This is a genomic window from Streptococcus sp. 1032 (genome assembly GCF_013277015.1).
Lineage (GTDB): Bacteria > Bacillota > Bacilli > Lactobacillales > Streptococcaceae > Streptococcus.
The window spans coordinates 30,604-88,274 of the sequence record NZ_VMMD01000026.1; the positions used below are offsets into that span (position 1 = coordinate 30,604).

Here is a 57,671-nt window from a genome sequence, read left to right on the forward strand (position 1 = left end):
ACGAAGTCAGTAACCATACATACGGCAAGGCGACTCTGACGTGGTTTGAAGAGATTTTTGAAGAGTATTAACTATTATGCTTTACAAACTAGTGTAGAAGTAGTATACTATAGATGAAGCTACTAGTAGGTATTACAAAATAGATTAGAAGGAGGAAGGGATGAAGGAAACTCAGCTATTAAAAGGTGTTCTTGAAGGTTGTGTCTTGGATATGATTGGTCAAAAAGAGCGATATGGTTATGAGTTGGTTCAGACTTTGCGAGAGGCTGGATTTGATACTATCGTTCCAGGAACTATTTATCCTTTGTTGCAAAAGTTAGAAAAAAATCAATGGATAAGAGGCGACATGCGTCCGTCGCCAGATGGTCCAGATCGGAAGTATTTTTCGTTAACTAAAGAAGGAGAAGAGCGTGTCTCGGTCTTTTGGCAACAATGGGACGATTTGAGTCAAAAAGTAGAAGGAATTAAGAATGGGGGGTAAACCATGACGAAAATGAAGTATTACGAAGAAACAAGCGCTTTGTTGCATGAGTTTTCTGAGGAGAATCAGCAGTATTTTGAGGAGCTGTGGGATAGTTTTAATCTTGCTGGATTTCTCTATGATGAAGACTATCTCAGAGAGCAGATTTATTTGATGATGTTAGATTTCTCAGAAGCAGAACGAGATGGCATGAGTGCAGAGGATTATTTAGGTAAGAATCCTAAAAAAATAATGAAAGAGATTCTCAAGGAAGCACCACGGAGTTCTATCAAGGAGTCCCTTTTGACGCCAATTTTTGTCCTAGCGATATTACGTTACTATCATCTACTGGGTGATTTTTCTAAAGGTCCTCTCTTAACAGTCAATTTGCTTACTTTTTTAGGGCAACTTCTTCTTTTTCTGATTGGATTTGCTCTTGTGGCCACAATCTTACGTTGGGGGCTAGTCCAAGATTCTCCTAAGATGAAAATTGGCACTTATATTGTCGTTGGGATTCTTGTTCTGCTAGTTGTTCTGGGATATGTAGGAATGGCAAATTTCATTCAAGAAGGAGCCTTTTATCTTCCGGCTCCCTGGGATAGTTTGTCTGTCTTTACGATTTCCCTAGTCATCAGTATTTGGAATTGGAAAGAACCGATTTTTCGTCCATTTGTTAGTATGATTATTGCCCATCTTGTGGTAGGTTCTCTGCTTCGTTACTATGAGTGGATGGGCATTTCAAATGTTTTCCTTACAAAAGTTATTCCTTTAGCTGTTCTCTTTATTGGTATCTTTCTCCTGTTCCGTGGGTTTAAGAAGATAAAATGGAGTGAAATATAGTCAAAAAGCCGTTGCAAAGCGGTTTTTTGTTATAATGAAGGGAAGAATGTTAGAAATTAAAGGAGAAAAATTTGATGAGATACATAACTCTTGGTCAAGATGACAAAGAATTATCAGAAATTGTTCTCGGAATGATGAGAATAAAAGATAAGTCTGTAAAAGAAGTTGAAGAGCTTGTAGAAACAGCACTTTCTGTTGGAATCAATGCTTTCGACTTGGCTGATATATATGGTCGTGGTCGTTGTGAAGAACTGTTAGGTCTTGTCCTAAAAAATCGTCCAGATTTAAGAGAAAAGATGTGGATTCAGTCCAAATGTGGCATTCGCATAGAAGAATTTACCTATTTTGATTTTTCTAAGGACTATATTATAAAATCAGTAGACGGTATTTTGCAAAGATTGAAGATTGATCATCTGGACAGCTTGCTTCTTCATCGACCAGATGCTTTGATGGAATCTGACCAAGTAGCAGAAGCCTTTGATCTCCTTTATAAACAAGGTAAGGTTCGAAATTTTGGAGTTTCTAATCAAAATCCTATGATGATGGAGTTGCTTAAAAAAGATGTCAAGCAGCCGTTAGCTGTTAATCAGCTACAATTGAGTGCGGCTTTTACTCCAGGATTCGAATCAGGTTTTCATGTTAATATGGAAGATAGTCAAGCAGCTATGCGAGATGGCAGCATTTTTGAATATTGTAAATTACACGATGTGATCATTCAAGCATGGTCTGTCTTACAATTCGGGTATTTTAAAGGGAATTTTGTTGGAAATGAGAAATTTCAAGCTTTAAATCAAGTACTTGATCGTTTAGCTATTAAATATGGAGTAACCTCTTCAACTATTGCCATTTCTTGGACATTGCGTTATCCAGCAAAAATGCAGGCAGTCGTAGGTACCACAAATCCTAATCACTTGAGAGAAGTTAGCCAAGCGGCAAACTTTAGCTTAACAAGAAAAGAATGGTATGAAATTTATCTTGCAGCAGGGAATAATTTGCCGTAAGTAGAAGCAGATGTAAATAAATCACAGTCAAAAAGCCGTTGCAAAGCGGTTTTTTTGTTATAATGAAGGGAAGAATTATTGATTTTAAAGGAGAAAAACATGACATTTGAAGAAATTCTACCTGGGTTAAAGGCTAAGAAAAAATATGTACGAACTGGTTGGGGAGGTGCTGAAAACTATGTCCAACTTTTTGACACTATCGAGCAAAATGGGGTTGCACTTGAAGTGACACCTTATTTCCTAATCAACGTTTCTGGGGAGGGAGAAGGTTTTTCCATGTGGAGTCCGACACCTTGTGATGTTTTGGCGACGGATTGGGTAGAAGCGCATGACTAAACGTGTACTCATTACAGGAGTGAGTTCAGGGATTGGTCTGGCTCAAGCTCGACTCTTGTTAGAGAAGGGCTATCAAGTTTATGGAGTTGACCAAGGTGAAAATCCACTCTTAGAGGGTGATTTTCACTTTTTACAGAGAGATTTGACCTTGGACTTGGAGCCTATTTTTGACTGGTGCCCTCAGGTGGATGTTTTGTGCAATACTGCTGGAGTGTTGGATGATTATAAACCCCTATTGGAACAATCAGCGCAGGAAATTCAAGAGATTTTTGAAATCAACTACGTTACTCCAGTAGAGTTGACTCGGCATTATTTGACACAAATGCTAGAGAATAAAAAAGGCTCCATTATCAATATGTGCTCTATTGCTTCTAGCCTAGCAGGTGGAGGTGGTCACGCCTATACTTCATCTAAGCATGCCTTGGCTGGATTTACCAAGCAGTTGGCTCTAGATTATGCTGAAGCTGGGATTCAGGTCTTTGGTATCGCTCCAGGAGCAGTCAAGACAGCTATGACCGCTACCGACTTTGAACCAGGTGGTTTAGCGGACTGGGTGGCTAGTGAAACCCCAATCAAACGCTGGATTGAGCCAGAGGAAGTAGCAGAGATCAGTCTTTTCTTAGCAAGTAGAAAAGCAAGCGCCATGCAAGGACAAATCCTTACAGTAGACGGTGGCTGGTCTTTGAAGTAGAAGTAGTTGAATGGAAATCAAAAATCACTTTGGTGTCTATGGTGTTTGCTTTGAAAATGGGAAGTTACTCTGCATTGAAAAAACGAGAGGCCCTTATTAACATCGGTATGATCTACCTGGAGGCAGTCAGCAACTTGGTGAAGGACTGACGGAAACGCTGACTAGAGAAGTTATGGAAGAGACGGGATTTACTGTTAGAAGCTACTCTAATCCTCGAATCTACGATGTTTTCGTCAGGGAAGAGTTAAAAAATTTTATGCTTCACCATGTCATGGCCTTGTATGATGTTAAAATGAATGAGAGTGCACCTCAAGTTACGATTTCGGAAGCTGTGTCTTATGGTGCGAATGATTCACTTGGATATATTTGGATGGATATTCAAGAGATCACAGAAGAAAATGCATCGCCATTAGTCTTGAAGGTTAAGTCTGAATTATTAGGATTTCCAGAACTGGACAAGATCTCTTACATGAATTGGAAGGTGAAGTAGGGGGATAATGGAACTATTTAAAACATGGAAGAAAAATATGGTTCTCTATGGTCTTAAATCTCAAATCGGAACTGTCTACCGAAACAATGATAGGACAACAAGCTTTTATGATGTTGGGAATTTTCTATACCTAGCAGGGGAGTTGGATTCCAGATTTTGGGAAGATTTTGTTAGAAAATATGGTTTAGATTATAAGATTATTATTTCAGAAAATACTAATTGGCAAGATTTTCTGCATCGAAAAGTGGGGCTAAATTCTTTTACTCGCTATTCTTTTAAAGATAAGGCAAATTTTCAAGTTGAATTTTTAAATAATCTAGTTACTCATTTAGAGGAAGGTTACAATATTGTGCCTATTGATAATCATATTTATAACTGCTTTTCTACGGAAGAATGGTCACAGGATTTACAGGGGGATTTTGAATCCTATCAGGATTTTGTTTTAAAAGGTGGATTTGGCTTTGTGATTCTTAAAAATAATGAACTGATTTGCTGGAATTTCCTCAGGGTTAGTTTACCGTGAAGCAGTTGAAGTGGAAGTTGCAACTAGACCGAACGAACAAGGAAATGGATTTGCTAAAAAGCTTGGTGCTGCAATGATTCTAGAGAGTTTAAATAGAGATATGTTTCCACTTTGGGATGCTCATAACGAGGCTTCCAAAAAAGTAGCAGAATTTTTAGGATATGAGTTAGCTGAACCTTATGAAGCTTTTGAACTAGAGGAAAGTTTCATATAATTATATATGATATTGTATCTTTTAAGACGAGGTGAATGGCTATGAAAAATCAACTTGCCCTTAGTGGCGAAAAAATTCTTGAAAAAATTTATCCTCAACTATTTCACCACGTCGGCATGATTCGTGGGGAATATTTGTTGAGAGAGCTTAATCAAAACATCATATTAGCAAGTTGTCAGCAATTTGTAAAAGATTATCTAGAGACTATCTGCTCCCTGTACTCAGATGAAGAAGTTTGGTATCGTTTTTCTGAATTAACGAATACAGAAGCCAATTGTTTAGTGGGGACTAGAGAGTTTTTTGACGAAGGGCATCCCTTGTTTGGATATAGAGGAACTAGGCGTTTGCTGGCGTGTCCGGATGAATTTCAGGCTGAAGCACATGTCGTTACAGAAGTTTATCAAAACAATCCCAATCTATCTGTTATCTTTCCTTTTGTCAATGATGCTGAGCAGTTAAAGCAAGCTATTACAGTATTGCGTCAGCATGGTTTTACTGGGAAAGTTGGCACGATGATTGAATTACCGTCAGCATATTTTGACTTGGATAGCATACTGGAAGCTGGTATTTCAAAGATTGTAGTTGGAATGAATGATTTGACTTCTTTTATTTTTGCCACTGTGAGAAACAGTCAATGGCATGATATGGAAAGTCCAATTATGTTAGATATGTTGAGACAGATGCAGGATAAAGCAAGAAAGAACAAGATTGATTTTGCTGTAGCAGGCTATCTGAATACTTCTTTCATACAAAAAATGAATCAGATGGGGATTGAGTGCATTATCCACTATAGTTCTATTCCAGCGATTTTTAATTTAGAGATTGACCATCCAGACCACCTCAAACGTGTAAAAGAAGAAAGTAAAAAATTACAAAGGAGCACCCATGACACCGCAAGAAATGTGGAATAAATACAAACAAATCAATCCTTCTATCGGAGATGAAATCGATGCCTGGGCTTTTGGAGTGGAAGCCGATCTCTTGGCCGATTTGGTTTTAAGAGGCGAAAAGACGGCAACAGCATCAGCCTACGATCTCTACGCAGTAGAGGACGAACCACTTCCGCAAGAAGGCACCTTTGACATCATTTTAGATAGTCAAAATCAGGCTGTCTGTATTGTCGAAATTACAAAGGTTTCTGTTGAATCTTTCAAGTATGTTTCGGCTGACCATGCATTTAAGGAAGGGGAAGGAGACAAATCCCTAGCCTATTGGCGTCAGGTTCATGAGGATTGTTTCGACGAGTGGCTGAGAGAAGCAGGACTGACTTTTACACCTGAAAGCAAGGTTGTTTTAGAAGAATTTCGCAAGGTCTACCCACTGTAGACTGTTAGAAGGAAGAAAGTTTTGGAAATCGCTGTCCAATCCTTTTTTCTTGGGCAAAACATGATATAATAAGTTTGTTTGAAGAAGAGCTCTAGCTCTTAAACTTAGAATAGGAGAAAACTATGCAAGCAGTTGAACATTTTATTAAGCAATTTGTTCCTGAACATTATGATTTATTTTTAGACTTGAGTCGTGAGACCAAGACGTTTTCAGGGAAAGTGACCATCACTGGTCAAGCACAGAGTGACCGCATCTCCCTCCACCAAAAAGACTTGGAAATCGCTTCTGTAGAAGTTGCAGGGGAAGCTCGTCCATTTACAGTTGACCATGAAAATGAAACCCTTCATATCGAATTGGCTGAGGCTGGTCAAGTTGAAGTGGTTATCGCTTTCTCAGGAAAAATTACAGACAACATGACAGGGATTTACCCATCTTACTACACAGTTGATGGAGTGAAGAAGGAAGTATTGTCTACTCAATTTGAGAGCCATTTTGCGCGCGAAGCCTTCCCATGTGTGGATGAGCCAGAAGCCAAAGCAACTTTTGATCTCTCTCTACGTTTTGACCAAGCAGAAGGTGAATTGGCCTTGTCTAACATGCCAGAAATTGAAGTTGAAAACCGTAAGGAAACAGGTATTTGGAAGTTTGAGACAACACCTCGCATGTCTTCTTACTTGTTAGCCTTTGTTGCGGGTGATTTGCAAGGTGTGACGGCTAAAACTAAAAACGGTACTCTTGTAGGTGTCTACTCAACCAAAGCTCACCCACTATCTAACCTTGATTTCTCACTCGACATCGCCGTTCGCTCCATCGAGTTTTACGAAGATTACTACGGAGTCAAGTATCCAATCCCTCAATCTCTCCATATCGCCCTTCCTGACTTCTCAGCTGGAGCTATGGAAAACTGGGGTCTTGTGACCTACCGTGAAGTTTACTTGGTTGTGGATGAGAACTCTACATTTGCTAGCCGTCAACAAGTTGCCCTAGTTGTGGCACATGAATTGGCTCACCAATGGTTTGGGAACTTCGTTACTATGAAATGGTGGGATGATCTTTGGCTCAATGAAAGTTTTGCCAACATGATGGAGTACGTCTGTGTGGACGCCATCGAGCCAAGTTGGAACATCTTTGAAGATTTCCAAACAGGTGGAGTACCTCACGCTCTTGAACGCGATGCGACAGATGGTGTTCAGTCTGTCCACGTCGAAGTTAAACATCCAGATGAAATCAATACGCTCTTTGACGGAGCTATCGTCTATGCCAAAGGAAGTCGCCTCATGCACATGCTTCGTCGTTGGCTAGGTGATGCGGATTTTGCCAAAGGTTTGCATGCCTACTTTGAAAAACATCAATACAGCAATACAATTGGTCGTGACCTTTGGGATGCCCTTGGTCAAGCGTCAGGACGTGATGTCGCAGCCTTCATGGATTCTTGGTTGGAACAACCTGGTTATCCAGTTCTCACTGTCAAAGTTGAAAATGATGTCTTGAAGATTTCACAAAAACAATTCTTTATCGGTGAGCACGAAGACAAGAACCGTCTCTGGGTTGTGCCACTCAATAGTAACTGGAAAGGCTTGCCTGATACACTTGAAACTGAAAATATCGAAATTCCAGGCTACGCAGCTCTTCTTGCTGAAAATGAAGGAGCACTTCGTCTCAATACTGAAAATACAGCTCACTACATTACCGACTATCAAGGAGACTTGTTGGATGCAGTTCTTGCTGACCTAGTTGAGCTTGATAACACAAGCAAATTGCAAATCGTCCAAGAACGTCGTTTGCTTGCTGAGGCAGGACACATTTCTTATGCTGACTTGCTCCCAGTTCTTGATAAACTTGCTAAGGAAGAATCTTACCTTGTTGTTTCAGCTGTTTCTCAAGTGATTTCGGCCCTTGAGCGCTTTATCGATGAAGGAACAGAAGCTGAAAGAGCCTTCAAAGCATTGGTTGCTAAATTGGCTCGTCATAATTATGACCGTCTTGGTTTTGAAGCTAAAGATGGCGAATCAGATGAGGATGAATTGGTTCGTCAGGTGGCTGTTTCTATGATGATTCGCTCAAATGATGCAGAAGCTAGTCAAGTCGCTAGCCAAATCTTCGCAGCCCACAAGGATCAGCTTGCAGGACTTCCAGCAGCTATTCGCTCACAAGTTCTGATCAATGAGATGAAACATCATGAGACTAAAGACTTGTTAGCACTTTATCTTGATACTTATACTCATGCAACAGATGCTGTCTTTAAACGCCAGTTGGCAGCAGCTCTTGCTTACAGTACAGATGCGGATAATATCCAAAACTTGATTACTTCTTGGAAGGACAAATTTGTGGTCAAACCACAGGACTTGTCTGCTTGGTATTACCAATTCCTAGCTCACCAAGTAACTCAGGAACCAGCTTGGTCTTGGGCGCGTGAAAACTGGGCTTGGATTAAGGCAGCCCTTGGTGGAGATATGAGCTTTGATAGCTTTGTTATCCTTCCTGCTCACGTATTTAAGACTCAGCAACGCTTGGCAGAGTACAAGGAATTCTTTGAACCGCAACTTTCTGACCTTGCTCTTAGCCGTAACATCGGTATGGGAATCAAGGAAATTGCAGCGCGTGTTGACTTGATTAACCGTGAAAAAGCTGCAGTGGAAGCAGTTGTTCTTCAATACGGAACTAAATAATTAAGACTAAATAAAAGAAAACTCAGCTATCTCATGTAATACTCTTCGAAAATCTCTTCAAACCACGTCAGCGTCGCCTTACCGTACTTAAGTACAGCCTGCGGCTAGCTTCCTAGTTTGCTCTTTGATTTTCATTGAGTATAAAATGCAGAAAGTTGAGTTTTTTTTAAGGCAAATTTGGTATAATGGTTTTAATAAGGAGGAGTTTCTCATGATAAAAATCTTATTAGTTGAGGATGACCTAGGCCTGTCAAATTCAGTATTTGACTTTTTAGACGATTTTGCGGATGTCATGCAGGTATTTGATGGAGAAGAAGGTCTCTATGAAGCTGAAAGTGGCGTCTATGATTTGATTTTGCTCGATTTGATGTTACCTGAAAAAAATGGCTTCCAAGTCTTGAAAGAATTGCGTGAAAAGGGGATTACGACTCCAGTTCTGATTATGACTGCCAAGGAAAGTTTGGATGACAAGGGACATGGATTTGAACTGGGAGCAGATGATTATCTGACTAAACCTTTCTACCTAGAAGAACTCAAAATGCGGATTCAAGCCCTTCTCAAACGTTCAGGTAAGTTTAATGAAAATACCTTGACTTATGGAAATATTGTGGTTAATTTGTCAACCAATACCGTTAAAGTCGAAGATACTCCTGTCGAATTGCTGGGGAAAGAGTTTGATTTATTAGTTTATTTCCTTCAAAATCAAAATGTTATTTTGCCTAAGACTCAGATTTTTGATCGTCTATGGGGATTTGATAGTGATACAACGATTTCGGTTGTCGAAGTTTATGTTTCAAAAGTCCGTAAGAAATTAAAAGGAACCACTTTTGCAGAGAATTTGCAAACCTTGCGCAGTGTTGGGTATATTTTAAAAGATGTTCAGTAAACTAAAAAAAACATGGTGTGCGGATGACTTTAGTTATTTTATCCGCAACTTTGGTGTCTTCACTCTGATTTTCTCTACCATGACTCTGATTATTTTACAAGTCATGCATTCGAGTCTTTATACTTCGGTGGATGATAAGCTCCACGGACTGAGTGAAAATCCTCAAGCAGTTATTCAGCTGGCAGTAAATAGGGCAACAGAAGAGATTAAAGATTTAGAAAATGCCGCTACAGATACTAGCAAGACTGAGATAAAACCCAATGTCAGTTCCAATACGGAAGTCATTCTCTTTGATAAGAACTTTACTCAACTTCTTTCTGGAAATCGATTTTTGGGCTTGGATAAGATTGAGTTAGAAAAGAAAGAACTAGGCCATATCTATCAGATTCAGGTTTTTAATAGCTATGGGCAGGAAGAAATCTATCGTATGATTTTGATGGAAACCAATATTAGTTCGGTTTCAACCAATATCAAGTATGCTGCTGTCTTGATAAATACCAGTCAGTTAGAGCAGGCCAGTCAAAAGCATGAGAAATTGATTGTGATTGTGATGGCAAGTTTCTGGATTTTGTCTTTGCTTGCCAGTCTCTATCTAGCTAGGGTTAGTGTTAGGCCCCTGCTTGAGAGCATGCAGAAGCAACAGTCCTTTGTGGAAAATGCCAGTCATGAGTTACGAACTCCACTCGCAGTTTTGCAAAATCGCTTAGAGACCCTTTTTCGTAAGCCAGAAGCTACCATTATGGATGTGAGTGAAAGCATTGCATCGAGCTTGGAAGAAGTCCGAAATATGCGTTTTTTGACGACAAACTTGCTGAACTTAGCTCGGAGAGATGATGGGATTAAGCCAGAACTTGCAGAAGTTCCAACTAGCTTTTTTAATACGACTTTCACAAACTATGAGATGATTGCTTCGGAAAATGATCGTGTCTTCCGTTTTGAAAATCGGATCCATCGCACGATTGTCACAGATCAGCTTCTCTTGAAGCAGTTGATGACTATCCTATTTGATAATGCTGTCAAGTATACTGAAGAGGATGGTGAAATTGATTTTCTTATCTCGGCGACCGATCGCAATCTGTATTTACTTGTTTCTGATAATGGAGTCGGTATTTCGACAGAAGATAAGAAGAAAATTTTTGACCGCTTTTATCGAGTTGATAAGGCTAGAACCCGACAAAAAGGTGGTTTTGGTTTAGGATTATCTCTGGCCAAGCAAATTGTAGACGCCTTAAAAGGAACCATTACTGTCAAAGATAATAAACCCAAGGGAACGATCTTTGAAGTGAAGATTGCTATCCACACACCATCGAAAAAGAAAAAATAAACATATCGCTCCAGATGGGGCGATATGTTTATTTTTTTAGTTTTCGTTTGATAATAGAGCGTTGGACTTTTAAAACAAGTAAGCTGGATACTATTGCTGCAGGTAAGGCGAGCACAGTTGTTAATTTTAATGACAAAAAGATAAAACTAAAGATGGCAATGCAGATACAAAAAACAGCGATATTGACAAAAAATAAAATTTCTTTGAAATTGCTATCAGCTTGTGCTTCAGGTGTATAAGCTTGATAATGAGGAAGTTGCGAGTTTAATTCTTCTTGATAGTCTACCTCATAGGATTGTAATTTTCTTACGGGCATGATTCTCTCCTTAACAGTACATACCTATTTTATCATTTTTTCAGCAGAGAATTATTACAGAAAGGTTACAAAAAGAATAAGGTCCCTTTTCATTTTTAAAGAATAGCTGATTTTGGAGAAATATGGTATAATTTTTCCTATGGAAAAGATTATCATTACAGCAACTGCTGAAAGTATTGAACAAGTTAAACAATTGCTCGAAGCTGGCGTAGACCGTATCTATGTCGGTGAGAAAGATTTTGGCCTTCGTCTGCCAACAACCTTTAGTCATGACCAATTGCGTGAAATCGCTAATCTGGTTCATGATGCTGGTAAGAAATTGATCGTTGCGGTTAACGCCCTCATGCACCAAGGCATGATGGATTGTATTAAGCCCTTCCTCGATTTCTTGGAAGAAATTGAGACCGATTACATTACGATTGGGGATGCAGGTGTTTTTTACGTAGTCAATCGCGATGGTTATTCCTTTAAGACCATCTACGATGCTTCGACTATGGTAACAAGTAGTCGCCAGATTAACTTCTGGGGACAAAAGGCTGGCGCATCTGAGGCTGTTTTGGCGCGTGAAATTCCATCGGCTGAACTCTTCAAAATGCCAGAGATTTTGGAAATTCCTGCTGAAGTTTTGGTGTACGGTGCTAGTGTCATCCATCATTCTAAACGTCCGCTCTTGCAAAACTACTATAACTTTACGCATATCGATGATGAAAAGACGCGCAAGCGTGACCTCTTCTTGGCTGAGCCAAGTGACCCAGAGAGCCATTATTCCATTTTTGAAGACAATCATGGTACCCACATCTTTGCTAATAACGACCTTGATTTGATGACAAAATTAACAGAATTGGTGGAGCATGGCTTTACTCACTGGAAATTAGAAGGTCTCTATACACCTGGTCAGAACTTTGTTGAGATTGCAAAACTCTTTATCCAAGCGCGTAGCTTGATTCAAGAGGACAACTTTAGCCATGACCAAGCCTTCTTGCTGGATGAAGAAGTTCGTAAACTTCACCCTAAAAACCGTTTCCTTGATACAGGATTTTATGATTACGATCCTGACATGGTTAAATAAAGTAAATGATTCGTTGAGAGAAGGAAGATGCAAATATTTCTTCTCTCAATTTTTCGTATTTCTTCACCATTTTCAACAAATCAGTAAGCTAGGATGCTCTGTTTACTGGGAATTTTAATACAAGTAACCTTCTTGAGTTTGAAAATTATCCCATGTTTGCAGGTGCCAAATGGCCCTTTTTTTGGTATAATTTTTTATAATGAAAACGATTGGTAATCGCTATGTTGTGGTGGATTTAGAGGCAACTAGCACAGGTAGTAAGGCTAAAATTATCCAAGTGGGAATTGTCGTGATTGAGGACGGAAAAATCGTTGATCACTATACGACGGATGTCAATCCACATGAACCCTTAGATGCTCATATCAAAGAACTGACAGGATTGACAGACCAACGTCTGGCGCAAGCACCTGATTTTTCGCAAGTTGCCAGAAAAATCTTTGACTTGGTGGAGGATGGGATTTTTGTAGCCCACAATGTTCAGTTTGATGCCAATCTTTTGGCGGAAAATTTATTTTTTGAAGGCTATGAACTAAGAAATCCTCGTGTTGATACGGTCGAATTGGCTCAGGTCTTTTTCCCAGAACTGGAAAAATATAGTTTGCCGATTTTGTGTCGAGAATTAGGAATTCCTCTAAAACACGCCCACACAGCTCTTTCAGATGCCCAAGCTACAGCAGAATTACTCTTATTTTTACGAGAAAAGATGGCCCAACTTCCTAAAGGACTCTTGGAACGCTTGCTGGAAATGGCTGACGCTCTCTTATATGAGTCTTACCTGGTTATTGAAGAAATTTTTCGCAACCAATCTATCCTGACTTCCTCTGACTTGGTCGAAGTTCAAGGGCTATATTTCAAGAAACCTGCAACCCCAAATGAGTCACGAAAACTATCTCAAGATTTTTCTAAGAATATTTCTCTGTTAAATCTTGAAGTGAGGGAGGAGCAAGAACGTTTTGCTAAAGAGGTTGGTTTGCTATTGAAGGATGAGCCTGTATCATTAATTCAAGCGCCGACTGGAATTGGGAAAACCTATGGCTATCTCTTACCCGCTTTGTCCCAAGTGGAAAATCGTCAGATTGTCCTTAGTGTTCCGACAAAGATTCTTCAAAATCAAATCATGGAAGAAGAAGGTAAACGTCTTAAAGAGGTGTTCCATACAGATATTCATTCTTTAAAGGGGCCGCAAAATTACCTGAAGTTGGATGCCTTTTATCGTTCCTTGCAGGAAAATGATGAAAATCGCTTATTTAGACGCTTTAAAATGCAACTCTTGGTCTGGTTGACAGAGACAGAAACCGGAGATTTGGATGAGATTGGTCAGCTCTACCGTTACCAACATTTTCTGACAGACCTTCGTCATGATGGGAAGTTATCTTCTAAAAGTTTATTTGTGACGGAAGATTTTTGGAAACGTAGTCAAGAAAGGGCACAAATCTGCAAACTTTTAGTGACCAATCATGCCTATCTTGTAACCAGACTTGAAGATAATCCTGAATTTGTCAGCGACCGTTTACTGATTATTGATGAAGTCCAAAAAGTTTTGTTGGCCCTAGAAAATCTGCTTCAAGAAACCTACGATATCCAGTCTATTATCGATTTGCTTGATAAGGCTTTACTGGAGGAGCAAAATAAGGTCCAACAACGAATACTAGAAAGTATTCGCTTTGAGTGCCTTTACTTGATTGAACAATTTCAGTCTGGAAAATCTAAGAAAAATATCTTAGATTCTCTTGCCAATCTCCACCAGTATTTTTCAGAACTAGAAGTAGAAGGCTTTGAGGAGCTGGTTCGCTATTTTACAGCTGACCGAGATTACTGGCTTGAAGCAATTGAAACGAGTCAAAAGAAAATTCAGATTTCTTCTACGAAATCAGGCCGTATTCTTCTATCTTCCTTAGTGCCTGATTCATGTCAAGTCTTGGGAGTGTCGGCCACTCTTGAGATTAGTCAAAGAGTTTCTTTGGCAGACCTGTTAGGCTATCCCGAAGCTAAATTTGTTAAGATTGAAGCTTGTAAAAAACAGGATCAAGAAGTGGTCTTGGTCAAAGATTTTCCCCTGGTAACAGAAACCTCCTTAGAAGTTTATGCCAAGGAGGTAGCTGATTTACTGATGGGAGTTCAAGCTTTCCAACAACCGATTTTGGCTCTCTTTACTGCCAAAGACATGCTTCTAGCAGTATCAAATTTACTCCCTGTAAGTCATTTAGCCCAGTATAAAAATGGCGATGTTCATCAACTGAAGAAACGCTTTGAAAAAGGAGAACAACAAATCTTGCTTGGTGCAGCAAGTTTCTGGGAGGGAGTTGATTTTTCAAGCCATCCTTTTGTGATTCAGGTTGTACCAAGACTTCCTTTCCAAAATCCTCAAGAGCCCTTGACGAAAAAGATCAATCAGGAACTAATTCAAGAAGGGAAAAATGCCTTTTATGATTATCAATTGCCAATGGCCATTATTCGTTTAAAGCAAGCTTTGGGAAGAAGTATGAGACGCGAACACCAACGTTCCTTAACCCTTGTTTTGGATAGGAGAATTGTCGGAAAGCGATATGGCAAACAGATAGTAGCATCTCTAGCAAAAGAAGCGACTGTTAAAACCGTCTCTCGATCCGAAGTTGATGAGGCTGTTGATAAATTTTTAAATGAACTTTGATAAATAGTATTGTATGAAAGTATAAGGTTAGTGTATATGAAACGTTCTCTCGACTCTAGAGTCGATTATAGTTTGCTATTGCCAGTATTTTTTCTACTGGTTATTGGCGTGGTGGCTATTTATATAGCTGTTAGTCATGATTATCCAAACAATATTCTGCCCATTTTAGGGCAGCAGGTCGCCTGGATCGCCTTGGGGCTTGTGATTGGTTTTATCGTCATGCTCTTTAATACAGAATTTCTTTGGAAGGTGACACCCTTTCTGTATATTTTAGGCTTGGGACTCATGGTCTTGCCGATCGTCTTTTATAATCCAAGCCTAGTTGCATCAACGGGTGCCAAAAACTGGGTATCAATAAATGGAATTACCCTATTCCAACCGTCAGAATTTATGAAGATATCCTATATTCTCATGTTGGCTCGTGTGATTGTTCAATTTACAAAGAAACATAAGGAATGGAGACGCACAGTTCCGCTGGACTTTTTATTAATTTTTTGGATGATTGTCTTTACCATTCCAGTCCTAGTTCTTTTAGCACTTCAAAGTGACTTGGGGACGGCTTTGGTTTTTGTAGCCATTTTCTCAGGCATCGTCTTGCTATCAGGAGTTTCTTGGAAAATTATTATCCCAGTATTTGTGACTGCTGTAACAGGAGTTGCTGGTTTCTTAGCTATCTTTATTAGCAAGGACGGACGAGCTTTTCTTCACCAGATTGGAATGCCGACCTACCAAATCAATCGGATTTTGGCTTGGCTCAATCCCTTTGAGTTTGCCCAAACAACGACTTACCAGCAGGCTCAAGGGCAGATTGCCATTGGGAGTGGTGGCTTATTTGGTCAAGGTTTTAATGCTTCGAATCTGCTTATTCCGGTTCGAGAGTCGGATATGATTTTCACGGTGATCGCAGAAGATTTTGGCTTTATTGGCTCTGTCCTTGTTATCGCCCTTTATCTCATGCTCATTTATCGTATGTTGAAGATTACTCTCAAATCAAATAACCAGTTCTACACCTATATTTCCACAGGTTTGATTATGATGTTGCTCTTCCACATCTTTGAGAATATCGGTGCTGTAACGGGCTTGCTTCCTTTGACCGGGATTCCACTGCCTTTCATTTCTCAAGGAGGATCAGCTATTATCAGTAATCTGATTGGTGTTGGCTTGCTTTTATCGATGAGTTACCAGACCAATCTAGCTGAAGAAAAGAGCGGAAAAGTCCCATTCAAGCGGAAAAAGGTTGTATTAAAACAAATCAAATAAGGAGAAAATCATGGTAAAAGTAGCAGTTATGTTGGCTCAGGGCTTTGAAGAAATTGAAGCTTTGACAGTTGTGGATGTCTTGCGTCGGGCAAATATTACTTGTGATATGGTTGGTTTTGAGGAGCAAGTGACAGGTTCGCACGCAATCCAAGTAAGAGCAGATCGTGTCTTTGATGGTGATTTATCAGACTATGATATGGTTGTTCTTCCTGGCGGCATGCCTGGTTCTGCACATTTACGGGACAATCAGGCCTTGATGCAAGAATTGCAAAGCTTCGAGCAAGAAGGGAAGAAACTGGCAGCCATTTGTGCGGCACCAATTGCCCTCAATCAAGCAGGAGTGTTGAAAAACAAGAAGTTTACTTGTTATGACGGCGTTCAAGAGCAAATCCTTGATGGTCAATATGTCAAGGAAACAGTAGTGGTAGATGGTCAGTTGACAACCAGTCGAGGCCCTTCGACAGCTCTTGCCTTTGCCTACGAGTTGGTGGAGCAACTAGGAGGGGACGAAGAGAGTTTACGAACAGGAATGCTCTATCGAGATGTCTTTGGTAAAAATCAGTAAAACGGGAGTTATTCTCTCGTTTTTTATGTGGAAAAATCAGGGAAATCATCGCTTTTTTCATAAAAAAATGCTATAATGAAGGGTATGAAATATCACGATTATATCTGGGATTTAGGTGGAACTTTACTGGATAATTATGAAACTTCAACAGCCGCATTTGTTGAAACATTGGCACTGTATGGCGTCACACAAGACCATGACAGTGTCTATCAAGCTTTAAAGGTTTCTACTCCTTTTGCGATTGAGACATTCGCTCCCAATTTAGAGAATTTTTTAGAAAAATACAAGGAAAATGAAGCCAGAGAGCTTGAACACCCGATTTTGTTTGAAGGAGTTTCTGAATTATTGGAAGACATTTCAAATCAAGGTGGCCGTCATTTTTTGGTCTCTCATCGAAATAATCAGGTCTTAGAAATTTTAGAAAAAACTTCTATAGCAACCTATTTTACGGAAGTAGTGACTTCTAGCTCAGGTTTTAAGAGAAAGCCAAATCCTGAGTCTATGATTTATTTAAGAGAAAAATATCAGATTGGCTCTGGTCTTGTCATTGGTGATCGACCGATTGATATCGAAGCAGGTCAAGCTGCAAGACTCGATACCCACTTGTTTACCAGTATCGTGAATTTAAGACAAGTATTAGACATATAAGAAAAAGGAATAAGATGACAGAAGAAATCAAAAATCTGCAGGCACAGGATTATGATGCCAGTCAAATTCAAGTTTTAGAGGGCTTAGAGGCTGTTCGTATGCGTCCAGGGATGTACATTGGATCAACCTCAAAAGAAGGTCTTCACCATCTAGTCTGGGAAATTGTTGATAACTCAATTGACGAGGCCTTGGCAGGATTTGCCAGCCATATCCAAGTCTTTATTGAGCCAGATAATTCGATTACTGTTGTCGATGATGGGCGTGGTATCCCAGTCGATATTCAGGAAAAAACAGGCCGTCCTGCTGTTGAGACCGTCTTTACAGTCCTTCACGCTGGAGGAAAGTTCGGCGGTGGCGGATACAAGGTTTCAGGTGGTCTTCACGGAGTAGGGTCATCAGTCGTTAATGCTCTTTCCACTCAATTAGACGTCCATGTCCACAAAAACGGTAAAATTCATTACCAAGAATACCGTCGTGGTCATGTTGTCGCAGACCTTGAGGTGGTTGGGAATACAGATAGAACTGGAACAACGGTTCACTTCACACCAGATCCAGAAATCTTTACTGAAACAACAACTTTTGATTTTGATAAATTAAATAAACGGATTCAAGAGTTGGCCTTTCTAAATCGCGGTCTTCAAATTTCAATTACAGATAAGCGCCAAGGTTTGGAACAAACCAAGCATTACCATTATGAGGGTGGGATTGCTAGTTATGTTGAATATATCAACGAGAACAAGGATGTAATCTTTGATACACCAATCTACACAGATGGTGAGATGGATGATATCACAGTTGAGGTAGCCATGCAGTACACAACAGGTTACCATGAAAATGTCATGAGTTTCGCCAATAATATTCATACCCATGAAGGTGGAACGCATGAACAAGGTTTCCGTACAGCCTTAACACGTGTCATCAACGATTATGCTCGTAAGAATAAGTTACTAAAAGACAATGAAGACAACCTAACAGGGGAAGATGTTCGTGAAGGATTAACTGCAGTTATCTCAGTTAAACACCCAAATCCACAGTTTGAAGGACAAACTAAGACCAAACTGGGGAATAGCGAAGTGGTCAAGATTACCAATCGCCTCTTCAGTGATGCCTTCTCCGATTTCCTCATGGAAAATCCACAGATTGCCAAACGTATCGTGGAAAAAGGGATTTTAGCTGCTAAGGCTCGTGTGGCTGCCAAGCGTGCGCGTGAAGTCACTCGTAAAAAATCTGGTTTGGAAATTTCCAACCTTCCAGGGAAACTAGCAGACTGCTCTTCTAACAATCCTGCTGAAACAGAACTCTTCATCGTCGAAGGAGACTCAGCTGGTGGATCAGCCAAATCTGGTCGTAACCGTGAGTTTCAGGCTATCCTTCCAATTCGCGGTAAGATTTTGAACGTTGAAAAAGCAAGTATGGATAAGATTCTAGCTAACGAAGAAATTCGTAGTCTTTTCACAGCCATGGGAACAGGATTTGGCGCAGAATTTGATGTTTCGAAAGCCCGTTACCAAAAACTCGTTTTGATGACGGATGCCGATGTCGATGGAGCCCACATTCGTACCCTTCTTTTGACCTTGATTTATCGTTATATGAAACCAATCCTAGAAGCTGGATATGTTTATATCGCCCAACCACCAATCTATGGTGTCAAGGTTGGAAGCGAGATTAAAGAATATATTCAGCCAGGAGCAGATCAAGAAATTAAACTCCAAGAAGCCTTGGCTCGCCATAGTGAAGGACGTGCCAAACCAACCATTCAGCGTTATAAAGGTCTGGGTGAAATGGATGATCACCAATTATGGGAAACAACCATGGATCCCGAACATCGCTTGATGGCCAGAGTTTCTGTGGACGATGCTGCAGAAGCAGATAAAATCTTTGATATGTTGATGGGGGATCGAGTAGAACCTCGTCGTGAGTTTATCGAAGAAAATGCCGTTTATAGTACACTTGATGTCTAAAAAATCGGGAGAAGTAGTTCCCTTGGTCTAAAAAATATGATATAATCATTACGATTGTTTCAAGTAAAAAAGGAGTTTGATATGTCTAATGGACAACTAATTTATTTAATGGTTGCAATTGCAGTCATTTTAGTTCTGGCTTATGTAGTGGCAATCTTTCTACGTAAGCGAAATGAGGGAAGATTAGAGGCGCTAGAAGAAAGAAAAGAAGAACTATACAATCTTCCAGTAAATGATGAAGTAGAAGCTGTAAAAAATATGCACTTGATTGGACAAAGTCAAGTGGCTTTCCGTGAATGGAATCAAAAATGGGTCGATTTATCTCTCAACTCTTTTGCCGATATTGAAAATAATCTCTTTGAAGCAGAAGGCTATAACCATTCATTTCGTTTTCTCAAGGCCAGTCATCAAATTGACCAAATTGAGAGTCAAATTACTTTGATTGAAGAAGATATTGCTGAAATTCGCAATGCTTTGGCAGACTTAGAGAAGCAAGAATCTAAAAATAGTGGTCGTGTTCTTCATGCTTTGGATTTATTTGAGGAACTTCAGCATAGAGTTGCTGAAAATTCAGAACAGTATGGTCAAGCCTTGGATGAAATTGAAAAACAATTAGAAAATATCCAATCTGAATTTTCACAATTTGTAACCTTGAATTCATCGGGTGACCCTGTGGAAGCCGCAGTGATTTTGGATAATGCTGAAAATCATATCTTGGCTTTGACACATATTGTTGATCGTATACCAGCAATTGTAACAACATTATCTAAAGAGCTACCAGATCAACTAGAAGATTTAGAAGATGGTTATCGTAAACTAATTGATGCTAATTATCATTTTGTTGAAACGGATATTGAAGCACGTTTCCACTTGCTTTATGAAGCATTCAAGAAAAACCAAGAGAATATTCGTCAGTTGGAATTGGATAATGCCGAATATGAGAATGGACAGGCACAAGAGGAAATCAATGCCTTGTATGATATTTTTACTCGAGAAATTGCTGCTCAGAAAGTAGTGGAAAATCTACTTGCAACTCTTCCAACTTACCTTCAACATATGAAAGAGAATAATACTTTATTGGGAGAAGATATTGCACGTTTGAGCAAGACCTATTTACTTCCTGAGACAGCTGCAAGCCATGTTCGTCGTATTCAGACAGAATTAGAGAATTTTGAGGCAGCTATTGTTGAGGTAACTTCAAATCAAGAAGAACCAACCCAAGCTTATTCAGTTCTTGAAGAAAATCTTGAGGATTTACAAACTCAACTAAAAGATATTGAAGATGAGCAAATTTCAGTTAGTGAGCGCCTGACACAAATTGAGAAAGATGATATCAATGCACGTCAAAAGGCCAATGTTTATGTCAATCGTCTCCATACTATCAAGCGATACATGGAAAAACGCAATCTGCCAGGTATTCCACAAACTTTCTTGAAGTTATTCTTTACGGCAAGCAATAATACCGAGGATTTAATGGTTGAGTTAGAACAGAAAATGATTAACATTGAATCTGTTACCCGAGTTCTTGAAATTGCAACGAATGATATGGAAGCTTTAGAAACGGAAACTTATAATATTGTACAATATGCAACTTTGACAGAACAATTATTACAGTATTCTAACCGTTACCGCTCATTTGATGAACGCATTCAAGAAGCATTTAACGAAGCTTTAGATATTTTTGAAAAAGAATTTGATTATCATGCTTCATTTGACAAGATTTCTCAAGCATTGGAAGTGGCAGAGCCTGGTGTAACCAATCGCTTTGTTACCTCATATGAGAAAACACGTGAAACGATTCGTTTTTAATAAAAGAAAAAGATTTGATTGTGTGAGGAGCAGAATCAAATCTTTTTCTATAGTAATATCGTGAGCAAAAGGATTCAAAATGATAAAAACGCATAATAGCGGGTTTAGGAACTCTTGCTACTATGCGTTTTATTATGGAAAGACTTATTGGACTTTCTCTCAAATCGAGTTTTTACTCAAGTTCTTTACTTGATTGGGATTGAAATTCCAATCAATTTTTCTGAGTAGAGTGTCTTGATATTGGCCTCATCAATAGATTCCTTATCAATTTTACGTTTCAAGAAAAATTCTTGAATGGTTTCGATTTCAGGCTCACGAATAGCACGGTGTTTATTTGAGATGAGGATTTCATAGTGAAGCGGAGCTTGGGTAAAAATAACATCTGTATTCCCTGCAGAATAAACCTCAACAAGGGTTGCATCGGTACTTTCTAGCTGACTTTTTACAAGTTGCGAGTGTGAGTTTGTCGTATTGATAAGCTTCATAATATTTCCTCCGATTTTCTAATTCTATTATAGCACTTTTTGAATAAAGTCGCTTGATTTATACTCAATGAAAATCAAAGAGCAAACTAGGAAGCTAGCCGCGGGTTGCTCAAAACACAGTTTTGAGATTGTAGATAAGACTGACGAAGTCAGTGACCATATCTAAGGTAAGGCGACGCTGACGTAGTTTGAAGAGATTTTCGAAGAGTATTAGTCAATCTTATGCTGTTTTTTCCAAGATTGGATGGCCCATTTATGACTACCACGTTTGAGATTTTCAATAGCCTCGTCAATAGGGAACCAAGCAATATGATTAAAGTCTTCTAGTGGCTCTTGTACTTCTTTGAAAGAAGTCGCTTCATAGAGGTAGGCAGGATTGTAGTAGTAGGTGTCACGGTGACGAGAGTAGAAATATTCGTCAGCTTGTCCGTAGTAGGTACCAATTTCAGCTGTGAATCCAAGCTCTTCAATCAATTCACGCTTTAGGGCTTCCTGATGATTTTCACCTGATTCAATTTCGCCACCTGGTAAGAACCAAGCACCATTAGGAGCTTGAACTAAAACTATTTGTTTTTGTTCAGCGTCAGGGATAACTGCATACACTCCATAGCGTGCAACATAGTCTGTATTCGCTTTTTTTTCTCCGAAAGTTGGGTTTGCCATTGAATTTTCCTCATTATCTAGTATCGTTATTATTATCATAATGGACAAAGGGCAAGCTGTCAAGAAATTACAGTTATTTTAGTAAAAAAGAAGCAGAAAATTTTCATTTTCTACTCCTTTTCTATAGGATTTATACTTCTTTTTCAGAAGTTTTCACTTCAGCTTTTTTGGCAGATTTAATTTGAATCTTGCCCTTGCTGGTCATAACTGCTTTGAGATCTTTTTCGCTTGGATTTTCAAGGTAGTAGTCAGTGATTGCATCCTCAATATAGTCTTGAATAGTACGACGAAGTGGGCGCGCCCCCATTTTTGGATCATAACCAAGGTCAACCAATTTTTCCTTGACCTTTTCAGTTACATCCAAATGAATGTTATTGCTAGAAAGGCGTTTGTTAACATCCGCTAGCATGAGCTCGACGATTTCAAGGAGATTATCTTTGCTGAGAGCCTTAAATTCGATAATGCCATCAAAACGGTTCATAAACTCTGGGCTAAAGAAGTTACCGAGTTCACCGAGGACAGAGTTAGTTCGTCCTTCTCTAGCAGCACCAAATCCAACGCTGGCTTCGGCTTTTCCAGTCCCAGCATTTGAAGTCATGATGATGATGGAGTCCTTGAAGCTAACGGTGCGTCCTTGCCCATCTGTCAAACGACCATCGTCCAAGACTTGAAGGAACATGTGCATGACATCTGGATGGGCTTTTTCTACTTCATCCAATAGAATAAGAGAATATGGATTGCGGCGAACTTTTTCAGTTAATTGCCCAGCCTCATCATAGCCAACATAACCTGGAGGAGCGCCGACCAACTTAGCCACACTATGTTTTTCCATGTATTCGCTCATGTCAAAGCGAATCATGCTGTCAGCCGAACCAAAGAGTTCGATAGCTAGTTGTTTGGAAAGTTCTGTCTTACCGACACCAGTTGGTCCGACAAAGAGGAAGCTTCCAATTGGACGGTTAGGGGTACCGAGACCGACACGATTCCGGCGAATAGCCTTGGCAATCTTATCGACAGCATCGTCTTGCCCAATAACATGAGACTTGAGGTCTTCAGCTAGATGGATAAGTTGAGATTGTTCTTTCTCTTTCAAATCGCCAACAGGAATATTGGTTTTCTGCTCGATAATATGCTCAATGGTTTTTTCACTGATGATAGGAGTATCCTGGTCTGTGACCTTTTTCTTTTGCATTTCCTTATACTTAGCAATCTGGTCGCGGAAGTAGGCGGCCTTCTCAAAATCTTCCTCTCGTGTAGCTTGAGACTTGAGATTTTCAGCCTCGATTAAGCGTTGATCAATGACTTTAGGATCGACAAAATTCAAGGTCAAGTTCATCTTAGAGCCAGCTTCATCTAGGAGGTCAATGGCCTTGTCAGGCAAGAAGCGATCTTGGATGTAGCGATTGGAAAGAGTTGCAGCTGCTTCAATTGCAGCATCGGTATACTGGACGTGGTGGTAGTCTTCGTATTTCTTTTGAATTCCTTTGAGGATAGTGATTGTTTCTTCCACTGTTGGTTCATCGACTTTGACAGGCTGCATACGACGCTCTAGGGCAGCATCCTTTTCAATGATACGGTACTCATTTAGGGTAGTGGCACCGACCAGTTGTAGTTCCCCACGGGCAAGGGCTGGCTTGAGGATATTTCCAGCATCCATATTACCATCACTCGCAGAACCAGCACCAACAATTTCATGGATTTCATCGATAAAGAGAATGATATCCTCACGTTTGCGAATTTCTTCCATGAGTTTTTGCATGCGTTCTTCAAATTGTCCACGGATACCCGTTCCTTGAACCAAGCTAACCACATCCAGACGGATGACTTGTTTACCTTGGAGTTTATGTGGAACATCGCCATCAACGATTTTCTGAGCTAGACCTTCGACAACGGCCGTTTTTCCGACACCTGGTTCACCGATAAGAACAGGATTATTCTTGGTTCTACGATTGAGAATCTCGATGACACGGATAATCTCATCGTCGCGCCCAATAACAGGGTCTATATCTCCACGACGGGCAATCTCAGTTACATTGATACCAAATTCTTCCAGCAGGCCTTTTTCTTGGCTTGGGGGCGGAGTTTGGGCAGGTCCACGATTTTGGGAACCATAACCGCCATTTCCACCGTAACCTCCACCTGATTGGGTTGGGGGAGTCGGAGGAGTATTGCTAGAAGGTCTGAAATTGTTTAGATCATTGAAGAAATCACCAAAGGGGTCAAAGTCACGATTGTTCAAATCTGTCATTCCTTTAAAGAGACTGTTGTTAGGATCTGTTTTGATAATCTTGTAGCAGTTTTGACAGAGGTCAATTTGTTTTTGTTTTCCATTGAGATTGGTGTAAAGATGAATTGTTGAGTCGTTGATTTTACAGTTTTGACAAAGCATACATCTACCTCATTTCTTTCTTTAGCCTGACCTGTTTAAAGGTCAAAAATAGTCAAATTTCTATACTTTCATTATAACAGGATTGGGGTGTAAAGCAAGTAAAAAGATTGCAGCTTTGAGAAGTTGTTACAATGAAAATTTTTGTGAATTTGGACTATAAAAAAATCCTATTTGTGAGACAAAAAGGATTTTGGTTAGACATGCAGGGGGTAATCCTGCTTGTTTTAGATTAGTAGAGAAGTTCGTAAATCTCCATTGCAATCAAGTCAATGCTATCAAAAGTATAGGTTTCGCGAGCTTCTACATCACGAAGGGTAAAGATTGAGCCGTTTTCTTCGTCGTGGCTGTACGCAACTTCTGCAACAACAACTCCTTCGCGTTCAAAATTACGTTTTAAATTTCCGCCATCGTTTGCCATTGCTTCAAGGCGGTTGATGATTCTAACCAAATGTGATTCCATTTTGATTCTCCTTCATTTCTTATCGTTACTATTTTACCATAAAGGAGGCCAAATTGACTAGAAAAAACTAAGATTTCTCGCTAATTCTACTAGCTTAAAGTTTTTTTGAATAAATCAAATAAAAAGTTTGAATTTTAATTCAATACATGTTATAATCATACAGTATTCTATTTTAGAAAGCAGTGTGACTATGAATTTTTCTTTTTTACCTAAGTATTTACCTTATTTTAACTATGGGGCTGTCGTGACGGTTCTCATTTCTATCTGTGTTGTCTTTTTGGGAACCATTTTAGGTGTTGTCTTGGCTTTTGGGCAACGTTCAAAGTTTAAACCGCTTGTCTGGCTCGCCAACTTGTACGTTTGGATTTTCCGTGGGACACCGATGATGGTTCAGATTATGATTGCCTTTGCTCTTATGCATATCAATGCCCCGACTATTCAGGTTGGAATTTTGGGTGTTGATCTTTCTCGTCTGATTCCAGGGATTTTGATTATCTCTATGAACAGTGGTGCTTATGTTTCTGAGACTGTTCGTGCTGGAATCAATGCGGTTCCAAAAGGTCAGCTAGAGGCGGCCTATTCTTTAGGGATTCGTCCTAAAAATGCGATGCGCTATGTGATTTTGCCACAAGCAATCAAAAATATTTTGCCAGCATTGGGGAACGAATTTATTACCATTATCAAGGACAGCTCCCTCTTATCAGCTATCGGTGTTATGGAGTTGTGGAATGGGGCTACAACAGTTTCTACAACAACCTATCTACCTCTGACTCCACTTTTATTTGCAGCCTTTTACTACTTGATTATGACCTCTATTTTGACCGTAGCCTTGAAAGCTTTTGAAAAACGTATGGGACAAGGAGATAAGAAATAATGACAGAAACCTTGATAAAAATTGAAAATTTACATAAATCATTTGGAAAGAATGAAGTATTGAAGGGCATCAACCTCGAGATTAAAAGAGGAGAAGTTGTCGTTATCATCGGTCCTTCAGGGAGCGGGAAATCTACCCTGCTTCGCTCTATGAATTTGTTGGAAGAAGCAACTAAAGGAAAGGTTATCTTTGAGGGAGTCGATATTACGGACAAGAAGAATGACCTGTTTGCCATGCGTGAGAAGATGGGGATGGTTTTCCAACAATTCAATCTCTTTCCTAATATGACTGTGATGGAAAATATCACCTTGTCACCTATCAAGACCAAAGGTGAAAGCAAGGCAGTTGCTGAGAAGAGAGCCCAAGAGCTGTTGGAAAAAGTTGGTTTGCCGGATAAGGCAGACGCTTATCCACAGAGTTTGTCAGGTGGGCAGCAACAACGGATTGCTATCGCGCGTGGGTTGGCTATGGAACCAGATGTTTTGCTCTTTGACGAGCCGACTTCAGCTCTGGACCCTGAGATGGTTGGAGAAGTTCTAGCTGTTATGCAAGACCTTGCCAAGTCAGGAATGACTATGGTTATCGTAACACATGAGATGGGATTTGCCCGTGAGGTGGCAGATCGTGTCATCTTTATGGCAGACGGTGTGGTTGTTGAAGACGGAACACCAGAACAGATTTTTGAACAAACCCAAGAACAACGGACTAAGGATTTCTTGAGTAAGGTTTTATAAGTTAGCTTTGTTAAGCTATTTGTAACCAATTTTAAACTTTCAAGACAAGATTAGTGAAAAGCTCGACCAGAGCTTTTTCTTATAGTTTGAAACTATAGGATAGCCTAGGAAAGAAGTGTTAGAGGGGACTAGCGGTTTTTGGTATAATGGAAGATATTTGAAAGAAAAGAGAAGTGATATGACACAGATTATTGATGGGAAAGCTTTAGCGGCCAAATTGCAGGGGCAGTTGGCTGAAAAGACTGAAAAATTAAAGGAAGAAATAGGTCTAGTGCCTGGTTTGGTAGTGATTTTGGTTGGGGACAATCCAGCCAGCCAAGTTTACGTTCGCAACAAGGAACGCTCTGCCCTTGCGGCTGGTTTCCGTAGCGAAGTAGTGCGAGTTCCAGAGAACATTACGCAAGAGGAATTGTTAGACTTGATTGCCAAATACAATCAAGATCCAGCTTGGCATGGGATTTTGGTCCAGTTACCATTACCAAAACATATCGATGAAGAGGCGGTTTTATTAGCTATTGACCCAGAAAAGGATGTGGATGGTTTCCATCCCCTAAACATGGGGCGTCTTTGGTCTGGTCATCCAGTCATGATTCCTTCGACACCTGCAGGAATTATGGAAATGTTTCATGAATATGGGATTGAATTAGAAGGTAAAAATGCGGTCGTCATCGGTCGTTCAAACATTGTTGGAAAACCCATGGCCCAGCTTCTTTTAGCCAAAAATGCAACAGTAACCTTGACCCATTCACGTACTCATAATCTTGCCAAGGTAGCTGCTAAAGCAGATATTCTGGTTGTTGCAATCGGTCGTGCCAAGTTTGTGACTCCTGACTTTGTCAAACCAGGTGCGGTAGTCATTGACGTTGGGATGAATCGTGATGAAAATGGTAAGCTCTGTGGGGATGTGGATTATGAGGCAGTTGCCCCACTTGCTAGCCATATTACGCCAGTTCCTGGAGGTGTTGGTCCTATGACCATTACTATGCTGATGGAGCAAACCTATCAGGCGGCACTTCGGACATTGGACAAGGACTAGGAAAATGAAATTCGTATTTGATTTGGATGGGACGCTGTCTTTTGACTATATGACCATAGATGAAGAGATTAGGCAGGTTCTTTTAAAGGCTGAAGATTATGGACATGAGGTTGTATTTGCCTCAGCACGCTCTTATCGAGATAGTTTAGGCTTATTAGGTTCCGAGCTTAGTCAGTGCTTGGTCATAGGTTTGAATGGTGGTGTAGCCTATTATCTGGGAAAAGCTATCTATGAAATGAATCTCGATGCTAGGATTTATCAGGCTCTAGTGGATTATTGCCAGACCTATAATCTTCCTTTCTTTGTAGATGATTGCTTTGACTATAGTGGTCAGATTGTAGAGAAGATTCCATTTTTCTCCAGTGTGGATCCCCTAAAGGTAGCTCGTCATCAGAAACTCGAGGACTTAGGGACTCCGATTAAGGTAGTCGTTTATATGGGTGACCATGAGGATTTGCTTGATGATCTGCTTGGTCAGTTAGAAAGACTGGGGCTAGCCCATCTGTCCTATCATACGCATGAAAAGTGTCTTTATGTCAACCCCTTGGATACTCATAAGGCGACAACTGTTGAAAAGTTATGTGGGGAGAACTTCATTGCTTTTGGAAATGACCAAAACGATATTGAACTGTTTAAAACGTCTCTCTATTCTATCCAAATTGGAGATTTCGCTGGCCTTACTCCATATGCAGATGAAACGCTAAAGATAAAGGGAGCTCCTTCTCCGACAGTAGCAGACAAAATCTTACAAACTTTTACGGAATTTAAGGGAAAATAGTAGAAAAGGAGGTCTGCGCCTCCTTTTTGTTGTATAATAAAAGCGAGAGGAAAAAAGGATGAAAGTGATTGATCAAACCTTACTAGAAAAAGTTATTATTGAACGTTCTCGTACCAGTCATAAAGGGGACTACGGTCGTCTGCTGTTGCTTGGTGGGACTTATCCTTATGGAGGTGCTATCATTATGGCTGCACTAGCTGCTGTTAAGAGTGGTGCAGGATTGGTGACCGTTGGAACGGACAGGGAAAATATTCCAGCTCTGCACAGCCATTTACCTGAGGCTATGGCCTTTTCTCTTCAAGACCAGCAGTTGTTAAAAGAGCAATTGGAGAAGGCAGAAGTTGTCTTGCTGGGACCTGGTTTACGAGACGATGCTTTTGGAGAAAATCTAGTCAAACAGGTCTTTGCTAACTTAAGCCAAAATCAGATTTTGATTGTAGATGGAGGGGCCTTGACCATCCTTGCTAGAACAAGTTTGTCATTTCCTTCGAGTCAGCTTATCCTAACTCCTCACCAAAAAGAATGGGAAAAATTATCTGGAATTACGATTGAAAAGCAAAAGGAAGATGCAACGGCTAGTGCCCTGACTTCCTTTCCTCAAGGAACAATTTTGGTGGAGAAAGGCCCAGCTACTCGTATTTGGCAAGTTGACCAGTCTGATTATTACCAGTTACAGGTTGGTGGTCCCTATCAGGCGACTGGGGGAATGGGAGATACTCTGGCTGGGATGATTGCAGGATTTGCAGGCCAGTTTAAACAAGCCAGTCTCTACGAGAGTGTGGCAGTAGCGACTCATCTTCATTCAGCTATAGCCCAAGAACTATCTCAAGAACAGTATGTGGTCTTGCCGACGGGAATTAGTAATTGTCTTCCTAAAGTAATGAAAATTATTTGTCAACAAGAGAGGGTAAGCAAAGATAAACTTGTTTAAAATAGATAGATAAACCTACTTCCTTCTCTTAATTTATGATTCTTGAAATGCGCCTGCTTTAATGCTAAACTAGACGTATCAAAGTTAAGGTCTTATTTTTGGAACTGGAAAGAGATGAACAAATCAAATACATAAAAGATAAACTCATTTTTATTCGTTTGGTAAAAAGAAAATGCATATTTTTAAAGAAAGATTGATGAAAAATGTAAATTTGATCTTTTCACTTGAATAAAAAGCGGTTTCATAGTAAAATAAGAACTGAGAATGATGGAGGTAAATCGGTGGAAAATCTGAAGAAAATGGCAGGTATCAAGGCTGCTGAGTTTGTCAAGGATGGCATGGTCGTTGGACTTGGAACAGGCTCGACTGCCTATTATTTTGTCGAAGAAATCGGTCGTCGTATCAAGGAAGAAGGATTGCAGATTATAGCTGTAACGACTTCTAGTGCGACCACTAAACAGGCAGAAGGCCTTAATATCCCACTCAAATCTATTGACCAAGTAGACTTTGTCGATGTGACAGTTGATGGCGCGGATGAAGTGGATAGTCAGTTTAATGGAATCAAAGGTGGTGGTGGTGCTCTTCTGATGGAGAAGGTTGTTGCGACACCATCAAAAGAATACATTTGGGTGGTGGATGAAAGCAAGCTAGTCGAAAAACTAGGTGCTTTTAAATTGCCAGTAGAAGTGGTTCAGTATGGTGCAGAACAGGTCTTTCGTCGTTTTGAACGAGCTGGCTACAAACCAAGTTTCCGTGAAAAAGATGGCCAACGTTTTGTGACGGATATGCAGAATTTTATCATCGATCTTGCCTTGGATGTCATTGAAGATCCAATTGCTTTCGGACAAGAATTGGACCATGTCGTTGGTGTCGTAGAGCACGGTTTATTCAACCAAATGGTGGATAAGGTCATTGTTGCTGGACGAGATGGGGTTCAGATTTTAACCTCAAGAAAAGAAAAATAGAAGGGGGCATAAGATGTCTAAATTTAATCGTATTCATTTGGTGGTACTGGATTCTGTAGGAATCGGAGCTGCACCAGATGCTAATAACTTTGTCAATGCAGGGGTTCCAGATGGAGCTTCTGACACACTGGGACACATTTCAAAAACAGTTGGTTTGAATGTCCCAAATATGGCTAAAATAGGTCTTGGAAATATTCCTCGTGAAACTCCTCTTAAGACTGTACCGGCAGAAAGCAATCCAACTGGATATGCAACAAAATTGGAAGAAGTATCCCTTGGTAAGGATACCATGACTGGGCACTGGGAAATCATGGGACTCAACATTACTGAGCCTTTCGATACTTTCTGGAATGGATTCCCAGAAGAAATCTTGACAAAAATCGAAGAATTTTCAGGACGTAAGGTCATTCGTGAAGCCAACAAACCTTACTCAGGAACAGCCGTTATCGATGATTTTGGACCACGTCAGATGGAAACTGGAGAGTTGATTATCTATACTTCAGCTGATCCTGTTTTGCAAATTGCTGCCCACGAAGATATTATTCCTTTGGACGAATTGTACCGTATCTGTGAATACGCTCGTTCAATTACCCTTGAGCGCCCTGCCCTTCTAGGTCGTATCATTGCTCGCCCTTATGTAGGTGAACCAGGCAACTTCACTCGTACAGCCAACCGTCGTGACTTAGCCGTTTCTCCATTTGCACCGACTGTTTTGGATAAATTGAATGAAGCTGGTATCGATACTTATGCTGTTGGTAAAATCAATGATATATTTAACGGTGCTGGTATTAACCATGACATGGGCCACAACAAGTCAAACAGCCATGGAATTGATACACTATTGAAGACCATGGGCCTTGCTGAATTTGAAAAAGGATTCTCATTCACAAACTTGGTTGACTTTGATGCCCTTTACGGCCACCGTCGTAATGCTCATGGTTATCGTGATTGCTTGCATGAGTTTGATGAACGCTTGCCTGAAATTATCGCAGCCATGAGAGAGGATGACCTTCTTTTGATTACTGCTGACCATGGAAATGACCCAACCTATGCAGGAACAGACCACACTCGTGAATATATTCCACTTTTGGCTTACAGTCCTGCCTTTAAAGGAAATGGTTTGATTCCAGTTGGACATTTTGCAGATATTTCAGCGACTGTTGCAGATAACTTTGGTGTTGAAACAGCCATGATTGGGGAAAGTTTCTTAGATAAATTGGTATAAAATGACGCACTATGCTTTGCTGGTGAGGGGTATTAATGTTGGTGGCAAGAATAAGGTCGTCATGGCGGAGCTTCGTCAAGAACTGACAGAATTGGAACTGGAAAAGGTTGAAAGCTACATCAACAGTGGCAATATTTTCTTTACTTCGGCAGACTCAAAATCCCAATTGATTGAAAAATTAGAGACTTTCTTTGCAGTCCATTATCCATTTATTCAGAGTTTTTCCATAATGAGTCAAGAAGACTATGAAGCAGAAGTGGAGAATCTACCAGCTTGGTGGAATGAAGATTTGGCACGAAAAGACGTCCTCTTTTACACTGAGGGCTTGGACGTGGAGCAAGTCATCGCGACAGTTGAAAGTTTAGAGCTGAAAGATGAGGTGCTTCATTTTGGAAAACTTGGTATTTTCTGGGGAAAATTCTCTGAAGAAACCTACTCTAAAACTGCCTATCACAAGTACTTGCTCAAGGTGCCTTTCTATCGCAATATTACTATTCGCAATGCCAAAACCTTTGACAAAATCGGTCAAATGCTAAAAAATAATAATAAAGGAGACACACAATGACATTTTTAGACAAAATCAATGAAACAGCTGCTTTCCTGAAAGAAAAGGGAATCCAAACGCCTGAGTTCGGTCTAATCCTTGGGTCAGGTCTTGGAGAATTGGCAGAAGAAATCGAAAATCCAGTTGTAGTAGACTATGCGGATATTCCAAACTGGGGCCGTTCAACAGTAGTTGGTCACGCTGGGAAATTGGTATATGGTGAACTTGCAGGTCGCAAGGTCTTGGCTCTTCAAGGTCGCTTCCATTTTTACGAAGGCAATCCTCTGGAAGTCGTGACTTTCCCAGTACGTGTCATGAAAGTTCTTGGATGTGAAGGTGTTATTGTAACCAATGCAGCTGGTGGTATTGGTTATGGTCCTGGTACTTTGATGGCTATCTCAGATCATATCAATATGACGGGGCAAAATCCATTGATGGGTGAAAACTTGGATGACTTTGGTCCACGTTTCCCAGATATGTCTAAGGCCTACACTCCAGAATACCGTGCTACTGCCCATGAAGTGGCTAAAAAACTGGGTATCAAGCTTGATGAAGGTGTCTATATCGGTGTAACCGGTCCAACTTATGAAACACCAGCAGAGATTCGTGCCTATAAGACACTGGGAGCAGATGCAGTTGGTATGTCTACGGTTCCTGAAGTTATCGTGGCAGCCCACTCAGGCTTAAAAGTTCTAGGAATTTCATGTATTACTAACTTTGCGGCTGGTTTCCAAGAAGAACTCAACCACGAAGAAGTTGTAGAAGTGACTGAACGTGTTAAAGGTGATTTCAAAGGCTTGCTTAAAGCGATTCTTGCAGAATTGTAAGAAAAAAGATTTAAAAGGGGGATGTCTCTGTCTTTTCAGGATTGACTGCCTATCCGGATTAAAGAAGAAACATAGGTAGACTATGGGTTTCTTCCTACTCTTGTACCTGAAAGAGTCTGATAGCCAGCATTGTGAAAGACAAGAATCTAGGAAGCTGGAATTAGCTTCCTAGCCAAGCAGACTAGTATGATAAGAAGAGATAAGAATGAATTTACTTTCTGAATTTCTCAGTCTTATCATATATAGCACAATGAGATTTTGCTTGAGTCTGCTTACAAATAAACGAAAAGAAAGATAAGAAATAATGAAAATTGGTCAACGAATTATGCGCTTTGGCATAAAAAAATTAAGTATCGGGGTTGTATCTGTTGCAGTCGGCTTCGCATTTCTAGCTCCAGCTGGAATTTCAGCCAATGAACTAAAGCAAGATGTAACATCTGAAGTGGCAACAAGAGTGCTAGATTCTAAGGAGGAATTGAGAGAGCCGGAAAATGTTGCTCCAAAACTAGAAACTCCTCTTAAAGAGGAGCCAAGACTAGCTCCTCAACCGCTTCTGGAAGCAAGTGAAGTTCTTGAAAACAAAAGGGAAGAGTCAAAAGTAGAGACAACAGAGCCAGCTCAAGACTCGCCTATTCATGCTCCTGTAGAAGAAACTAAAGAAGAAGTTGTGACAGAAAAACCAACAAATACTCGTTCTTTAACAGCAGAAGATTTGGTGAAGATTTCCAAAGGGGAATTACATTTAGAAAATGATTTGATTGATGAATCTCTCTATGGTGAAAAAGTTCTCGATTTGGAAGGGGATGATGACCAAGATGGCATCAAAAACAAAGATGAACTTTATGTGTACAACAAAGATGGTAAGGATTATCTAGGATATAACAGTCATCCCTTGCTAGCAGACAGTGATGGGGATGGTTTGGCAGATGGAGAAGATGACAATAAGAAAGAATGGTATGTCACAGACCGTGATTCTCTTCTCTTTATGGAGTTAGCCTATCGAGACGATGATTATATTGGGAAAATTTTAGATCATAAGAATCCTTTCCCGAGTCTCTATCTTGATCGTCAAGAATACAAACTCATGCACAATGAATTGGCTCCTTTCTGGAAGATGAAAAAAGCCTACCATGCAGATAGTGGCTTGGATGCTTTCTTATTTGAGACCAAGAGCGACCTTCCTTATCTCAAAGATGGAACGGTGCACATGTTGGCTATTCGTGGAACGCGAGTTAATGATGCCAAGGACTTAAGTGCAGATTTGGTTTTATTAGGGGGAAATAAACCAGCTCAAGCGGATGATATCCGCAAAGTTGTTGGAGAATTAGCCAAGGATACAAGTATTACCAAGTTGTATATGACAGGTCATTCTCTTGGAGGCTACCTAGCTCAGATTGCAGCGGTTGAAGCTTACCAAAAATATCCTGATTTTTATAACCATGTATTACGGAAAGTAACGACTTTCAGTGCTCCTAAAGTGATTACTTCCAGAACTGTTTGGAATGCTAAGAATGGTTTCTGGGATGTTGGTTTGGAAAGCCGTAAATTAGCTGTTAGTGGAAAAATTAAGCATTATGTGGTTGATAATGATAATGTTGTGACTCCCTTGATTCATAATGATCGTGATATCGTTACATTTACAGGTAATTCACGCTTTAAACACCGTTCTCGTGGCTATTTTGAAAGTCGAATGAATGATATTCCTAACTTTAATATTGGTAAACGAGCTACCTTGGATAAACATGGTTATCGTGATCCGAAATTGGATAAAGTGCGATTCTTTAAGAAACAGGCTCTGCCTCAATCTTCTAGTCAACCAAGCGCTGAACCAATGGAAAATATTGCCTTAGGGAAACAGGTTACTCAAAGTTCGACAGCTTTCGGAGGAGATGCTAGAAGAGCTGTGGATGGCAAAGTTGATGGTAACTATGGTCACAATTCTGTCACTCACACCAACTTCCAATCCAAGCCTTGGTGGCAAGTAGATTTGGCTAAAGAAGAAACCATTCGCCAAATCAATATTTACAACCGCACAGACACTGCCCAGGATAGATTGGCAAACTTTGATGTCATTCTTTTAGACAGTTCTGGTAAAGAAATTGAAAGAAAACGAATAACATCTCTTAAAGATGTATCAGCACAAATTGCGATTAACCATAAAAAAGCGCGCTATGTTCGAATTGAGCTAGAAGGCTATAATGCCCTCAGTCTTGCAGAAGTCCAAGTATATCGTGCTGAGAATATCGCTTGGAAAAAACAAGCTAAGCAAAGTTCTACTGATTTTGGTGGAGATGCTAGTCGTGCCTTGGATGGCAATACCAATAGTAGTTATAGCCAGCAATCAATTACCCATACTAAGTTTGAAAATCAACCTTGGTGGGAAGTTGATTTAGGTCGTACAGAACAGGTAGGACTTGTTCGCCTTCATAACCGTGGGGATGGAGAACTTTCTAAACGTCTGTCAGACTTTGATGTGATTTTGTATGATGAAAAAGGAACAGAAGTTGCTAGACAGTATGTTTCTAAACTTGACGGAACGAGCTTGGATGTTCAATTAAATGGGAAATTGGGACGCCGTGTTCGTGTGCAACTACGTAAGAACAATCAAGCCCTCAGTCTTGCAGAAGTAGAAGTTTTCCGCTTTATAGCTACGAATGGTGAGACGGCGACACAAGTTTCTAAGCCAGTTCAACCAATCAGTCAGACTCCTGTGAAAGATAAAACATTGACAATTCAACATAGTGGAGCTTACATTGCCCGCTACTCTATAACTTGGGAAGAAGTTACAGTAGATAAAGATGGAAACCAAGTTGTTCGTAGTCGTTCTTGGGAAGGAAACGGTCGCAACCAGACTGCAGGTTTTGTCCTCAACCTCCCAATCAAAGAAAATATGAGAAATTTGCGAATTAAGATTGAGAAAAAGACAGGTCTACTATGGAATAGATGGCAAACAATCTATGAAAACAGACCAATTTTAGCTCAACCCCACCGTAAAATTACCCATTGGGGAACAACATTAAATTCTAAGATTTCTGATGACGATGTCTTGTAAAAAATCCTACTATTTAATAATGAGATGATTTAGTTTATAAGAGAAGTACTACCTGAGCTTGAATAGAACTCAGGTAGCTCTCTGTGAAAGAACAAAATTAAACAGAAAGGTAGAGTGAGGTGTTCTGATTTGAACACGAGTAGAAATTCGTACCTATAAGATGCTTGGAACAGATGTGGTCGGAATGTCAACTGCTCCTGAAGTTATTGTTGTAGCCTACTCGGGTTTGAAACTTCTAGGAATTTTATGTATTACTAACTATACTACTGGTTTCAAAGAAGAGATTAACCACGAAGAGGTTATAGAAGTGACTGAGTGTGTTAAAGGTGATTTTAAAGGCTTACTTAAAGCCGTTTTTACTGAATTATTACTATGTTAAAAGAAGTGAGGAGTATTTTTCAGAAAATCCCTTATAATCTTAAATTATTCCTAGCAGTCATTTTGCAAGGAATAGTTTCAGGTTTATCTGGTATTTTTCTACATTATCTTTTAAAGATAATAGAGGAGATAGCTTTTGGTCAATCAGAGCATCAAACTGTATTCTTGACAGATGGAGTTTCCTCGTCGCGGATAGGATTAAGTTTAATAATCGTGGGTGCCAGCTCATCCTTGGTCTGGTATTTCTTGCAAAAAAAATCACAGATTTTTTCCATTAAAGCACAGATGAAGGATGAGACTTCACAATACAAACTTCATTTTTTAAAACAGCTATTTCATTCAATTTGGCAGATTATTGCAGTTGGAGGGGGAGCACCTATTGGTAAAGAAGCTGCGCCACGAGAGATTGGAACTCTATTTGCAGGACCAATTGGAAAAATATGTTCTCTCTCTAAGAAGGATCAAATCTTTCTCCTTGCTTGTGGTGCTGGTGCTGGTTTAGCAGCTGTCTACCAGGTTCCATTAACAAGTGTCTTCTTTGTTTTTGAAACTCTAGGAATTGCTCTATCTATTAAACGAGTTGTCTTAGTCGGTTTGACTACCTATGTCTCAACCTATACAGCAGGCTTGGTTATTTCAGATCAGGCTCTCTACCAGATTCCAGCCATCGCATGGTCATTAAAGGAAATGTGGATTATTCCCTTATTACTTTTTTTCTTAACCCCACTAGCTTGGCTTTTTGGTCGCTTGAGTAAAGAAGTGTCTTCAAACAGGATAAAAGATAAACGAGTACTTCTCACATTGCCTACAGCTTTTCTTTTTCTTGCTGGGTTGGCAAGTTATTTTCCACATCTACTTGGAAATGGACGTATGATGGCTCAGGAAGTATTGAATGGTAGCAATGGCAAAACAGTATTCCTCTTGTTTATCCTAAAAGCACTGGTCGTTCTTATTACTCTGTGGGCAGGAGCCTATGGTGGTACACTTACGCCATCTTTTGCCTTGGGGATGGCTGGAGCTGCTCTCTTTGGAATGATTCTAGGTGGGGATAGCCAGCCAAGCATTTTGCTTTTGGGATCTGTTTGCTTTTTGTCTGTGACCTTGAGGGCCCCCTGGTCTGCAACTGGATTAGTTATAGGTTTCACTGGGCTAGGTATAGATTCTCTTCCGTATCTCTTAGTAACAGCTGTTTTAGCTTATGAATTTGCAAAAATATTAGACCGTTTTTCTTGGGCTAACATACTGTGTCAGAAGTCAAAGAATAAAGTAATTAGGTAGGAAATGCCCATTTCTTCCAGTCAAGGATTTGATTTAAAAGATTAAAAAATATTTATAACTGTTTTAAATAAAAATGAAGTAGGCCTATTGGAATCTTGATCGAATCCGATTTTTCCTAGCTATATAATATAAAAAAAGAAAGGTAGAGCGTGTGTTTTGATTTGAACACGAGCGGAAAACTTTTCATAACAATAAAAGAAAGGATGGGTTAACTGTATTCATTGAACTGAATACGGGCGGAGAACTGTGTAAAAAAGATAAACTGTCTAGCATCTGAGATGCTTCGTCAGTTTCCTATTTTTACTTTGTTCTCTGTCGCCCTTTATATCTTAATTATGTCTATCCATATTGCTGCTCAGCAGGGTGAAATTGCTGATAAAATTCTTCTTCCTGGGGATCCTCTTCGTGCTAAGTTTATTGCGGAGAATTTCCTTGAAGATGCTGTTTGTTTTAACGAAGTGCGTAACATGTTTGGTTATACTGGTACTTACAAGGGTCACCGTGTATCTGTCATGGGAACTGGGATGGGAATGCCATCTATTTCGATTTATGCGCGTGAGTTGATTGTTGACTACGGCGTGAAAAAATTGATCCGTGTGGGAACTGCAGGTTCTTTGAATGAAGATGTACACGTTCGTGAATTGGTTTTGGCGCAAGCAGCTGCAACTAATTCAAACATCGTCCGTAATGACTGGCCACAGTATGATTTCCCACAAATCGCTAGCTTTGACTTGCTGGACAAGGCCTACCATATCGCCAAAGAACTTGGTATGACAACCCACGTTGGGAACGTTTTATCATCTGATGTCTTTTACTCAAACTACTTTGAAAAGAATATCGAGCTTGGTAAATGGGGAGTCAAGGCTGTGGAAATGGAAGCAGCGGCTCTTTACTATCTTGCTGCTCAACACCATGTTGATGCTTTAGCTATTATGACTATTTCAGATAGTTTGGTTAATCCAGATGAAGATACAACTGCAGAAGAACGTCAAAACACCTTCACTGATATGATGAAGGTCGGTTTGGAAACATTGATTGCAGACTAAAGGTAGGCTATATTCAGAATGATTTCTCTTGTTCTCAAAATGATAACTATCAACAATGAATCGATCCTGAAATAGGTAAGAATAAGGAAATTGAAGGAAGCCTAATTGTGTCAAAGGACCGAGACTAGTCAGTTTAATATCTAAATCATAATCAAATAAAGTTGGAAGCCAAGTTGACAAGAAGTCAAGACTTTCAACTTTTTAACTTGAAAATTCCTAGGAGTACAAAATGGATAAGATTGAACAATTACAAGGTATTATTGATCAAAGTCAGAGCATTGTCTTTTTCGGTGGTGCAGGGGTTTCTACAGAGTCTAATATTCCAGATTTTCGTAGTTCAGATGGTATATATAGTCTGAAACTGGGTCGCCATTTTACTGCCGAGCAACTGGTTTCACGCACTATGTTTGAGCGCTATCCAGAGGATTTTTTTGATTTCTACAAAAAGTATCTGGTCTATCCTGATGCCAAGCCGAATTTAGCACATGATTATCTAGCGTCGTTGGAAAAAACAGGTAAATTAAAGGCGATTGTGACGCAAAATATCGATAGTCTCCATGAAATGGCAGGATCTCAGAAAGTTTTGAAACTGCATGGTAGTGCAGATTGTAATTATTGTTTGGGCTGTCATCGCTTTTATGATTTGACTGCCTTTTTGGAACTTGAAGGTCCAGTTCCCTACTGCTTAGATTGTCGCAAGGTGGTCAAACCTGACGTGACCCTTTATGAGGAAGCGCTAGATATGGATGTATTTAGTCGCGCAGCTCGAGCCATTCAGCAAGCAGATTTGTTGATCATTGGTGGAACTTCCTTAGTTGTTTACCCTGCAGCTAGTCTAGTCAATTATTTTTCAGGGTCAAATCTTGTTGTTATCAACAAGTCCAGCACTCCTCAAGACAGCCAAGCTGATTTAGTTATCGAAGGTAAGATTGGAGAAGTTTTTTCTAAATTGAGACAATAAAAAACTGAAAGAAGTAGGATTATACTTCCTTCAGTTTTTTTGTATCACGAACTCAGAAACTATGAACAAGATTCTCTTCATTTCTAGGGGAATTTTATTGTTGATTTATAAATTGCTCGAGTTATTTTTAATTGTTGAATAAAAGGAAAAAAGATGACTTCTGGATGAAAAACTTCCTTTTTTAGTCAATCAGTACATGCTGATTTTAATGAAATGCTACTATATTGTTTACTTTTTTAAAGATCGCAAAAAACAATCAATCTCTGCTTGAGAATGGAGAATATGCATCTTTTCTGGGTAAGTATTGTTTAAGTATTGGTATCTATCCTTAGCATTTTTTGTTCGACCATCCCAGAGAATCCATCGAATAAACTCCCGATTAAATTGTTCTTGACAACCTTCTGCCATACTTTCTCTGACCTTGCCTCGGTATTTGAGATAACGTTTAAAAGCTCGAAAGAGACAGGTAAATGGTGAAAAATTGAGAAAGATGATTTGGTCAGCTTCCTGCATTCTTTCCTCATAGAAACACCAAGAATAATTTCCATCGATGACCCAAGCTTCATGCTTGGTGAGAAAACGTTTCATCTCGGTTAACATCCATTCACGGTCACTGTCTTGCCAACCAGGTTGAAATTGGAGTGTATCCATGTGAAGTTTTGGGATGGAGTAGTAGAGAGATAACTTTTCAGCTAGAGTTGACTTACCAGCACCAGAATATCCGATAATTGCGATTTTCATTTTCTACCTTTTCCTATTTGAGGACAAAAAAACAGCCTCTATGGACTGTTTCTTATTTAGCAAGTTTAGCTGAAAGACGAGCTTTATCGCGGCTTGCTTTGTTTTTGTGAATCAAACCTTTAGTTTCTGCTTTATCGATAGCTGAGCTAGCAGCACGGAAAAGTTCTTCAGATGGGTTTGCTTCGAAAGCTTTGATAGCAGTACGCATAGCTGATTTTTGAGCTGAGTTCTTTTCGTTTTGTTTAACGTTCAATTCAGCGCGTTTGATAGCTGATTTAATGTTTGCCAATGTTCTTACCTCCATATTTACTAACTATACCATTATATCTGAAAACTTACGTTTTGACAAGGGAAAATTATTTTTTTAAGTAAATTTCATCGATTTCATGGTTCTTTGTTTTATGAAGAATCACTTCTGCACGATTTCTAGTTGGTTCAATATAATTTTGTAGATTTGTGAGATTGATACTGGTCCAGACCTGATGGGCAAAGGACTCCACTTCCCCAATCGGCATTTGTGTAAAACGATAATAGTAGCTATTAGGGTCATTTTGGGCTAGGCTCAGCATTTTCAAGAAACGGTCCAGATACCAACTCTCAATATCATCCACTCCAGCATCAACATAGATGGAAAAGTCGAAGAAGTCAGTGATATAGAGACGATCGTTTTGTGGATTTTGAAAGACATTGATTCCCTCAACAATTACAAAATCAGCAGCTTTGACACTTTGTTTCTCTTCGGGTACGATGTCGTAGACTTCATGAGAATAGACAGGAATATCCACATCTTGTCCATTTTTGATGCGGTCCAAGAAGTTGAGAAGAGCTTCCATATCATAACTTTCAGGAAATCCCTTACGATTTAGAATCCCCTGCTCAATCAAGGTTTGGTTGGGATAGAGAAAGCCGTCAGTTGTTACCAATTCAACCCTAGCATCTGTAAGCGTACGGGATAGTAGGATTTGCAGTAGGCGACTAGTTGTGGATTTTCCAACGGCAACACTCCCAGAAACCCCAATAATAAAAGGTTGAGATTTACTTTCACGTTGGAGGAAAATTCCTTTTGAAAAGGCCAAATCATCCTTGGTACGCTTGTAAATCTGGATGAGATGGGCTAAGGGAAGATAGACATCAGTAACATCCTGCAAGCTAATCTGATCATTAAAACTCTTGATAGATTCCAATTCCTCTTCTGTCAAAGGGGGTGTGGTCTTTCGATGTAAAGATTGCCAAGTCCGGCGGCTAATTTTTTCAAAATGTAAAAATTCGTTGGTCATTTGTTTTCCCCTAGATATTTTGTTTATCATATCATAAAAAGTTAAAAAAATAAAGCGGTTTCTTGATGATAGTAAGCCAATATCGTATAATAGAGGTAGATAGAGGTTGACCAATTTATTGATGAAGTAGGAGCTACTTTCTCCTGACTTATAAGCTAATAAAGGGGACTTTGGGATTCACAACTTATAGGAGGTGTACTATGAAAATCTTAAAACGTTACATATTGGAACTTTGTTTTATTTTAAGTTTTGCACTACCTTTTATAAAAGGGGCGAATGCGGATAATGGCAGACGCTTTGTGGAAATCTATTACGGTTTTACTTTTTTGATGGAACATGCTATTGTAACAGCTGTATTTATCTGTTCGCTCTTGATTGCTTGCCTACTAAAAAAACGGTGGACGAAATGGCTTGCTGCTGGAAGTTATCTATTTTTGATTTTGTGGATTGCTACAGAGGGTTATTTCTTCCGCATGTCGCTAGAAGATTTGGTACGGCTTTGGACAAGTTTGGAAATCCTGACAAAAACGTATCAGTTGGGCTTTTATCTAAATATTTTGTTGGGAATTTTGTTGATAATTAAGTATCTGAAGGTTAAGCAATAGTAATAAAAATGCGCTTGATTATAGACAATAAATTTGTTGTTTTATCATGGCAATGATAGCTGTAGTCCTAGATGAAATACTATTTGCTTATAAAGGTTGAAAGAGATTGAAGGGGAGCTATTGTAAAGCAACTTCCTTCAATCTTTTTGTCTCATTCTGGATATGTAAACGATTTACAATTTAAGTCAAATTATGGTAAAATAGTTTCATGAGTAAAATGTATTATGCAGAGAATCCTGACGCTGCTCACGACATTCATGAGTTGAGAGTGGACTTGTTGGGAGAAAAAATGACCTTTCTGACGGATGCAGGTGTTTTTAGCAAGAAGATGGTTGACTTCGGAAGTCAACTCTTGCTCAAGTGTCTTGAGGTCAACCAAGGAGAGACAGTCCTAGATGTCGGCTGTGGTTATGGTCCATTAGGTTTGTTCTTAGTCAAGGCTTACGGCGTTCAGGCGACCATGGTCGATATCAATAATCGTGCCTTGGATTTGGCTAAGAGAAATGCTGAACGAAATAAAGTAGAAGCGACGATTTTCCAGTCCAACATCTATGAACAAGTTGAAGGACATTTTGACCATATCATTTCCAATCCCCCTATTCGTGCTGGAAAAAAAGTCGTTCATGAAATCATCGAGAAAAGTAAAGATTTCTTGGAAATTGGTGGAGATTTGACCATCGTCATCCAGAAAAAACAAGGGGCTCCAAGTGCTAAGTCTAAGATGGAAGATGTGTTTGGCAATTGTGAAATCCTAAAAAAAGACAAGGGATACTATATCCTTAGAAGTGTGAAAGAATGAGAGCAGTTGATTTAATCCAAAAGAAACGAGATGGTCAAGAACTGACTTCGAGTGAAATTGAATGGCTGGTAGAAGGCTATGTGTCAGGAACTGTTCCTGATTATCAGATGTCTGCCTTTGCTATGGCTATCTATTTCAAAGGAATGACGACTCGAGAAATATCTGATTTGACCATGAATATGGTTCAGACAGGGCAAGAGTTTGATTTATCTGCTATTGATGGGGTTAAGGTTGACAAGCATTCTACTGGTGGTGTTGGTGATAAGGTGACCTTGATTTTAGCTCCTTTAGTAGCGAGTTTTGGAGTTCCAGTCGCAAAAATGAGTGGTCGTGGTCTCGGCCATACTGGTGGGACAATTGATAAATTGGAGTCCATTAAAGGCTATCAAGTCGAGCGCAGTCAAGAGGATTTTATTCGTCAGGTTCAGGATATTGGTGTATCTGTCATTGGGCAATCAGACCAGCTGGTTAAAGCAGATAAACTTCTCTACGCTCTCCGTGATGTGACCGCAACTGTCGACACGATTCCTTTGATTGCGAGTTCGGTGATGAGCAAGAAAATCGCGGCAGGAGCGGATGATATTTTGCTAGACGTAACTGTCGGTGAGGGTGCCTTCATGAAAACGGTTGATGAGGCGCGTGAATTGGCTCAAACCATGGTGGAACTTGGTAAGGCAGTTGGTAGAAAAACGGTAGCAGTCATTACGGATATGAGCCAGCCCTTGGGACGAGCGATTGGAAATCGTCTGGAAATCCTTGAAGCATTGGAGATTTTGCAAGGTCAAGGCCGTCAGGATATTACCCACTTTATCTGTGAATTGGCTCAAATTATGCTTGGCCTGGCAAATGTAAACAAGACAGTTGAAGAAGTTCGCCAACATCTTGAAAATGGTCAAGCACTGGCTAAGTTTGAGGAGATGGTCCAAGCCCAAGGTGGAGACTTGGAGGACCTCTATCGCCCAGTCAATGTTGCCCATGTGGTGGAAATCCCTGCTCAGGAAACGGGTGTCATTTCTGCTCTTCCGGCTATGGAATTTGGGCTTTATGCTATGAGACTGGGAGCTGGTCGTGCAGTCAAGTCTGATGCCTTGGACTATGAGACAGGAATTGTTTTTGAAAAGAAAGTTGGAGATTCCGTTCAAAAGGGAGAAATTGTTGCAAAAGTATACACAAATGGAAAAATTTCTCCTCAGCTAGTTACAGATTTTCAAAAATATGTTAAAATAAATGATAGGGTGCAAAGTTTACGAGAAATTATAGAAATTATCTCATAAACCGCAGGAGAATCCGAATATGAAATTAAATAAATATATCGATCATACGCTTTTAAAACAAGATGCAACAGAAAATCAAATTGATTGTTTGTTGTCTGAGGCTAGGGAGTATGATTTTGCCAGTGTTTGCGTTAATCCGACCTGGGTTGAACATGCCAAAAAAGGGCTTGAAGGCACAGATGTCAAGGTCTGCACAGTAGTAGGTTTCCCCTTGGGAGCAACAACTTCAACTGTGAAAGCTTTTGAGACAAAAGAAGCTATCCAAAATGGGGCTGATGAGATTGACATGGTAATCAATGTTGGGGCTCTCAAATCAGGCAATTTAGCCTTGGTAGAGTCAGATATTCGCGCAGTCGTGGAAGCAAGTGGTGACAAGTTAGTGAAAGTCATTATTGAAGCTTGCCTTCTGACAGATCAAGAAAAAGTTGTGGCTTGTCAATTAGCCCAAAAAGCAGGAGCTGATTTTGTTAAAACATCTACTGGCTTTTCAACTGGTGGCGCTACGATAGCAGATGTTCAATTGATGCGTGAAACAGTTGGGCCTGATATGGGTGTCAAGGCTGCTGGTGGAGCTCGTTCTTATGCAGATGCTCTTGCCTTTGTGGAAGCAGGGGCGACCCGTATCGGAACGTCAGCTGGAGTAGCAATTCTAAAAGGAGAATTGGCAGATGGCGACTACTGAGTTGATTGAACTGGCAATTGAAACCAGCAAACGTGCCTATGTCCCCTATTCTCACTTTCCTATCGGAGCAGTTTTAGTGGCAAAAGACGGAAGTGTTTACACGGGAGTGAATATCGAAAATGCTAGCTATCCTTTGACCAATTGCGGTGAGAGAACAGCCATTTTTAAGGCTGTATCTGAAGGGCAAAGAGAGTTTTCAGAGCTGATTGTTTATGGTCAAACTGAAAAACCAATTTCACCATGTGGTGCTTGTCGCCAAGTAATGGTCGAATTTTTTGAACAAGATCTAAAAGTGACCTTAGTCGCAAAAGATAAATCGACGGTCGAGATGACGGTCGGGGAATTACTTCCATATTCTTTTACAGACTTAAACTAGTCTGAGTCGCTCTTTGAGTGGCACGGTCCTTGTGGCCAACCAATCCATACTTGCAACATCGTTGCACATCTTATTTAGGAGGTTCAGTAATGAACAAGAAACAATGGCTAGGTCTTGGCCTAGTAGCAGTGGCAGCAGTTGGACTTGCTGCATGTGGTAACCGCTCTTCTCGTAAGGCAGATTCATCTTCTGATGTGAAGACAAAAGCAGCAATCGTCACTGATACTGGTGGTGTTGATGACAAATCATTCAACCAATCAGCTTGGGAAGGTTTGCAGGCTTGGGGTAAAGAACACAATCTTTCAAAAGATAACGGTTTCACTTACTTCCAATCAACAAGTGAAGCTGACTACGCTAACAACTTGCAACAAGCGGCTGGAAGTTACAACCTAATCTTCGGTGTTGGTTTTGCCCTTCACAATGCAGTTAAAGATGCAGCAGCAGAGCACACTGATTTGAACTATGTCTTGATTGATGATGTGATTAAAGATCAAAAGAATGTTGCGAGCGTAACTTTCGCTGATAATGAGTCAGGTTACCTTGCAGGTGTAGCTGCAGCAAAAACAACTAAGACAAAACAAGTTGGTTTTGTAGGTGGGCAGGAGTCAGAAGTTATCTCTCGTTTTGAAGCAGGATTCAAGGCTGGTGTTGCGTCAGTAGACCCATCTATCAAAGTCCAAGTTGACTACGCTGGTTCATTTGGTGATGCTGCTAAAGGTAAAACAATTGCAGCTGCACAATACGCAGCCGGTGCAGATATTGTTTACCAAGTAGCTGGTGGTACAGGTGCTGGTGTCTTTGCAGAAGCAAAATCACTCAACGAAAGCCGTCCTGAAAATGAAAAAGTTTGGGTTATCGGTGTTGACCGTGACCAAGAAGCAGAAGGTAAATACACTTCTAAAGATGGCAAAGAATCAAACTTTGTTCTTGCATCTACTTTGAAACAAGTTGGTACAACTGTAAAAGATATTTCTAACAAGGCAGAAAAAGGTGAATTCCCTGGCGGTCAAGTGATCGTTTACTCATTGAAAGATAAAGGGGTTGACTTGGTAACAACTAACCTTTCAGAAGAAGGTAAAAAAGCTGTCGAAGATGCTAAAGCTAAAATCCTTGATGGAAGCGTAAAAGTTCCTGCAAAATAATGGATGGAAGTTATTTCTTAGGAAGCGGCCATCGGCCGCTTTTTAAGAGTTGAGACAAAGTCATTTTGTCTCAGTAAAGCTTGCTACTAGACAAACTAGCAAGTTTTATTGAAATAAAATAAGACTCTGAAAGGAAGAGCACATGGCACACGAAAATGTCATAGAGATGCGTGATATTACCAAGGTGTTTGGTGAATTTGTTGCCAACGACAAAATCAACCTGCACCTACGAAAGGGTGAAATTCATGCACTTTTAGGAGAAAATGGGGCTGGTAAGTCCACGCTCATGAACATGTTAGCAGGACTTCTTGAACCAACTAGTGGTGAAATCGCGGTCAACGGTCAAGTTGTCAACCTCGACTCCCCATCTAAAGCAGCTGGCTTGGGAATCGGAATGGTTCACCAGCACTTTATGTTGGTAGAGGCTTTCACGGTGGCTGAAAACATTATTTTAGGAAGTGAATTGACTAAAAATGGTGTGCTAGATATCGCTGGAGCTAGCAAAGAAATCAAGGCTCTTTCTGAACGTTATGGCTTAGCTGTGGACCCTTCTGCCAAGGTTGCAGACATCTCAGTTGGAGCCCAACAACGTGTAGAAATTTTAAAAACCCTTTATCGGGGAGCTGATATTCTTATTTTTGACGAACCAACGGCTGTTTTGACTCCATCAGAAATTGAGGAGTTGATGGCTATTATGAAAAATCTTGTCAAAGAAGGAAAATCAATTATCTTGATTACTCACAAGTTGGACGAGATTCGCGCAGTTTCTGACCGCGTTACAGTTATCCGTCGTGGGAAATCAATTGAAACCGTCAAAATTGCAGGGGCTACTAATGCTGATTTGGCAGAAATGATGGTTGGACGTTCTGTTTCCTTTAAAACAGAGAAGCAAGTCTCTCAACCAAAAGAAGTGATCTTGTCTATTAAAGACTTGGTGGTCAATGAAAACCGCGGTGTTCCAGCTGTTAAAAATCTGTCCTTAGATGTTCGTGCTGGAGAGATTGTTGGTATTGCGGGGATTGATGGGAATGGTCAGTCTGAACTGATTCAAGCCATTACAGGTCTTCGCAAGGTTGAATCTGGTAGCATTGAGCTAAAAGGAGATTCAATTGTGGGCTTGCACCCACGTCAGATTACAGAGTTGAGTGTTGGTCACGTTCCAGAAGACCGTCACCGTGATGGTTTGATTTTGGAAATGATGATTTCTGAAAATATTGCCCTTCAAACTTACTATAAAGAACCACATAGTAAAAATGGAATTTTGAACTATTCAAATATTACTTCTTATGCTAAAAAGCTAATGGAGGAGTTTGATGTTCGTGCTGCCAGCGAATTTGTTCCTGCAGCTGCACTCTCAGGAGGAAATCAACAAAAAGCAATTATTGCTCGTGAAATTGATCGTGATCCTGATCTCCTTATCGTCAGCCAACCAACTCGTGGTTTGGATGTCGGTGCCATTGAATATATCCACAAGCGCTTGATTGAAGAGCGTGATAATGGGAAGGCTGTTCTTGTTGTCAGCTTTGAATTGGATGAGATTTTAAACGTCTCAGACCGTATTGCCGTTATCCACGATGGGAAGATTCAAGGTATTGTATCACCAGAAACAACCAATAAACAAGAACTTGGTGTCTTGATGGCTGGTGGAAACTTGGGAAAGGAGAAGAGTGATGTCTAAAAAATTACAACAAATTTCGGTTCCCTTGATTTCTGTCTTCCTAGGAATTTTACTTGGAGCCATTGTCATGTGGATCTTTGGTTATGATGCTATTTGGGGCTACGAAGAATTGTTCTATACAGCCTTTGGTAGTTTACGTGGGATTGGGGAAATCTTCCGTGCCATGGGGCCTTTGGTCTTAATTGGTCTTGGCTTTGCCGTCGCTAGTCGAGCAGGTTTCTTTAACGTCGGTCTTCCTGGTCAGGCTTTGGCAGGTTGGATTCTTAGTGGTTGGTTTGCCCTGTCGCATCCAGATATGCCACGTCCCTTGATGATTCTAGCAACCATCGTGATTGCCTTGATTGCGGGAGGAATTGTCGGCGCGATTCCGGGTATTCTTAGAGCCTATCTAGGGACGTCAGAGGTTATCGTAACTATCATGATGAACTACATCGTTTTGTATGTAGGAAATGCCTTTATCCATGCTTTCCCTAAAGACTTCATGCAAAGTACAGATTCGACCATTCGTGTTGGGGCTAATGCAACCTATCAGACACCTTGGTTGGCTGAGTTGACTGGTAACTCACGGATGAATATTGGTATTTTCTTTGCCATTATTGCCGTTGCAGTTATTTGGTTCATGCTCAAGAAAACAACTCTTGGTTTTGAAATTCGTGCGGTTGGTCTTAATCCACACGCATCGGAATACGCTGGTATTTCTGCAAAACGAACTATTATCCTATCAATGATTATTTCAGGTGCCTTGGCAGGTCTTGGTGGAGCTGTTGAAGGACTTGGAACCTTCCAGAACGTCTATGTTCAAGGGGCGTCATTGGCTGTTGGGTTTAACGGGATGGCGGTTAGTCTGCTTGCAGCCAACTCACCAATCGGTATTCTCTTTGCAGCCTTCCTATTTGGTGTTCTCCAAGTTGGAGCCCCTGGTATGAATGCGGCGCAGGTACCGTCTGAGCTTGTCAGCATTGTAACAGCGTCTATTATCTTCTTTGTCAGTGTTCATTACCTTATCGAACGCTTTGTCAAACCGAAAAAACAAGTTAAAGGAGGTAAGTAAAGATGTCTATTACAACCTTGCTCACCCTCTTGGTGTCTTCTATGCTGATTTACTCAGCACCCCTCATCTTTACAAGTATTGGTGGTGTTTTCTCTGAACGTGGTGGTGTGGTAAACGTCGGCCTTGAAGGAATTATGGTTATGGGTGCCTTTTCTGGAGTTGTCTTTAACCTTGAATTTGCAGAACAATTTGGCGCAGCAACTCCATGGCTATCCTTGCTAGTTGCAGGATTGGTTGGAGGTCTCTTCTCTATCATCCACGCAGCAGCGACGGTTCATTTCCGTGCAGACCATGTTGTCAGCGGTACGGTATTGAACTTGATGGCGCCAGCCTTGGCTGTTTTCTTGGTGAAAGTTCTTTATAATAAAGGACAAACCGACAACCTAAGTCAGACTTTTGGACGCTTTGATTTCCCAGTCTTAGCAAATATCCCAGTGATTGGTGATATCTTTTTCAAGTCAACTAGTCTGCTTGGTTATATCGCGATTACCTTCTCATTCCTTGCTTGGTTTATCCTCTTTAAGACTCGCTTTGGTCTTCGTCTCCGCTCTGTCGGTGAACATCCTCAAGCAGCAGATACTTTGGGAATCAATGTCTACAAGATGAGATATTTAGGGGTTATTATTTCAGGTTTCCTAGGTGGAATTGGCGGAGCGATTTATGCTCAATCAATCTCAGTTAACTTCTCAGTGACAACTATTGTTGGACCTGGATTTATCGCCCTTGCTGCGATGATTTTTGGAAAATGGAATCCAATCGGAGCCATGCTATCTAGTCTCTTCTTTGGACTTTCACAAAGTTTGGCTGTTATCGGATCTCAATTGCCATTCCTACAAGGAGTGCCTGCGGTTTATCTTCAAATCGCACCTTATGTTTTGACAATTCTTGTCTTGGCAGCCTTCTTTGGAAAAGCAGTCGCACCAAAAGCAGATGGTATCAACTATATCAAATCAAAATAAGCATACAAAAAACGTCAGTTCTGTTCAAACTGGCGTTTATTTTTTAGAATTTTGATGAGTTAAGTTTAATCCCCAAGGAACAAGATTTTCAGTTTTATTTTTGATACGTGTGATATTATCCTTATGCCGAATGATAATCAAACTAGCCAGTGCTAGGATAATAGCGATGAAGAGAGGATCATAATTGCTCAGGATAAAACCAAAAAGTGGAAAGAGTAGAACTCCGATGACAGCCGCGATAGATGCTGTAACACTAGATAGTGAAATCATGCTACCAAGATAGAGGGTTCCAAAGAAAACAACTGCAAGGTAGAGACAGAAAACAGGCGCAAATCCGAAAATCACTCCCGCACTGGTTGCGACAGCCTTACCACCCTTAAATTCTGCAAAGATAGGGAAAGTATGACCAATAACAGCCAAAAGTCCAAAGATAAGAGGTGAAACACCTTGCAGATGAAAAATAATCGGAAGAAGCGTTGCTAGGGTTCCTTTGAAAAAGTCAATGACAAAGGTTGCCATACCAGCTTTTTTACCTAAAATGCGGAAGGTATTGGTCGTTCCAGTGTTACCAGAACCATGTTCGCGCAGATTGATTTGAAAAAATACTTGTCCAATCCAGAGACCAGACGGAATCGAACCCAGCAGATAGGCTAGGATTAATAAAACTATTGTAATCATACTCCTATTATATCATGAAATAGAGAAGAAAGGCAGAGAATCTCTTCTGAAATTGTCACATCGGAGAAAGAAAAATTTTGCAAAATCCTTGGAAAACCTGTAGAATAGTAAAGATGAACGAATAGGAGGTTCCTTGTGTCAAAAAAGGAAATCAATATTAACAATTATAATGATGATGCCATTCAGGTGCTAGAAGGGTTGGATGCGGTCCGTAAACGTCCAGGGATGTATATCGGATCGACCGATGGCGCTGGTCTCCATCACCTAGTTTGGGAAATCGTTGATAATGCAGTCGATGAAGCCTTGTCTGGGTTTGGTGACCGTATTGATGTCACCATCAATAAAGACGGGAGTTTGACTGTGCAAGACCATGGACGTGGGATGCCGACAGGTATGCACGCTATGGGGATTCCAACTGTTGAAGTTATCTTTACCATTCTTCATGCCGGAGGAAAATTCGGTCAGGGTGGCTACAAGACATCAGGTGGACTTCACGGGGTGGGTTCTTCCGTTGTTAATGCCCTTTCTAGCTGGCTAGAAGTTGAAATCACCCGTGATGGCGCAGTTTACAAGCAACGTTTTGAAAATGGTGGCAAACCTGTTACGACTTTGAAGAAAATCGGTACAGCGCCTAAGTCTAAGACAGGTACCAAGGTTACCTTCATGCCTGATGCGACGATCTTTTCTACGACAGACTTCAAGTACAATACCATTTCAGAACGTCTCAATGAGTCAGCCTTTCTCTTGAAAAATGTGACCTTGTCTCTGACAGATAAGCGAACAGATGAAGCGATTGAGTTTCATTATGAGAACGGGGTGCAGGACTTTGTTTCTTATCTGAACGAAGACAAGGAAACCTTGACGCCAGTCCTTTACTTTGAAGGTGAAGACAACGGTTTCCAAGTGGAAGTAGCTCTCCAGTACAATGATGGATTTTCAGATAACATTCTGTCCTTTGTTAATAACGTTCGCACCAAGGACGGTGGGACGCATGAAACAGGACTCAAGTCTGCCATTACCAAGGTTATGAACGACTACGCGCGTAAGACAGGTCTTCTTAAGGAAAAAGATAAAAACCTTGAAGGATCAGACTATCGTGAGGGGCTAGCGGCTGTCCTCTCTATTCTAGTCCCTGAAGAACATTTGCAGTTTGAGGGTCAGACCAAGGACAAGCTAGGAAGCCCTCTTGCTCGTCCCGTTGTGGATGGCATTGTGGCGGATAAGTTGACCTTCTTCCTTATGGAAAATGGGGAACTGGCTTCTAACCTCATCCGCAAGGCTATCAAGGCTCGTGATGCTCGTGAAGCAGCACGTAAGGCGCGTGATGAGAGCCGAAATGGGAAGAAAAATAAGAAAGATAAGGGCTTGCTGTCTGGGAAATTGACCCCAGCCCAGTCTAAGAATCCAGCTAAGAATGAACTCTATCTAGTTGAGGGAGATTCTGCCGGAGGTTCTGCTAAACAAGGCCGTGATCGCAAGTTCCAGGCTATTCTACCTCTTCGTGGTAAGGTTATCAATACAGCCAAGGCCAAGATGGCGGATATCCTCAAAAATGAAGAAATCAATACCATGATTTATACTATTGGTGCGGGTGTCGGAGCAGACTTCTCCCTTGAAGATGCCAACTATGACAAGATCATTATCATGACCGATGCGGACACAGACGGTGCCCATATCCAGACCTTGCTCTTGACATTTTTCTACCGTTACATGCGTCCGTTAGTTGAGGCAGGCCATGTCTATATTGCCCTTCCGCCTCTTTACAAGATGTCCAAAGGAAAAGGCAAGAAAGAAGAAGTGGCCTACGCATGGACAGACGGAGAACTTGAAGAACTCCGCAAGCAGTTCGGTAAAGGCGCAACACTCCAACGCTACAAGGGGCTTGGAGAGATGAACGCTGACCAGCTCTGGGAAACAACCATGAACCCAGAAACTCGTACCCTTATCCGTGTCACTATCGAAGATCTAGCACGCGCAGAACGCCGCGTCAATGTCCTCATGGGCGACAAGGTCGAACCACGCCGTAAATGGATTGAGGATAATGTCAAGTTTACGTTGGAAGAAGCGACGGTGTTTTAAAATATTGTGTAATTATATTTAAAAGAAAGAGTTTTTAAAAATGGTATCATCGAAAAATAATAAAATGTACATTGAAGAATTAGAAATTAAAGATTTTAGAGTAATTAAAAAAGTATCGTTCAAGCCGTCAAAATATGTAAATATTATTTCAGGGAAGAATGGTACAGGGAAATCAACTATATTAGGAATGATTGCCCAAGGTTTCTCTTATCACAATAATGTTATTCCTTTTATTTCTGGAGATGTAAAAAAACTTAATAAAAAAGATATAAAGAGACTTTCAGAAAATGACCCTAAAGTTGTGCAATATAAAAAATTACTAACTTATTTTGGGGATGATTTTGAGTCCACATCTGCAGAGCATTTTAAATTATCTCCAAATGATGTTAGAAATATAGAACATGCTAAAGTTACATTGAGCAATAAAGATAGTTTTAAAATTGAGAGTACGAACCATAACAAAAAACTTCCTCGTCTAGTTACTAGGAGAAAAGACGGGAAATCATCCAATTATGTCCATCCAGTAATTTATTTAGGCCTGGAAAGATTAACACCGTTAGTCAGATCCACTAAAATGAGTGACTTGCAAATCAATTTATCATCGCAGGATAAGAAAGAAATACATAATCTTTATCAGTCAATACTTTTAAAAAAATATACAGACAATCTTACTGCAACTGAAACAAATCTGAATAATAAGAAAACAGCATCATTTATTGATGAAGAGATGACTATTGAAATGATTTCATCAGGGGAAGATAATATTGGGCAAATTTTATTAGCTTTGTATTCATTTAAGAAATTAAAAAATGATTTTCCTAATGATTACAAGGGTGGGATATTACTTATTGATGAAATAGATGCGACATTATATCCAGCCGCTCAGAATAAATTATTAGATATACTCTTTCAAAAAGCAAGAAGTTTTGACGTGCAAATTTTTGCCACTTCACATTCGTTGACTTTATTGGAACATTGTGAAAAACTGAAAATATCGAACCAACGTACTAATCATGATATAAAACTATTTTCCTCCGATATTAGTTCTGAAGACAATTCAACAACTACGTTATCAGAGATGAAATATTTAATTGATTTTAAAAATATGTTGTTGGCACAAGCTAATGAACAGAAAATTACTGATAGTATTAAGATTTATTTTGAAGATGCTGAGGCTCAATATGTTTTTGAAGGCTTAATACATTCTTTGAAGAATAGTAATAACCATTCAATTAAAAATTCATTACACTTCATGTCAAATACAACTTTATCATGTACCAATTATATACACTTGTATAAATCTAAAGTAACAGAATTTTCTAAGAATTCGATAGTTTGCTTAGATGGAGATGTTGAAGCAAATATAAACGATTATAGAAATTTTATTACTTTGCCTACTAATGACCTTCAATGTAATCCAGAGGAATTTATTTTTGATATTCTTGATGATAATAACTCAGATTATTGGAAAATAGCAAAGAATTATAATCATAGTGTTTTTATGAATAATCCAATTTACCAAGTTATTCAATCAATTAAGAATGGAACTTATGAATCGGAATATAAACAAGTTAATGGAGAGTTTAAGAATATAGCTGAAAGAAAAGTGTGGAAAAAATGGTTTAATAAAGAAAAAGTTCATTGGAAGTACAACAATAATCCAGTCAAATATTGGGCAAAAAATAATCCTGAAAAAGTTCAAGAATTTCAGGTACAATTTGAAAAAGCGTTTAACTATGTAGCTGATAATGTTAAACTTCCTAGATTATAATTTGGAAGTTACTTAAAAAAGGGGTATAATTTTATCAATAAGAGATGAGGTGATGATATGTCAGGTAAGACCTATACGCCATTAAGATACCCTGGGGGGAAAACTCAGGTTTATGAATTCGTTAAAGAATTGATTAAAGAAAATAATTGCCATACTTATATTGAGCCTTATATGGGAGGAGCGGGAGTTGCTATGAAACTTTTGCTACTTGGAGATGTAGAAAAGATTATTGTAAATGATTATGATAAATCTATCTATGCATTTTGGTACTCTGTTCTTTATTTGACTGAAGAGTTGATTGATAAAATAGAAAATACTGACATAACAATAGATGAGTGGAAAATTCAGAAATCAATTCAAGATAATAAAAAAAATGTTTCTGATTTACTACTTCTGGGTTTTTCAACTTTATTTCTTAATAGAACAAATAGATCTGGTATTATAAAAGCTGGGGTTATTGGTGGTAAAAATCAGAATGGAAAATACAAACTAGATTGTCGATTCAGTAAATCAGATATAATAAACAAAATTCTTGAAATATCTAAGCATAAAAAACAGATTAAACTTTTTAATATGGATGCTGAGCAGTTTATTAAAAGGTCAATTTCTAAAACAAAAAATTCATTTACTTTTTTTGATCCACCTTATTATACTAAAGGACCAGGTTTATATACAAATTTTTATAACCATGATGATCATTCTAGGTTATCAAAAACAATCAAGGATTATATGAAAGATAAAAAATGGATATTAACTTATGATATTCATAAAAGTATAGAAAAGATGTACGAAGAATATCGTTCTGAACTATATTATTTAAACTATTCAGTTAGTACTCCTAATAAAGGTATTGAAAGAATATTTTATTCAGATAATCTGCATTTTTCACAATCAAGAAATAAATTAAAAATTGTTGACTAAAAACTTGCCAGCGATTTATTTTCAAAAAAGTGACTGACAGAAAAAAAGTCAGTTTGCCTGTCTCATGGGAGAGACTGGCACAAAAATATTCAAAAAGAAAAATGAAAAAAGTAAATGAAGTAAAAAGTTTGTCCCTGAGTGACTTAGACAATCAGGAGTTTATCGGCTTGGTAGGTCTGCACCATTCGGATTTACGGATTTTTGCTGGAAAAGAAGCTGTAGAAATCGGCTGGCGTTTGCGAAAAGAGTTTTGGAATAGTGGTTATGCGACAGAGGTTGCCCAAGCCTGTCTAGACTTCGCTTTCCAGCAAGCTGGCTTGTCAGAAGTTTACTCCTTTACATCCTTACTCAATCTCCCTTCGCAAAAAGTCATGCAAAAGGTAGGCATGGAATTTGTCAAAGAATTTGATAATGAAAAAGTTCCAGCAGACAGTCCGCTTTATAGACATGTCCTATACAGAATCAAGAGTTTTTACTAAAAAGGCAGGTATTCCCATGAGAACTGAAACCGAGATGTTTGATTTAATTTTACAAACCGCAAAAAGTCTAAAAGTCGAGGCTGTCGCCATGTCTGGTTCGCGAACCGATACAAAAGCACCAAAAGACGAGTTTCAAGACTATGATGTTGTATATGTCGTGGACGACTTAGATAATCTGACGAGTAATCTTGCTTGGTTGGACCAGTTTGGAACACGTATCATTGAGTAGCATAATATCCTAGGCAACCGTCGTCTCTATCTCATGCTCTTTGAAGATGGTAACCGGATTGATTTGACCCTTTGCCCCAAAGATCATATCCAGGAGTGGGTAGAAAGCGAAGCGGATTTCACGGTGCTAGAGGATCCTAAGGGTTTGTTTGAGTTTTATTCTCCCAGTCCTCAGCGTTTCTGGACGCATCCAGCTAGTGAGATAGATTTTGAAAAAGCCTGCAATGAATTTTGGTGGGTTTCCGCCTATGTGGTCAAGGGAATCTGTCGCAAGCAAGTTTTCTATGTCACTGACCATCTTTACGGGATTTGCCAACAAGAACTCCTGAAGATCTTGGCTTGGCAGGTTGCAAGTGATAGGGGAGCAGTTGACATCGGTAAAAATTATAAGTACATCTTTAACTATTTGCCTGCTCAGAAAGAGAATGAATTCTCAAGTCTACTTGATTTCTCAAATAGTGACAAAATCACTCAGTCTTTGTTTGCTACGATGCAACTTTTCCACCAAGAGGCTCAGTCCCTTGCTCAAAAGATGGATTTTGACTACGATAAAGAAGTAGCTGAGAAGATGATTCAGTATGCTGAGGAGAGACTCGAAAAAAATGAAACATTTACAAAATAATAAGATAACAAAATTTTTACTGATTAGTTTTCTCATTTCTTGGGGATTTGGTTGGGGATTGCTCGCTTTTCTGACGCAAATGAGCCTCTTAAGTCTAACAAGTCCACTAGGAGTTTTTCTCCATTTACTAGGAGGTTTCGGTCCTACCATTGCAGCCATTTCTTGTTTGCCTCAAAAATCCATTAAAAGCATAGTCTCTTTTATCTTAGGGGACTCAAAGAAATATATTTTGTTATTTCTTTTACTAATTTTCGTGCAAACAGGTGTCATTGCTTTCTCATCTACGGAGCTTAATCCGGCTTTTCCACTAGGAAATTTGTTTGTTGTTTTTTTGAGTGCAGTCTGTGTTTATGGTGGCGAAGAAGAATTGGGATGGCGAGGCATCTTGCAACCAACTTTGGAAACTAGATTCTCCTTTTGGATTTCCGGTTTGATAACAGGTTGTATTTGGGCAATATGGCATATACCTTTATGGTTTGTGATTGGAAGTTCCCAAAGTGGTATGCCTTTTATATTATTCAGTCTATTTGCAATTTATCTCAGTATTCTTCTAGCAGCTGTTTTCAAAAAGACTAAGTCGGTCCTTTTTTGCGCCATTTTTCACGGCCTAATTAATACCCTACTTAGCTTATTTGTTATTAAAAT

General features: G+C 39.8%; 53 protein-coding genes and 5 pseudogenes (1 of these 58 running past the window's edge). 49 read left to right on the top strand and 9 right to left on the bottom strand.

What is annotated here, in order from left to right:
- Window positions 1–160: 160 nt before the first annotated feature.
- The 12 genes and pseudogenes from HT711_RS09065 to ciaH all read left to right on the top strand — a co-directional run bounded on the left by HT711_RS09065 (window position 161) and on the right by ciaH (window position 10,760).
- Complete coding sequence (locus HT711_RS09065; protein ID WP_000665422.1) at window positions 161–481, top strand: PadR family transcriptional regulator; 321 nt, start codon at window positions 161–163, stop codon at window positions 479–481.
- A 3-nt stretch (window positions 482–484) separates the two neighbouring features.
- The gene (locus HT711_RS09070) at window positions 485–1,300 is read left to right on the top strand and encodes a hypothetical protein (RefSeq protein WP_173233772.1); all 816 of its coding nucleotides are present in this window, start codon (window positions 485–487) and stop codon (window positions 1,298–1,300) included.
- Between the two features lie 74 nt (window positions 1,301–1,374).
- Entirely contained in the window at window positions 1,375–2,301 is a 927-nt protein-coding gene (locus HT711_RS09075; protein WP_173233774.1) for an aldo/keto reductase family oxidoreductase, read from the top strand.
- 99 nt (window positions 2,302–2,400) lie between these two features.
- Complete coding sequence (locus HT711_RS09080) at window positions 2,401–2,637, top strand: DUF2829 domain-containing protein (protein WP_000141912.1); 237 nt, start codon at window positions 2,401–2,403, stop codon at window positions 2,635–2,637.
- A complete protein-coding gene (locus tag HT711_RS09085; RefSeq protein ID WP_173233776.1) occupies window positions 2,630–3,328 on the top strand; it encodes a 3-oxoacyl-ACP reductase in 699 nt (232 codons plus the stop codon). Before HT711_RS09080 ends, HT711_RS09085 begins: the two co-directional genes overlap by 8 nt.
- 10 nt (window positions 3,329–3,338) lie before the next feature.
- Window positions 3,339–3,818 (top strand): annotated as a pseudogene (locus tag HT711_RS09090) (NUDIX hydrolase).
- Between the two features lie 7 nt (window positions 3,819–3,825).
- Window positions 3,826–4,555 (top strand): annotated as a pseudogene (locus HT711_RS09095) (GNAT family N-acetyltransferase).
- A gap of 41 nt (window positions 4,556–4,596) precedes the next feature.
- Entirely contained in the window at window positions 4,597–5,466 is an 870-nt protein-coding gene (locus HT711_RS09100) for a putative PEP-binding protein (RefSeq protein WP_173250045.1), read from the top strand.
- The gene (locus HT711_RS09105; protein WP_173250046.1) at window positions 5,441–5,881 is read left to right on the top strand and encodes an ASCH domain-containing protein; all 441 of its coding nucleotides are present in this window, start codon (window positions 5,441–5,443) and stop codon (window positions 5,879–5,881) included. The genes HT711_RS09100 and HT711_RS09105 overlap by 26 nt, the downstream gene beginning before the upstream one ends.
- Window positions 5,882–6,003: 122 nt before the next feature.
- The gene (locus tag HT711_RS09110) at window positions 6,004–8,550 is read left to right on the top strand and encodes a M1 family metallopeptidase (protein WP_173250048.1); all 2,547 of its coding nucleotides are present in this window, start codon (window positions 6,004–6,006) and stop codon (window positions 8,548–8,550) included.
- 211 nt (window positions 8,551–8,761) lie between these two features.
- Window positions 8,762–9,436, top strand: a complete 675-nt coding sequence (gene ciaR / locus HT711_RS09115; RefSeq protein ID WP_000590639.1) for a two-component system response regulator CiaR — start codon at window positions 8,762–8,764, stop codon at window positions 9,434–9,436.
- On the top strand, window positions 9,426–10,760 hold the full coding sequence (gene ciaH, locus HT711_RS09120; RefSeq protein WP_173233786.1) for a two-component system sensor histidine kinase CiaH: 1,335 nt from the start codon (window positions 9,426–9,428) through the stop codon (window positions 10,758–10,760). The genes ciaR and ciaH overlap by 11 nt, the downstream gene beginning before the upstream one ends.
- A 28-nt stretch (window positions 10,761–10,788) precedes the next feature.
- Here ciaH and HT711_RS09125 read toward each other — a convergent pair whose 3' ends face one another.
- Window positions 10,789–11,076, bottom strand: coding sequence for a DUF3270 domain-containing protein (locus HT711_RS09125; protein ID WP_173233788.1), 288 nt, complete (start codon window positions 11,074–11,076; stop codon window positions 10,789–10,791).
- A 139-nt stretch (window positions 11,077–11,215) separates the two neighbouring features.
- Here HT711_RS09125 and HT711_RS09130 point away from each other — a divergent pair, with 139 nt between their 5' ends.
- The 7 genes from HT711_RS09130 (at window position 11,216) to ezrA (ending at window position 21,038) form a co-directional block, all read left to right on the top strand.
- Complete coding sequence (locus HT711_RS09130) at window positions 11,216–12,145, top strand: peptidase U32 family protein (protein WP_173233790.1); 930 nt, start codon at window positions 11,216–11,218, stop codon at window positions 12,143–12,145.
- Window positions 12,146–12,344: 199 nt separating this feature from the next.
- Complete coding sequence (locus HT711_RS09135) at window positions 12,345–14,795, top strand: bifunctional DnaQ family exonuclease/ATP-dependent helicase (RefSeq protein WP_173250050.1); 2,451 nt, start codon at window positions 12,345–12,347, stop codon at window positions 14,793–14,795.
- Window positions 14,796–14,831: 36 nt separating this feature from the next.
- A complete protein-coding gene (locus HT711_RS09140; RefSeq protein ID WP_173233794.1) occupies window positions 14,832–16,055 on the top strand; it encodes an FtsW/RodA/SpoVE family cell cycle protein in 1,224 nt (407 codons plus the stop codon).
- Between the two features lie 10 nt (window positions 16,056–16,065).
- On the top strand, window positions 16,066–16,620 hold the full coding sequence (locus tag HT711_RS09145; protein ID WP_173233797.1) for a DJ-1 family glyoxalase III: 555 nt from the start codon (window positions 16,066–16,068) through the stop codon (window positions 16,618–16,620).
- A gap of 84 nt (window positions 16,621–16,704) precedes the next feature.
- Window positions 16,705–17,268 carry an HAD family hydrolase gene (locus HT711_RS09150; protein WP_173234117.1) on the top strand — a complete coding sequence of 188 codons (564 nt, stop codon included), beginning with the start codon at window positions 16,705–16,707 and terminating at the stop codon, window positions 17,266–17,268.
- A 14-nt stretch (window positions 17,269–17,282) separates the two neighbouring features.
- Complete coding sequence (gene gyrB, locus HT711_RS09155; protein ID WP_173233799.1) at window positions 17,283–19,229, top strand: DNA topoisomerase (ATP-hydrolyzing) subunit B; 1,947 nt, start codon at window positions 17,283–17,285, stop codon at window positions 19,227–19,229.
- 81 nt (window positions 19,230–19,310) lie between these two features.
- Complete coding sequence (ezrA, locus tag HT711_RS09160; protein WP_173233801.1) at window positions 19,311–21,038, top strand: septation ring formation regulator EzrA; 1,728 nt, start codon at window positions 19,311–19,313, stop codon at window positions 21,036–21,038.
- 185 nt (window positions 21,039–21,223) lie between these two features.
- On the opposite strand, the gene HT711_RS09165 is transcribed toward ezrA, so the two are convergent.
- The 4 genes from HT711_RS09165 to HT711_RS09180 all read right to left on the bottom strand — a co-directional run bounded on the left by HT711_RS09165 (window position 21,224) and on the right by HT711_RS09180 (window position 25,035).
- Entirely contained in the window at window positions 21,224–21,523 is a 300-nt protein-coding gene (locus HT711_RS09165; protein WP_061439313.1) for a DUF1827 family protein, read from the bottom strand.
- A gap of 210 nt (window positions 21,524–21,733) precedes the next feature.
- On the bottom strand, window positions 21,734–22,186 hold the full coding sequence (locus HT711_RS09170; RefSeq protein ID WP_173233803.1) for an NUDIX hydrolase: 453 nt from the start codon (window positions 22,184–22,186) through the stop codon (window positions 21,734–21,736).
- Between the two features lie 130 nt (window positions 22,187–22,316).
- The gene (locus HT711_RS09175; RefSeq protein ID WP_173233806.1) at window positions 22,317–24,575 is read right to left on the bottom strand and encodes an ATP-dependent Clp protease ATP-binding subunit; all 2,259 of its coding nucleotides are present in this window, start codon (window positions 24,573–24,575) and stop codon (window positions 22,317–22,319) included.
- A gap of 229 nt (window positions 24,576–24,804) precedes the next feature.
- Complete coding sequence (locus tag HT711_RS09180) at window positions 24,805–25,035, bottom strand: DUF1797 family protein (RefSeq protein ID WP_000443574.1); 231 nt, start codon at window positions 25,033–25,035, stop codon at window positions 24,805–24,807.
- Between the two features lie 190 nt (window positions 25,036–25,225).
- Between HT711_RS09180 and HT711_RS09185 the strand changes: the two genes are divergently transcribed.
- The 15 genes and pseudogenes from HT711_RS09185 to HT711_RS09250 all read left to right on the top strand — a co-directional run bounded on the left by HT711_RS09185 (window position 25,226) and on the right by HT711_RS09250 (window position 39,664).
- Window positions 25,226–25,909 carry an amino acid ABC transporter permease gene (locus HT711_RS09185; RefSeq protein ID WP_001011642.1) on the top strand — a complete coding sequence of 228 codons (684 nt, stop codon included), beginning with the start codon at window positions 25,226–25,228 and terminating at the stop codon, window positions 25,907–25,909.
- On the top strand, window positions 25,909–26,643 hold the full coding sequence (locus HT711_RS09190; RefSeq protein ID WP_000140954.1) for an amino acid ABC transporter ATP-binding protein: 735 nt from the start codon (window positions 25,909–25,911) through the stop codon (window positions 26,641–26,643). Before HT711_RS09185 ends, HT711_RS09190 begins: the two co-directional genes overlap by 1 nt.
- 178 nt (window positions 26,644–26,821) lie before the next feature.
- On the top strand, window positions 26,822–27,679 hold the full coding sequence (locus tag HT711_RS09195) for a bifunctional methylenetetrahydrofolate dehydrogenase/methenyltetrahydrofolate cyclohydrolase (protein ID WP_172931046.1): 858 nt from the start codon (window positions 26,822–26,824) through the stop codon (window positions 27,677–27,679).
- 4 nt (window positions 27,680–27,683) lie between these two features.
- Window positions 27,684–28,457, top strand: coding sequence for an HAD hydrolase family protein (locus tag HT711_RS09200; protein WP_164226965.1), 774 nt, complete (start codon window positions 27,684–27,686; stop codon window positions 28,455–28,457).
- Window positions 28,458–28,515: 58 nt separating this feature from the next.
- Window positions 28,516–29,388, top strand: a complete 873-nt coding sequence (locus HT711_RS09205; RefSeq protein WP_173250052.1) for an NAD(P)H-hydrate dehydratase — start codon at window positions 28,516–28,518, stop codon at window positions 29,386–29,388.
- Between the two features lie 281 nt (window positions 29,389–29,669).
- The gene (gene rpiA / locus HT711_RS09210) at window positions 29,670–30,353 is read left to right on the top strand and encodes a ribose-5-phosphate isomerase RpiA (RefSeq protein ID WP_173233814.1); all 684 of its coding nucleotides are present in this window, start codon (window positions 29,670–29,672) and stop codon (window positions 30,351–30,353) included.
- 13 nt (window positions 30,354–30,366) lie between these two features.
- Complete coding sequence (locus HT711_RS09215) at window positions 30,367–31,578, top strand: phosphopentomutase (RefSeq protein WP_173228683.1); 1,212 nt, start codon at window positions 30,367–30,369, stop codon at window positions 31,576–31,578.
- 1 nt (window position 31,579) lies between these two features.
- Entirely contained in the window at window positions 31,580–32,143 is a 564-nt protein-coding gene (locus tag HT711_RS09220) for a DUF1697 domain-containing protein (protein ID WP_173233816.1), read from the top strand.
- On the top strand, window positions 32,140–32,949 hold the full coding sequence (locus HT711_RS09225) for a purine-nucleoside phosphorylase (RefSeq protein ID WP_173233819.1): 810 nt from the start codon (window positions 32,140–32,142) through the stop codon (window positions 32,947–32,949). Before HT711_RS09220 ends, HT711_RS09225 begins: the two co-directional genes overlap by 4 nt.
- A 325-nt stretch (window positions 32,950–33,274) precedes the next feature.
- Window positions 33,275–35,089, top strand: a pseudogene (locus tag HT711_RS11445) (discoidin domain-containing protein); the annotation flags it as partial.
- 102 nt (window positions 35,090–35,191) lie between these two features.
- Window positions 35,192–36,001: a thiol-activated cytolysin C-terminal domain-containing protein gene (locus HT711_RS11485; RefSeq protein ID WP_333503101.1), complete on the top strand. Its 810-nt coding sequence runs from the start codon at window positions 35,192–35,194 to the stop codon at window positions 35,999–36,001.
- A gap of 142 nt (window positions 36,002–36,143) precedes the next feature.
- Window positions 36,144–36,380 (top strand): annotated as a pseudogene (locus HT711_RS09235) (purine-nucleoside phosphorylase); the annotation flags it as partial.
- Entirely contained in the window at window positions 36,374–37,657 is a 1,284-nt protein-coding gene (locus HT711_RS09240; protein ID WP_164225956.1) for a chloride channel protein, read from the top strand. The pseudogene HT711_RS09235 and the gene HT711_RS09240, both read left to right, overlap by 7 nt.
- 335 nt (window positions 37,658–37,992) lie before the next feature.
- Entirely contained in the window at window positions 37,993–38,703 is a 711-nt protein-coding gene (gene deoD / locus HT711_RS09245) for a purine-nucleoside phosphorylase (protein WP_000022096.1), read from the top strand.
- 229 nt (window positions 38,704–38,932) lie between these two features.
- Entirely contained in the window at window positions 38,933–39,664 is a 732-nt protein-coding gene (locus tag HT711_RS09250; protein ID WP_112443526.1) for an NAD-dependent protein deacylase, read from the top strand.
- A gap of 228 nt (window positions 39,665–39,892) precedes the next feature.
- On the opposite strand, the gene HT711_RS09255 is transcribed toward HT711_RS09250, so the two are convergent.
- The 3 genes from HT711_RS09255 to coaA all read right to left on the bottom strand — a co-directional run bounded on the left by HT711_RS09255 (window position 39,893) and on the right by coaA (window position 41,682).
- Entirely contained in the window at window positions 39,893–40,405 is a 513-nt protein-coding gene (locus HT711_RS09255; protein WP_173233823.1) for a DNA topology modulation protein, read from the bottom strand.
- A 52-nt stretch (window positions 40,406–40,457) separates the two neighbouring features.
- Window positions 40,458–40,694: a 30S ribosomal protein S20 gene (rpsT, locus tag HT711_RS09260; protein WP_001274000.1), complete on the bottom strand. Its 237-nt coding sequence runs from the start codon at window positions 40,692–40,694 to the stop codon at window positions 40,458–40,460.
- A gap of 67 nt (window positions 40,695–40,761) precedes the next feature.
- On the bottom strand, window positions 40,762–41,682 hold the full coding sequence (gene coaA / locus HT711_RS09265; protein WP_173233825.1) for a type I pantothenate kinase: 921 nt from the start codon (window positions 41,680–41,682) through the stop codon (window positions 40,762–40,764).
- 200 nt (window positions 41,683–41,882) lie between these two features.
- Between coaA and HT711_RS09270 the strand changes: the two genes are divergently transcribed.
- From HT711_RS09270 to HT711_RS09310, 9 genes are all read left to right on the top strand, one after another.
- Complete coding sequence (locus HT711_RS09270; RefSeq protein WP_173233827.1) at window positions 41,883–42,287, top strand: hypothetical protein; 405 nt, start codon at window positions 41,883–41,885, stop codon at window positions 42,285–42,287.
- 208 nt (window positions 42,288–42,495) lie between these two features.
- Complete coding sequence (locus HT711_RS09275; protein WP_345890027.1) at window positions 42,496–43,086, top strand: class I SAM-dependent methyltransferase; 591 nt, start codon at window positions 42,496–42,498, stop codon at window positions 43,084–43,086.
- The gene (locus HT711_RS09280) at window positions 43,083–44,360 is read left to right on the top strand and encodes a pyrimidine-nucleoside phosphorylase (RefSeq protein ID WP_173250054.1); all 1,278 of its coding nucleotides are present in this window, start codon (window positions 43,083–43,085) and stop codon (window positions 44,358–44,360) included. The genes HT711_RS09275 and HT711_RS09280 overlap by 4 nt, the downstream gene beginning before the upstream one ends.
- 19 nt (window positions 44,361–44,379) lie before the next feature.
- Window positions 44,380–45,042: a deoxyribose-phosphate aldolase gene (deoC, locus tag HT711_RS09285; protein ID WP_112443531.1), complete on the top strand. Its 663-nt coding sequence runs from the start codon at window positions 44,380–44,382 to the stop codon at window positions 45,040–45,042.
- Entirely contained in the window at window positions 45,029–45,418 is a 390-nt protein-coding gene (locus HT711_RS09290; RefSeq protein ID WP_112443532.1) for a cytidine deaminase, read from the top strand. Before deoC ends, HT711_RS09290 begins: the two co-directional genes overlap by 14 nt.
- Window positions 45,419–45,507: 89 nt before the next feature.
- Window positions 45,508–46,560: a BMP family protein gene (locus HT711_RS09295; protein ID WP_049543026.1), complete on the top strand. Its 1,053-nt coding sequence runs from the start codon at window positions 45,508–45,510 to the stop codon at window positions 46,558–46,560.
- A gap of 142 nt (window positions 46,561–46,702) precedes the next feature.
- Complete coding sequence (locus HT711_RS09300) at window positions 46,703–48,238, top strand: ABC transporter ATP-binding protein (protein ID WP_173233831.1); 1,536 nt, start codon at window positions 46,703–46,705, stop codon at window positions 48,236–48,238.
- A complete protein-coding gene (locus HT711_RS09305) occupies window positions 48,231–49,289 on the top strand; it encodes an ABC transporter permease (RefSeq protein WP_023942990.1) in 1,059 nt (352 codons plus the stop codon). Before HT711_RS09300 ends, HT711_RS09305 begins: the two co-directional genes overlap by 8 nt.
- A gap of 2 nt (window positions 49,290–49,291) precedes the next feature.
- Complete coding sequence (locus tag HT711_RS09310; protein WP_173250056.1) at window positions 49,292–50,248, top strand: ABC transporter permease; 957 nt, start codon at window positions 49,292–49,294, stop codon at window positions 50,246–50,248.
- 36 nt (window positions 50,249–50,284) lie between these two features.
- Here the strand turns inward: HT711_RS09310 and plsY are convergent, their stop codons facing one another.
- Window positions 50,285–50,926: a glycerol-3-phosphate 1-O-acyltransferase PlsY gene (plsY, locus tag HT711_RS09315; protein WP_173233833.1), complete on the bottom strand. Its 642-nt coding sequence runs from the start codon at window positions 50,924–50,926 to the stop codon at window positions 50,285–50,287.
- 135 nt (window positions 50,927–51,061) lie between these two features.
- On the opposite strand from plsY, the gene parE reads away from it, so the two are divergent.
- From parE to HT711_RS09345, 6 genes and pseudogenes are all read left to right on the top strand, one after another.
- Entirely contained in the window at window positions 51,062–53,005 is a 1,944-nt protein-coding gene (gene parE / locus HT711_RS09320; protein ID WP_054392735.1) for a DNA topoisomerase IV subunit B, read from the top strand.
- 64 nt (window positions 53,006–53,069) lie between these two features.
- Window positions 53,070–54,776, top strand: coding sequence for an AAA family ATPase (locus tag HT711_RS09325; protein ID WP_173234121.1), 1,707 nt, complete (start codon window positions 53,070–53,072; stop codon window positions 54,774–54,776).
- A gap of 57 nt (window positions 54,777–54,833) precedes the next feature.
- On the top strand, window positions 54,834–55,697 hold the full coding sequence (locus HT711_RS09330) for a DNA adenine methylase (protein ID WP_172934308.1): 864 nt from the start codon (window positions 54,834–54,836) through the stop codon (window positions 55,695–55,697).
- 29 nt (window positions 55,698–55,726) lie between these two features.
- A complete protein-coding gene (locus tag HT711_RS09335) occupies window positions 55,727–56,176 on the top strand; it encodes a GNAT family N-acetyltransferase (RefSeq protein ID WP_049477639.1) in 450 nt (149 codons plus the stop codon).
- A 16-nt stretch (window positions 56,177–56,192) separates the two neighbouring features.
- Window positions 56,193–57,026 (top strand): annotated as a pseudogene (locus HT711_RS09340) (aminoglycoside 6-adenylyltransferase).
- Window positions 57,007–57,671: the 5' portion of a type II CAAX endopeptidase family protein gene (locus tag HT711_RS09345; RefSeq protein ID WP_173233835.1), read on the top strand. 70 nt of this gene lie beyond the right edge of the window; the window shows 665 of its 735 coding nt (coding positions 1–665); the start codon lies at window positions 57,007–57,009; its stop codon lies beyond the right edge, outside the window. Before HT711_RS09340 ends, HT711_RS09345 begins: the two are co-directional and overlap by 20 nt.

Coding starts and splice junctions, on each gene's coding strand:
- deoD (WP_000022096.1), top strand. CDS start 37,993: ATGTCTATCCATATTGCTGCTCAGCAGGGTGAAATTGCTGATAAAATT.
- HT711_RS09105 (WP_173250046.1), top strand. CDS start 5,441: ATGACACCGCAAGAAATGTGGAATAAATACAAACAAATCAATCCTTCT.
- HT711_RS09070 (WP_173233772.1), top strand. CDS start 485: ATGACGAAAATGAAGTATTACGAAGAAACAAGCGCTTTGTTGCATGAG.
- HT711_RS09290 (WP_112443532.1), top strand. CDS start 45,029: ATGGCGACTACTGAGTTGATTGAACTGGCAATTGAAACCAGCAAACGT.
- HT711_RS09145 (WP_173233797.1), top strand. CDS start 16,066: ATGGTAAAAGTAGCAGTTATGTTGGCTCAGGGCTTTGAAGAAATTGAA.
- HT711_RS09085 (WP_173233776.1), top strand. CDS start 2,630: ATGACTAAACGTGTACTCATTACAGGAGTGAGTTCAGGGATTGGTCTG.
- plsY (WP_173233833.1), bottom strand. CDS start 50,926: ATGATTACAATAGTTTTATTAATCCTAGCCTATCTGCTGGGTTCGATT.
- HT711_RS09325 (WP_173234121.1), top strand. CDS start 53,070: ATGTACATTGAAGAATTAGAAATTAAAGATTTTAGAGTAATTAAAAAA.
- gyrB (WP_173233799.1), top strand. CDS start 17,283: ATGACAGAAGAAATCAAAAATCTGCAGGCACAGGATTATGATGCCAGT.
- HT711_RS09100 (WP_173250045.1), top strand. CDS start 4,597: ATGAAAAATCAACTTGCCCTTAGTGGCGAAAAAATTCTTGAAAAAATT.
- HT711_RS09295 (WP_049543026.1), top strand. CDS start 45,508: ATGAACAAGAAACAATGGCTAGGTCTTGGCCTAGTAGCAGTGGCAGCA.
- HT711_RS09205 (WP_173250052.1), top strand. CDS start 28,516: ATGAAAGTGATTGATCAAACCTTACTAGAAAAAGTTATTATTGAACGT.
- deoC (WP_112443531.1), top strand. CDS start 44,380: ATGAAATTAAATAAATATATCGATCATACGCTTTTAAAACAAGATGCA.
- HT711_RS09175 (WP_173233806.1), bottom strand. CDS start 24,575: ATGCTTTGTCAAAACTGTAAAATCAACGACTCAACAATTCATCTTTAC.
- coaA (WP_173233825.1), bottom strand. CDS start 41,682: ATGACCAACGAATTTTTACATTTTGAAAAAATTAGCCGCCGGACTTGG.
- HT711_RS09215 (WP_173228683.1), top strand. CDS start 30,367: ATGTCTAAATTTAATCGTATTCATTTGGTGGTACTGGATTCTGTAGGA.
- HT711_RS09250 (WP_112443526.1), top strand. CDS start 38,933: ATGGATAAGATTGAACAATTACAAGGTATTATTGATCAAAGTCAGAGC.
- HT711_RS09240 (WP_164225956.1), top strand. CDS start 36,374: ATGTTAAAAGAAGTGAGGAGTATTTTTCAGAAAATCCCTTATAATCTT.
- HT711_RS09150 (WP_173234117.1), top strand. CDS start 16,705: ATGAAATATCACGATTATATCTGGGATTTAGGTGGAACTTTACTGGAT.
- HT711_RS09310 (WP_173250056.1), top strand. CDS start 49,292: ATGTCTATTACAACCTTGCTCACCCTCTTGGTGTCTTCTATGCTGATT.
- HT711_RS09280 (WP_173250054.1), top strand. CDS start 43,083: ATGAGAGCAGTTGATTTAATCCAAAAGAAACGAGATGGTCAAGAACTG.
- HT711_RS09300 (WP_173233831.1), top strand. CDS start 46,703: ATGGCACACGAAAATGTCATAGAGATGCGTGATATTACCAAGGTGTTT.
- HT711_RS09135 (WP_173250050.1), top strand. CDS start 12,345: ATGAAAACGATTGGTAATCGCTATGTTGTGGTGGATTTAGAGGCAACT.
- HT711_RS09275 (WP_345890027.1), top strand. CDS start 42,496: ATGAGTAAAATGTATTATGCAGAGAATCCTGACGCTGCTCACGACATT.
- HT711_RS09195 (WP_172931046.1), top strand. CDS start 26,822: ATGACACAGATTATTGATGGGAAAGCTTTAGCGGCCAAATTGCAGGGG.
- HT711_RS09110 (WP_173250048.1), top strand. CDS start 6,004: ATGCAAGCAGTTGAACATTTTATTAAGCAATTTGTTCCTGAACATTAT.
- ciaR (WP_000590639.1), top strand. CDS start 8,762: ATGATAAAAATCTTATTAGTTGAGGATGACCTAGGCCTGTCAAATTCA.
- HT711_RS09305 (WP_023942990.1), top strand. CDS start 48,231: ATGTCTAAAAAATTACAACAAATTTCGGTTCCCTTGATTTCTGTCTTC.
- HT711_RS09220 (WP_173233816.1), top strand. CDS start 31,580: ATGACGCACTATGCTTTGCTGGTGAGGGGTATTAATGTTGGTGGCAAG.
- HT711_RS09185 (WP_001011642.1), top strand. CDS start 25,226: ATGAATTTTTCTTTTTTACCTAAGTATTTACCTTATTTTAACTATGGG.
- HT711_RS09140 (WP_173233794.1), top strand. CDS start 14,832: ATGAAACGTTCTCTCGACTCTAGAGTCGATTATAGTTTGCTATTGCCA.
- HT711_RS09075 (WP_173233774.1), top strand. CDS start 1,375: ATGAGATACATAACTCTTGGTCAAGATGACAAAGAATTATCAGAAATT.
- HT711_RS09225 (WP_173233819.1), top strand. CDS start 32,140: ATGACATTTTTAGACAAAATCAATGAAACAGCTGCTTTCCTGAAAGAA.
- HT711_RS09200 (WP_164226965.1), top strand. CDS start 27,684: ATGAAATTCGTATTTGATTTGGATGGGACGCTGTCTTTTGACTATATG.
- HT711_RS09065 (WP_000665422.1), top strand. CDS start 161: ATGAAGGAAACTCAGCTATTAAAAGGTGTTCTTGAAGGTTGTGTCTTG.
- HT711_RS09125 (WP_173233788.1), bottom strand. CDS start 11,076: ATGCCCGTAAGAAAATTACAATCCTATGAGGTAGACTATCAAGAAGAA.
- ciaH (WP_173233786.1), top strand. CDS start 9,426: ATGTTCAGTAAACTAAAAAAAACATGGTGTGCGGATGACTTTAGTTAT.
- HT711_RS09190 (WP_000140954.1), top strand. CDS start 25,909: ATGACAGAAACCTTGATAAAAATTGAAAATTTACATAAATCATTTGGA.
- HT711_RS09170 (WP_173233803.1), bottom strand. CDS start 22,186: ATGGCAAACCCAACTTTCGGAGAAAAAAAAGCGAATACAGACTATGTT.
- HT711_RS09080 (WP_000141912.1), top strand. CDS start 2,401: ATGACATTTGAAGAAATTCTACCTGGGTTAAAGGCTAAGAAAAAATAT.
- HT711_RS09130 (WP_173233790.1), top strand. CDS start 11,216: ATGGAAAAGATTATCATTACAGCAACTGCTGAAAGTATTGAACAAGTT.
- HT711_RS09270 (WP_173233827.1), top strand. CDS start 41,883: ATGAAAATCTTAAAACGTTACATATTGGAACTTTGTTTTATTTTAAGT.
- ezrA (WP_173233801.1), top strand. CDS start 19,311: ATGTCTAATGGACAACTAATTTATTTAATGGTTGCAATTGCAGTCATT.
- HT711_RS09255 (WP_173233823.1), bottom strand. CDS start 40,405: ATGAAAATCGCAATTATCGGATATTCTGGTGCTGGTAAGTCAACTCTA.
- HT711_RS09180 (WP_000443574.1), bottom strand. CDS start 25,035: ATGGAATCACATTTGGTTAGAATCATCAACCGCCTTGAAGCAATGGCA.
- HT711_RS09330 (WP_172934308.1), top strand. CDS start 54,834: ATGTCAGGTAAGACCTATACGCCATTAAGATACCCTGGGGGGAAAACT.
- HT711_RS09165 (WP_061439313.1), bottom strand. CDS start 21,523: ATGAAGCTTATCAATACGACAAACTCACACTCGCAACTTGTAAAAAGT.